This is a genomic window from Enterobacter cloacae complex sp. I3 (genome assembly GCF_014896175.1).
Lineage (GTDB): Bacteria > Pseudomonadota > Gammaproteobacteria > Enterobacterales > Enterobacteriaceae > Enterobacter > Enterobacter bugandensis.
In genome coordinates this window covers 57,672-112,166 of the sequence record NZ_JADBQZ010000019.1, presented here as the reverse complement: position 1 = coordinate 112,166, position 54,495 = coordinate 57,672, and the positions used below count along the sequence as shown (strand labels likewise).

At 57.0% G+C, this 54,495-nt stretch carries 49 protein-coding genes and 1 riboswitch (1 of these 50 cut by a window edge); of the genes, 24 read left to right on the top strand and 25 right to left on the bottom strand.

All coding sequences use genetic code 11. The annotated features are described in order from the left end of the window. Nucleotides 1-382 precede the first annotated feature (382 nt). Both murI and btuB read right to left on the bottom strand, forming a co-directional pair. The gene (gene murI, locus IM271_RS16075) at nt 383-1,234 is read right to left on the bottom strand and encodes a glutamate racemase (RefSeq protein ID WP_028014824.1); all 852 of its coding nucleotides are present in this window, start codon (nt 1,232-1,234) and stop codon (nt 383-385) included. Then, nucleotides 1,179-3,026, bottom strand: a complete 1,848-nt coding sequence (gene btuB, locus IM271_RS16070) for a TonB-dependent vitamin B12 receptor BtuB (RefSeq protein WP_028014825.1) — start codon at nt 3,024-3,026, stop codon at nt 1,179-1,181. Before btuB ends, murI begins: the two co-directional genes overlap by 56 nt. Nucleotides 3,027-3,091: 65 nt before the next feature. Beyond that, nucleotides 3,092-3,268, bottom strand: a riboswitch (cobalamin riboswitch). 104 nt (nt 3,269-3,372) lie between these two features. Here btuB and trmA point away from each other — a divergent pair. Continuing rightward, nucleotides 3,373-4,473 (top strand): tRNA (uridine(54)-C5)-methyltransferase TrmA, encoded by a 1,101-nt coding sequence (gene trmA, locus IM271_RS16065; protein ID WP_028014826.1) that lies wholly within the window; start codon nt 3,373-3,375, stop codon nt 4,471-4,473. Between the two features lie 55 nt (nt 4,474-4,528). On the opposite strand, the gene IM271_RS16060 is transcribed toward trmA, so the two are convergent. Next, nucleotides 4,529-4,888 (bottom strand): YijD family membrane protein, encoded by a 360-nt coding sequence (locus IM271_RS16060; RefSeq protein WP_008501783.1) that lies wholly within the window; start codon nt 4,886-4,888, stop codon nt 4,529-4,531. Between the two features lie 9 nt (nt 4,889-4,897). Next, nucleotides 4,898-5,536: an HTH-type transcriptional repressor FabR gene (fabR, locus tag IM271_RS16055; protein WP_008501784.1), complete on the bottom strand. Its 639-nt coding sequence runs from the start codon at nt 5,534-5,536 to the stop codon at nt 4,898-4,900. 196 nt (nt 5,537-5,732) lie between these two features. On the opposite strand from fabR, the gene sthA reads away from it, so the two are divergent. After that, a complete protein-coding gene (gene sthA, locus IM271_RS16050; protein WP_045260262.1) occupies nt 5,733-7,133 on the top strand; it encodes a Si-specific NAD(P)(+) transhydrogenase in 1,401 nt (466 codons plus the stop codon). Here sthA and oxyR read toward each other — a convergent pair. The 4 genes from oxyR to argC form a co-directional block, all read right to left on the bottom strand. Then, nucleotides 7,116-8,033 carry a DNA-binding transcriptional regulator OxyR gene (gene oxyR / locus IM271_RS16045; RefSeq protein ID WP_025758848.1) on the bottom strand — a complete coding sequence of 306 codons (918 nt, stop codon included), beginning with the start codon at nt 8,031-8,033 and terminating at the stop codon, nt 7,116-7,118. The genes sthA and oxyR overlap by 18 nt on opposite strands. A gap of 303 nt (nt 8,034-8,336) precedes the next feature. Beyond that, a complete protein-coding gene (gene argH, locus IM271_RS16040; RefSeq protein WP_045260261.1) occupies nt 8,337-9,710 on the bottom strand; it encodes an argininosuccinate lyase in 1,374 nt (457 codons plus the stop codon). A 75-nt stretch (nt 9,711-9,785) separates the two neighbouring features. Then, nucleotides 9,786-10,562: an acetylglutamate kinase gene (gene argB / locus IM271_RS16035; RefSeq protein WP_098946274.1), complete on the bottom strand. Its 777-nt coding sequence runs from the start codon at nt 10,560-10,562 to the stop codon at nt 9,786-9,788. Nucleotides 10,563-10,568: 6 nt separating this feature from the next. Continuing rightward, nucleotides 10,569-11,573: an N-acetyl-gamma-glutamyl-phosphate reductase gene (argC, locus tag IM271_RS16030; protein WP_028014829.1), complete on the bottom strand. Its 1,005-nt coding sequence runs from the start codon at nt 11,571-11,573 to the stop codon at nt 10,569-10,571. Nucleotides 11,574-11,661: 88 nt separating this feature from the next. On the opposite strand from argC, the gene argE reads away from it, so the two are divergent. The 5 genes from argE to IM271_RS16005 all read left to right on the top strand — a co-directional run bounded on the left by argE (nt 11,662) and on the right by IM271_RS16005 (nt 18,465). Further along, the gene (gene argE, locus IM271_RS16025; protein WP_028014830.1) at nt 11,662-12,813 is read left to right on the top strand and encodes an acetylornithine deacetylase; all 1,152 of its coding nucleotides are present in this window, start codon (nt 11,662-11,664) and stop codon (nt 12,811-12,813) included. A 271-nt stretch (nt 12,814-13,084) separates the two neighbouring features. Beyond that, entirely contained in the window at nt 13,085-15,736 is a 2,652-nt protein-coding gene (gene ppc / locus IM271_RS16020; RefSeq protein ID WP_041911805.1) for a phosphoenolpyruvate carboxylase, read from the top strand. A 57-nt stretch (nt 15,737-15,793) separates the two neighbouring features. Then, nucleotides 15,794-16,558 (top strand): AraC family transcriptional regulator, encoded by a 765-nt coding sequence (locus IM271_RS16015; RefSeq protein ID WP_193052855.1) that lies wholly within the window; start codon nt 15,794-15,796, stop codon nt 16,556-16,558. 128 nt (nt 16,559-16,686) lie between these two features. Beyond that, nucleotides 16,687-17,349 carry a fructose-6-phosphate aldolase gene (gene fsa, locus IM271_RS16010; RefSeq protein ID WP_193052854.1) on the top strand — a complete coding sequence of 221 codons (663 nt, stop codon included), beginning with the start codon at nt 16,687-16,689 and terminating at the stop codon, nt 17,347-17,349. 12 nt (nt 17,350-17,361) lie between these two features. Further along, on the top strand, nt 17,362-18,465 hold the full coding sequence (locus IM271_RS16005; RefSeq protein WP_048959186.1) for a glycerol dehydrogenase: 1,104 nt from the start codon (nt 17,362-17,364) through the stop codon (nt 18,463-18,465). Between the two features lie 91 nt (nt 18,466-18,556). Here IM271_RS16005 and katG read toward each other — a convergent pair whose 3' ends face one another. The 4 genes from katG to metB all read right to left on the bottom strand — a co-directional run bounded on the left by katG (nt 18,557) and on the right by metB (nt 25,592). Continuing rightward, nucleotides 18,557-20,737 carry a catalase/peroxidase HPI gene (gene katG / locus IM271_RS16000; protein ID WP_041911802.1) on the bottom strand — a complete coding sequence of 727 codons (2,181 nt, stop codon included), beginning with the start codon at nt 20,735-20,737 and terminating at the stop codon, nt 18,557-18,559. Nucleotides 20,738-20,883: 146 nt separating this feature from the next. Beyond that, nucleotides 20,884-21,771, bottom strand: coding sequence for a methylenetetrahydrofolate reductase (gene metF / locus IM271_RS15995; protein ID WP_041911801.1), 888 nt, complete (start codon nt 21,769-21,771; stop codon nt 20,884-20,886). A gap of 225 nt (nt 21,772-21,996) precedes the next feature. Next, nucleotides 21,997-24,429, bottom strand: coding sequence for a bifunctional aspartate kinase/homoserine dehydrogenase II (locus tag IM271_RS15990; RefSeq protein ID WP_041911800.1), 2,433 nt, complete (start codon nt 24,427-24,429; stop codon nt 21,997-21,999). A 2-nt stretch (nt 24,430-24,431) separates the two neighbouring features. Continuing rightward, nucleotides 24,432-25,592 carry a cystathionine gamma-synthase gene (metB, locus tag IM271_RS15985; RefSeq protein WP_021242813.1) on the bottom strand — a complete coding sequence of 387 codons (1,161 nt, stop codon included), beginning with the start codon at nt 25,590-25,592 and terminating at the stop codon, nt 24,432-24,434. 275 nt (nt 25,593-25,867) lie between these two features. On the opposite strand from metB, the gene metJ reads away from it, so the two are divergent. After that, nucleotides 25,868-26,185 (top strand): met regulon transcriptional regulator MetJ, encoded by a 318-nt coding sequence (gene metJ, locus IM271_RS15980; RefSeq protein WP_003862042.1) that lies wholly within the window; start codon nt 25,868-25,870, stop codon nt 26,183-26,185. Nucleotides 26,186-26,233: 48 nt separating this feature from the next. Here the strand turns inward: metJ and rpmE are convergent, their stop codons facing one another. Beyond that, entirely contained in the window at nt 26,234-26,446 is a 213-nt protein-coding gene (gene rpmE, locus IM271_RS15975) for a 50S ribosomal protein L31 (protein WP_003862040.1), read from the bottom strand. A 200-nt stretch (nt 26,447-26,646) separates the two neighbouring features. Between rpmE and priA the strand changes: the two genes are divergently transcribed. From priA to rraA, 7 genes are all read left to right on the top strand, one after another. Beyond that, entirely contained in the window at nt 26,647-28,842 is a 2,196-nt protein-coding gene (priA, locus tag IM271_RS15970) for a primosomal protein N' (protein WP_193052853.1), read from the top strand. A 119-nt stretch (nt 28,843-28,961) separates the two neighbouring features. Next, the gene (cytR, locus tag IM271_RS15965; RefSeq protein WP_028014838.1) at nt 28,962-29,987 is read left to right on the top strand and encodes a DNA-binding transcriptional regulator CytR; all 1,026 of its coding nucleotides are present in this window, start codon (nt 28,962-28,964) and stop codon (nt 29,985-29,987) included. A gap of 93 nt (nt 29,988-30,080) precedes the next feature. Further along, a complete protein-coding gene (gene ftsN, locus IM271_RS15960; protein WP_126300699.1) occupies nt 30,081-31,067 on the top strand; it encodes a cell division protein FtsN in 987 nt (328 codons plus the stop codon). Between the two features lie 94 nt (nt 31,068-31,161). Then, on the top strand, nt 31,162-31,692 hold the full coding sequence (hslV, locus tag IM271_RS15955; protein ID WP_014072345.1) for an ATP-dependent protease subunit HslV: 531 nt from the start codon (nt 31,162-31,164) through the stop codon (nt 31,690-31,692). 9 nt (nt 31,693-31,701) lie between these two features. After that, the gene (hslU, locus tag IM271_RS15950; RefSeq protein WP_028014840.1) at nt 31,702-33,036 is read left to right on the top strand and encodes an HslU--HslV peptidase ATPase subunit; all 1,335 of its coding nucleotides are present in this window, start codon (nt 31,702-31,704) and stop codon (nt 33,034-33,036) included. Nucleotides 33,037-33,098: 62 nt separating this feature from the next. Then, on the top strand, nt 33,099-34,025 hold the full coding sequence (menA, locus tag IM271_RS15945) for a 1,4-dihydroxy-2-naphthoate polyprenyltransferase (RefSeq protein WP_100171285.1): 927 nt from the start codon (nt 33,099-33,101) through the stop codon (nt 34,023-34,025). Nucleotides 34,026-34,117: 92 nt separating this feature from the next. Next, nucleotides 34,118-34,603: a ribonuclease E activity regulator RraA gene (gene rraA / locus IM271_RS15940; RefSeq protein WP_014885702.1), complete on the top strand. Its 486-nt coding sequence runs from the start codon at nt 34,118-34,120 to the stop codon at nt 34,601-34,603. 584 nt (nt 34,604-35,187) lie between these two features. Here the strand turns inward: rraA and zapB are convergent. Next, complete coding sequence (gene zapB / locus IM271_RS15935) at nt 35,188-35,427, bottom strand: septal ring assembly protein ZapB (RefSeq protein WP_028014842.1); 240 nt, start codon at nt 35,425-35,427, stop codon at nt 35,188-35,190. Between the two features lie 398 nt (nt 35,428-35,825). Here zapB and IM271_RS15930 point away from each other — a divergent pair, with 398 nt between their 5' ends. The 4 genes from IM271_RS15930 to fpr all read left to right on the top strand — a co-directional run bounded on the left by IM271_RS15930 (nt 35,826) and on the right by fpr (nt 40,178). Beyond that, entirely contained in the window at nt 35,826-36,671 is an 846-nt protein-coding gene (locus tag IM271_RS15930) for an MIP/aquaporin family protein (protein WP_028014843.1), read from the top strand. 21 nt (nt 36,672-36,692) lie between these two features. Next, nucleotides 36,693-38,201: a glycerol kinase GlpK gene (glpK, locus tag IM271_RS15925; RefSeq protein WP_028014844.1), complete on the top strand. Its 1,509-nt coding sequence runs from the start codon at nt 36,693-36,695 to the stop codon at nt 38,199-38,201. Nucleotides 38,202-38,324: 123 nt separating this feature from the next. Further along, a complete protein-coding gene (gene glpX, locus IM271_RS15920; protein WP_028014845.1) occupies nt 38,325-39,335 on the top strand; it encodes a class II fructose-bisphosphatase in 1,011 nt (336 codons plus the stop codon). A gap of 96 nt (nt 39,336-39,431) precedes the next feature. Next, the gene (gene fpr, locus IM271_RS15915; RefSeq protein WP_047362494.1) at nt 39,432-40,178 is read left to right on the top strand and encodes a ferredoxin--NADP(+) reductase; all 747 of its coding nucleotides are present in this window, start codon (nt 39,432-39,434) and stop codon (nt 40,176-40,178) included. On the opposite strand, the gene IM271_RS15910 is transcribed toward fpr, so the two are convergent. Further along, a complete protein-coding gene (locus tag IM271_RS15910; RefSeq protein WP_028014847.1) occupies nt 40,179-40,598 on the bottom strand; it encodes a DUF805 domain-containing protein in 420 nt (139 codons plus the stop codon). It lies immediately after the preceding gene. Nucleotides 40,599-40,710: 112 nt separating this feature from the next. Here IM271_RS15910 and IM271_RS15905 point away from each other — a divergent pair, with 112 nt between their 5' ends. Next, nucleotides 40,711-41,307, top strand: a complete 597-nt coding sequence (locus IM271_RS15905; RefSeq protein ID WP_041911791.1) for a DUF1454 family protein — start codon at nt 40,711-40,713, stop codon at nt 41,305-41,307. A gap of 111 nt (nt 41,308-41,418) precedes the next feature. Continuing rightward, nucleotides 41,419-42,186 (top strand): triose-phosphate isomerase, encoded by a 768-nt coding sequence (tpiA, locus tag IM271_RS15900; RefSeq protein ID WP_006808674.1) that lies wholly within the window; start codon nt 41,419-41,421, stop codon nt 42,184-42,186. A gap of 38 nt (nt 42,187-42,224) precedes the next feature. Here the strand turns inward: tpiA and IM271_RS15895 are convergent, their stop codons facing one another. The 6 genes from IM271_RS15895 to cpxP all read right to left on the bottom strand — a co-directional run bounded on the left by IM271_RS15895 (nt 42,225) and on the right by cpxP (nt 48,268). After that, nucleotides 42,225-43,529, bottom strand: a complete 1,305-nt coding sequence (locus IM271_RS15895; protein WP_028014849.1) for an SLC13 family permease — start codon at nt 43,527-43,529, stop codon at nt 42,225-42,227. A gap of 73 nt (nt 43,530-43,602) precedes the next feature. Beyond that, on the bottom strand, nt 43,603-44,346 hold the full coding sequence (locus IM271_RS15890) for a CDP-diacylglycerol diphosphatase (RefSeq protein WP_045630631.1): 744 nt from the start codon (nt 44,344-44,346) through the stop codon (nt 43,603-43,605). A gap of 107 nt (nt 44,347-44,453) precedes the next feature. Next, nucleotides 44,454-45,443 carry a sulfate ABC transporter substrate-binding protein gene (locus IM271_RS15885; RefSeq protein ID WP_028014851.1) on the bottom strand — a complete coding sequence of 330 codons (990 nt, stop codon included), beginning with the start codon at nt 45,441-45,443 and terminating at the stop codon, nt 44,454-44,456. A 134-nt stretch (nt 45,444-45,577) separates the two neighbouring features. Next, nucleotides 45,578-46,540, bottom strand: coding sequence for a 6-phosphofructokinase (pfkA, locus tag IM271_RS15880; protein WP_028014852.1), 963 nt, complete (start codon nt 46,538-46,540; stop codon nt 45,578-45,580). A gap of 174 nt (nt 46,541-46,714) precedes the next feature. Next, entirely contained in the window at nt 46,715-47,608 is an 894-nt protein-coding gene (fieF, locus tag IM271_RS15875) for a CDF family cation-efflux transporter FieF (RefSeq protein ID WP_028014853.1), read from the bottom strand. A gap of 153 nt (nt 47,609-47,761) precedes the next feature. After that, a complete protein-coding gene (gene cpxP / locus IM271_RS15870) occupies nt 47,762-48,268 on the bottom strand; it encodes a cell-envelope stress modulator CpxP (RefSeq protein ID WP_028014854.1) in 507 nt (168 codons plus the stop codon). Nucleotides 48,269-48,418: 150 nt separating this feature from the next. On the opposite strand from cpxP, the gene cpxR reads away from it, so the two are divergent. Further along, nucleotides 48,419-49,117, top strand: a complete 699-nt coding sequence (gene cpxR, locus IM271_RS15865; RefSeq protein WP_006179159.1) for an envelope stress response regulator transcription factor CpxR — start codon at nt 48,419-48,421, stop codon at nt 49,115-49,117. After that, nucleotides 49,114-50,487 (top strand): envelope stress sensor histidine kinase CpxA, encoded by a 1,374-nt coding sequence (gene cpxA / locus IM271_RS15860; protein WP_003862003.1) that lies wholly within the window; start codon nt 49,114-49,116, stop codon nt 50,485-50,487. Before cpxR ends, cpxA begins: the two co-directional genes overlap by 4 nt. A gap of 52 nt (nt 50,488-50,539) precedes the next feature. Here the strand turns inward: cpxA and yiiM are convergent, their stop codons facing one another. Both yiiM and sodA read right to left on the bottom strand, forming a co-directional pair. Further along, nucleotides 50,540-51,214 carry a 6-hydroxyaminopurine reductase gene (gene yiiM / locus IM271_RS15855; protein ID WP_192972078.1) on the bottom strand — a complete coding sequence of 225 codons (675 nt, stop codon included), beginning with the start codon at nt 51,212-51,214 and terminating at the stop codon, nt 50,540-50,542. A 71-nt stretch (nt 51,215-51,285) separates the two neighbouring features. After that, nucleotides 51,286-51,906 carry a superoxide dismutase [Mn] gene (gene sodA / locus IM271_RS15850; RefSeq protein ID WP_003861999.1) on the bottom strand — a complete coding sequence of 207 codons (621 nt, stop codon included), beginning with the start codon at nt 51,904-51,906 and terminating at the stop codon, nt 51,286-51,288. Between the two features lie 288 nt (nt 51,907-52,194). On the opposite strand from sodA, the gene rhaT reads away from it, so the two are divergent. Beyond that, on the top strand, nt 52,195-53,229 hold the full coding sequence (gene rhaT, locus IM271_RS15845; protein WP_193052852.1) for an L-rhamnose/proton symporter RhaT: 1,035 nt from the start codon (nt 52,195-52,197) through the stop codon (nt 53,227-53,229). Here the strand turns inward: rhaT and rhaR are convergent, their stop codons facing one another. Further along, entirely contained in the window at nt 53,230-54,078 is an 849-nt protein-coding gene (gene rhaR, locus IM271_RS15840) for an HTH-type transcriptional activator RhaR (protein ID WP_193052851.1), read from the bottom strand. A 73-nt stretch (nt 54,079-54,151) separates the two neighbouring features. Then, nucleotides 54,152-54,495, bottom strand: the final stretch of a protein-coding gene (gene rhaS / locus IM271_RS15835; protein ID WP_193052850.1) for an HTH-type transcriptional activator RhaS. It continues 493 nt past the right edge of the window; 344 of the gene's 837 nt are visible here — the last part of the coding sequence; the start codon falls outside the window, past its right edge; the stop codon is at nt 54,152-54,154.

The following is a 54,495-nucleotide window of genomic DNA, read 5'->3' as shown; positions in this document are numbered from 1 at the left end:
AGTTTGATGCTCGTGAATTAAACTTCGTAATGAATTACGTATGTTCACTCAGAGACTTGGTATTCATTTTTCGTCTTGCGACGTTAAGAATCCATGTCACTTTGAGTGCCCACACAGATTGTCTGATAAATTGTTAAAGAGCAGTTGCAACGCGGCTTTCAGCTCACCGTTGCGAGGTCCCGTATATTACGTTTTCCTCATTCAGAGTCAAGCGATTATTTTCACTTTTCTCTGTTGGCGTTCATCTCTGAACCCCGCTAACCCGGCGGCCTGTAAGCCGTTGTTCCGTGTCAGTGGAGGCGCATTATAGGGAGTTCTCAGACGTTGACAACCCCTCTTTTAAAAAAAACTTTCAACCGTCTCTTTTTTGCTCAAAACCGTGCTACAGCGCCAGTTTTTCGAGCGTTTCAAAGCCATAACGGCGTAAAACGGGTAAAAGTTGCTCAGTCTCTTTCGTGATAGCCATGCAAAATGCGATATTTGCATCGGTAGATTTCGCATCCGGCGCTTCATGCTCCAGCAGCCAGGCCGTACGACGGGCGATCGCCGCACCAGAATCCACCAGCCGCGTCCCCTCCGGAAGCACTTCTAAAAGCTCTTCCTGCAAGAGAGGGAAGTGGGTGCAGCCCAGCACAACCGTATCCGGTGGTTCGGGCATCCGCAGCCACGGACGAAGAATACGACGCAGCTCTTCGAGCGATACCGTCTCGCCGTGCAGTTTCGCTTCCGCCATCTCCACCAGCTCTGCGGAGCCAAGCATTGCAATCTGGCATTCGTTAGCAAAACGGTCGATCAGCTCGCGGGTATAAGGACGCTTCACCGTGCCACGCGTGGCCAGCAAGCCCACGATACCGTTCGCCGTCAGGCGCGCGGCAGGCTTTATGGCAGGAACAACGCCCACAACCGGGAACTGGAATTTCTCACGCAGAGCGGGAAGAGAAACGGTGCTTGCCGTATTACAGGCGATGACCGCCAGCGCAAGGGGATAGCGCTTTTGTACCGCGGTGACGATTTCAACCACGCGCTCAACGATAAAGTCCTCACTCTTCTCCCCATACGGAAAAGCGACGTTATCGAAGGCGTAGATGTAATGGAGATCCGGCAGGAGATGCCGAATCTCATCGTAGACCGAAAGCCCACCGACGCCAGAATCAAACACCAGCACGGTAGGGCGCGGATTAGAAGGTGTAGCTGCCAGACAAGGTGTATTCCCGTCCTGCAGTTTGGTAGCCATAAACTGTCTCGTAATCTTTATCGAACAGGTTGGCTATTTTACCACGAACTGTGAGGTGTGAGGTGACCGGATATGAAACTGCGACATCCCACAGGCTCACACCGCCCATTTTCACTTTTTCTGACGGATAAGAACCAAAATCAGTGTCGTAACGCGTGCCGAGATAGTGATACGTCAGGCTCCAGTCGAAATCATAGATCTGCGTATCGAGCTGATATTTCACCTGCTGCTTAGCACGACGGTCCAGAAGTTCGTTGGTCGCCGCATTGCGGGCATCCACATAGTCGTAGCCAACGGTATGCGTCAACGGACCTGTATCAAACGACGCCGTCGCTTCCACACCCTTAATGCGTGCTTTGCCGACGTTGTAATATTCCTGAAGGTTATTATTGAAGTCGATGAGATTATCAACGTCATTACGATAGCCGGACACGCGCCAGCTCACGCCTGCCGTCAGGCCTTCAAACGCCCCTTCCCACTGCTTGCTCTCTTCTGGATCAAGATGGTCATTGCCATAGAAGCCATAGAGTTGACCCAGATTCGGGGCTTTGTAGGCCGTACCATAAGAAGCAATGAAGCGGTAGCCGTCCACGAACTCCCACGCTGCACTGCTTTGCCAGGTGCCATGGCGACCAAACTGAGAGTTGTCATCGCTGCGAACCGCCCCTTCCAGAGTGAAATCGCCCAGCTGCTGCAGCCCGGTCAGGTAGACGCCGGTGTTACGCAGGTTGTAGCCGTTGGTCACGTAGTTTGTACCCGGCTCGGTGCTCTGCTTCTGCCAGTCAACGCCTGCACCAATGTTCCCGTGCCCCACATCAACGGAGTTGAGCCACTGAACGTTGTACTGTTTGATTTCATCCAGCGTGGCCGTCGAATCGTAACGGCCCAAATTAGGGTCGTAGTTATAGTCTTTGCTGTGGCTATAGCTGGTGAGCAGCTGTGAATGGAAGATGTCCTCGTTGAAGCGTAATCCTGCGTCCCAGGTCTGGCTATAGAGCTGGCGGGTATCGACCAGAACGTCAGGGGTAAATGAGCTGTAGTAACCGTCATAGGCCGTACGGTTGCTGTAGCCAAAGCCGCGAACAAATCCGCTCCACTGGTCTGAGAATGCGTGCTCCACTGCACCGTAGAGCGTTTTATTCATAAAGCCGTCGCGATCGGTCTGGGCAAGGCCACCATTGTTGCCGTCCGCAACCACATCGAAACCTTTGGTATAGGTGTAATCCCCCGCCAGCGTGACGCGCGTGCTGTCGCCCAGCGTTTGCTGGGTACTGCCGCCATAATTCTGGTAACCATGCGACCCTACGCCGGCATTCAGCGTCGTACCGTCCTTCGTGCGGGTGGTAATAATGTTGACTACACCGCCAATCGCATCCGAGCCGTATACCGCCGAACGCGGTCCACGCACATATTCGATACGCTGCACCAGGGAGATCGGGAACTGGCTGAGATCGGACGACCCCGTGACGCCCGCCTGATTAAGGCGGATGCCGTCAACGAGAATCAGGACGTGGCTGGAGTTGGTGCCACGGATAAAGAGAGAAGAGAGTTGCCCCATCCCGCCATTTTGCGCCGTGTCCACGCCGGGCAGGCGACGCATAACGTCCAGCACCGAGGTTGACTGCCAGCGGTCAATATCGGCACGCGTAACCACCGACGTTGCTGCCAGAATAGTTTTTTCAGGTTGTTCAAAACGATTTGCCGTCACCACCAACGAGTCAGCGCTATCCTGCGCCCAGCCCGAAAATGCCGTGACGGACAGCGCCGTCAACAGCGATACTTTTTTAATCATTGTTAAAGCATCCACAATATAAGAAGGATGCCGCAGGCCTCATCTATAGCACGCGATGATGAAACCAAATGCGACGTGATCCCGGCAGGTCTTCGGGCTAGGTGGCGTTATACGGATGAAGACTTCCCATTTTCACAGTGTCTACAGCTCTCATCCCGCCAGTCTTTACCGCTGCGCGTCAGCTCCAGATTTTCACTGGATTCCCTTTTCACTCTCAGGAGACCGGAAACAGAATGCTACAATTAGACACGTATAGATGTCCAGACAGCTATTGGCCATTAAATCTGGACATCCCCTGAACAATCCCTACAATCCCCGCGTAATTCTTTATCACTCAGGACGCATCATGACCCCAGAACACCTCCCGACAGAACAGTACGACGCGCAGCTGGCCGAGAAAGTTGTCCGTCTGCAAAGTATGATGACGCCTTTCAACGCGCCCGTTCCCGAGGTGTTCCGCTCCCCTGTCAGCCACTACCGCATGCGCGCCGAGTTCCGCATCTGGCATGACGGCGACGACCTGTACCACATCATTTTCGATCAGCAGACCAAATCGCGCATTCGCGTGGACAGCTTCCCGGCAGCGAGCGAGCTTATCAACCAGCTGATGACGCTGATCATTGAAGGCGTGCGCAACAATCCGGTGCTGCGCAACAAGCTGTTCCAGATTGACTATCTGACCACGCAAAGCAATCAGGCGATTGTCTCTCTGCTGTACCACAAAGCGCTGAACGACGAATGGCGCGAGCAGGCCGAAGCCCTGCGCGATGCGCTGCGTGCGCAGAACATCAACGTACACCTGATTGGCCGCGCGACCAAAACCAAAATCATGCTGGATCAGGATTACGTCGACGAGCGTCTGCCGGTGGCAGGTAAAGAGATGGTTTACCGTCAGGTGGAAAACAGCTTCACCCAGCCGAATGCCGCGATGAACGTGCAGATGCTGGAGTGGGCGCTGAAGGCGACGGAAGGGTCTAAGGGCGATCTGCTTGAGCTGTACTGCGGTAACGGCAACTTCTCGCTGGCGCTGGCGCGTAACTTCGAACGCGTGCTGGCAACGGAAATCGCCAAGCCGTCGGTAGCGGCCGCGCAGTACAACATCGCCGCTAACCATATCGATAACGTGCAGATCATTCGCATGGCGGCAGAAGAGTTCACCCAGGCCATGAACGGTGTACGCCAGTTTAACCGCCTGGAAGGGATCGATTTGAAGAGCTACCAGTGTGAGACGATTTTTGTCGACCCGCCGCGCAGTGGCCTGGACAGCGAAACCGAGAAGATGGTGCAGGCGTACCCGCGTATTTTGTACATCTCCTGTAACCCGGAGACGCTGTGCAAGAATCTGGAAACATTAAGCCAGACGCACAAGGTTGAACGTCTGGCGCTGTTCGATCAGTTCCCGTATACACACCATATGGAGTGCGGTGTACTGCTCACGGCGAAGTAACTAGCCGGCGTTTTTGGCAGGTGGCGCTTCGCTTACCTGCCCTACTCAGACCCCATTACTCTGGCAGTTGACTCTTGCGGCTACGCATGCGCGAGCCAATCCAGAACACCAGCGCCACGGACAGTACCGCAGGGAAGAAGTTAGAGCCGATATCCGGATACTCCGCGCGCACCACGGTGCTATACAGCAATACGCCCAGAATAAAACAGGCAGCGGCCAGCCCCGGTAACCCGACCGGCATCGTACGGTTCAGGTAACGCTGATGCAGGCAGTAGACCGTCAGCACCAGCGCAATAAGCGGGAAAATCGAAAATGGCACGATGGAGCTAAAAATAGCGGCAAACGTGCCATTAATGGATAAGCCAGCGATCAATGCCAGCAACAGCGTCCCTTTATCCTGACCTGACTGTTTCATTACTCACCTTCACTCTTCGGTTTGATGTGCCAGTTTCTCTTGTTCACGGCGATACCAGTAGTACGCGCCTTTGGAGATCATCCTGAGCTGCAATACCAGTCGCTCTTCAAGCTGCTTGCGTTGTTCAATGCTGACGTCCAGCGCTTCGGCACCCGCGCTGAACACAATCGTCACCATCGCCTCGGCCTGTGCTTCAGTAAAGGCACGCGGCATATGGTTTTCGAGTTCAAGATAGTCGGCAAGTTCCGCGATGAAGTGCTGAATTTCCCGCGCGACGGCGGCACGAAACGCTGCCGATGTGCCCGAACGTTCGCGCAGAAGCAGACGAAACGCGTTGGGGTTATTGCCGATAAATTCCATAAACGTCGACACGGAGGTGCGGATCACGCTGCCACCTTTGGCGATACGCTGACGCGCCTGGCGCATCAGCTGGCGCAGCATCAAACCGCTCTCGTCGACCATGGTCAGGCCCAGTTCATCCACATCACGGAAGTGACGATAGAAGGACGTTGGCGCAATCCCGGCCTCGCGTGCGACTTCGCGCAGGCTCAAACTGGCAAAACTCCGCTCAGCACTCAGTTGACTGAATGCGGCTTCCACCAGCGAACGCCGGGTTTTCTCTTTTTGTTGTGCTCTTACGCCCATCACGATAGTTGAATCCTTCCAAAGGCCTGATGGCACTATACCAGAGAATAAAATTAATCTGTTTGCTCAGCTTTGTGAATGATTGTTTACGTGCGGTTTGTGCTCCACTGCCGGAAAAAAACACAACGATAATTGGGTTGCCCTGGCAATGATGTTATGATTCTGTTGCTTTTATGTATAAGAACAGGTAAGCCTTGCCATGCCACATTCCTACGATTACGACGCAATAGTTATTGGTTCCGGCCCCGGCGGCGAAGGTGCTGCTATGGGTCTGGTGAAACAGGGAGCCAGAGTAGCGGTCATCGAGCGCTACCATAATGTCGGCGGCGGTTGCACCCACTGGGGCACCATACCATCGAAAGCCCTCCGCCACGCCGTTAGCCGCATTATCGAATTTAACCAGAACCCTCTTTACAGCGACCACTCCCGACTTCTTCGTTCCTCCTTTGCCGACATCCTGAATCACGCGGATACCGTCATTAACCAGCAGACGCGCATGCGTCAGGGCTTTTATGAGCGTAACCATTGCGAAATCCTGCAGGGCAACGCGCATTTTGTGGATGAACACACCCTGGCACTCGAATGCCACGACGGTTCGATTGAGACGATCACCGCTGAAAAATTTGTTATTGCCTGCGGTTCACGCCCTTACCATCCGGCCGACGTCGACTTCTCACACCCACGCGTCTACGACAGCGACTCCATTCTGAGTCTGCACCATGAACCCCGCCACGTCATTATCTATGGCGCAGGGGTCATCGGCTGCGAATACGCGTCGATCTTCCGCGGAATGGATGTCAAAGTTGACCTGATTAACACCCGCGATCGCCTGCTGGCGTTCCTCGATCAGGAAATGTCAGACTCCCTCTCCTACCACTTCTGGAACAGCGGCGTGGTGATTCGTCACAACGAAGAGTACGAGAAAATAGAAGGCTGCGATGACGGTGTGATCATGCACCTGAAGTCCGGTAAGAAGCTGAAAGCCGACTGCCTGCTGTACGCCAACGGCCGTACCGGCAATACCGATTCACTGCGGCTGGAAAATATCGGGCTTGAAACAGACAGCCGCGGTCAGCTGAAGGTCAACAGCATGTATCAGACCGCGCTGCCGCACGTATACGCGGTGGGCGACGTAATTGGCTACCCGAGCCTGGCCTCCGCCGCTTACGATCAGGGCCGCATTGCCGCTCAGGCGCTGGTGAAAGGCGAAGCGACGGCGCATCTGATCGAAGATATCCCGACGGGGATCTACACCATTCCGGAAATCAGTTCCGTGGGAAAAACCGAGCAGCAGCTGACGTCAATGAAGGTGCCTTACGAGGTAGGTCGTGCGCAGTTTAAACATCTGGCGCGGGCGCAGATCGTGGGGATGAGCGTAGGTACGCTGAAAATTCTGTTCCATCGCGAGACGAAAGAGATCCTCGGGATTCACTGCTTTGGTGAACGCGCGGCGGAAATCATTCATATCGGCCAGGCAATCATGGAGCAGAAAGGTGGTGGTAACACCATTGAGTACTTCGTTAACACCACCTTTAACTACCCGACCATGGCAGAAGCCTATCGGGTAGCCGCGCTGAACGGCTTAAACCGCCTGTTTTAACGCGCTGTCGAAATGGCCATCCATCGCACCGCGGATGGCCTCTGCCAGCTGCTCATAGCGGCTGCGCAGCGGTGACCCTGGGCGATACACCAGGCCAATGGTGCGACGCGGCTCCGGCTTAATGCACGGCAGGTACACCACGCCATCACGCTTACGCTCGCGCGGTACGGCCAGCGCAGGCAGCAACGTAATACCGCTTCCCGCCGCCACCATATTACGCAGCGTTTCCAGACTGGTTGCGCGGAAGTGGGTATCTTCGTCAGCGCCCGCTTCGAAGCAGAAGCCCATCGCCTGATCGCGCAGGCAGTGACCGTCTTCCAGCATCAGCAGCTTTTCACCGGCCAGATCGGCCATCGGCACGCGATCGCGGTTCGCCCACGGGTGATCTTCATAGATCGCCAGCATCATCGGCTCATCGAACAGCGGTACTTCAATAAACGCTTCGCTCTCTTTTACCAACGCCAGAATGGCGCAGTCGAGCTTGCCGCTGTCCAGCTGCGCCAGCAGCTGATGGGTTTGCGCTTCGTGCAGGTACATTTCGAGTTTCGGGAACGTCTGGTGCAGCATTGGAATGATGTGCGGTAACAGGTACGGGCCAACGGTTGGGATCAGGCCAATATGCAGCGGGCCGGACATGGCCTCTCCCTGCTGGCTTGCCATTTCCTTGAGCACTTTGACCTCGCGCAGCACGGTGCGCGCCTGATCCACCAGCAGAAGACCGGCCTGGGTGAACAGCACCTTACGGCTGGTGCGCTCCAGCAGCATCACGCCCAGCTCGTCTTCCAGCTTGCGGATCTGCCCGCTCAGCGTCGGCTGGCTGACGTGGCAGGAATCTGCCGCGCGGCGAAAGTGACGATGCTCGGCTAACGCTACCAGGTATTCAAGATCACGAATATTCATTATTCATCCTCCGTCGCCACGATAGTTCATGGCGATAGATAGCATAGCAATGAACGATTATCCCTATCAAGCATTCTGTTGAATAATACACCACATAGACGAGGCGGCCGTGTTTGACCCTTGACGTCCCCGCACCGTCAGCGAGTTTCTCTCAAAACTCGAACAACTAAAGCCAACGTGAACTTTTGCGGACCCCGTGGTCCGCTTTTTTTTTGCGTAAAAAAGCCTGGCGCTAAGCCAGGCTCCGTTTTTCTCCCTCTCCCTGTGGGAGAGGGCCGGGGTGAAGGCACCAGCCCGCACGGTTCAAATCAGGCGGTTTTTCGCATCCGCAATCGCCTGCGCCACCTGCTTCGGCGACACGCCGCCTTTCGCCGCACGTTTATCCAGGCAGGACTGCAGCGCCAGAATCGGGTACACATCCTCCCCGATCGCCGCGCTGAATTTTTGCAGGTCGGCAAGCGCCAGATCTTCCAGCGGTTTACCCTGACGAATCGCTTCCACCACCGCTTCGCCCACAATATGGTGCGCCTCGCGGAACGGTACGCCCTTCGCGACAAGGTAGTCCGCCAGTTCAGTAGAGTTGGCATAGCCCTGCTGCGCCGCTTCCTGGCAGCGCGGACGTTTCACCTGAATGCCGTCCAGCACCAGCGCGCCCATGTGCAGGCAGTCAAGCCAGGTGTCGAGCGCGTCGAACAGCCCTTCCTTGTCTTCCTGCATATCTTTGTTATACGCCAGCGGCAGCCCTTTCAGGGTCATCATCATACCGGTCAGCGCGCCCTGCACGCGACCGCACTTGCCGCGGATCAGCTCCAGCGCGTCCGGGTTTTTCTTCTGCGGCATCAGGGATGAGCCTGAGGTCACGCGGTCGGACAGCTCAACGAAGCCCGCTTCGCCAGAGTTAAAGAAGATCAGGTCTTCGGCAAAGCGCGAAAGATGCACCATCCCGATAGAGGCATTGGAGAGCAGCTCCAGCACGTGGTCACGGTCAGATACGCTGTCCAGGCTGTTACGGGTGGCGGAAGCAAAGCCCAGCCATCCTGCCAGCTGCTCGCGGTCGATTTCATACGCCGTACCGGCCAGCGCACCGCTGCCCAGCGGGCTGACGTCCAGACGCTTCAGGGTATCCTGCAGTCGGCTTTCGTCACGCGCCAGCATCTCAACGTAGGCCAGACACCAGTGCGCAAAGGTCACCGGCTGCGCGCGCTGCAGGTGGGTATAACCCGGCATCACCGCGTCCTGATTGTTCTGCGCGGTCTCTACCAGCGCACTTTGAAGCTGACGGTTGGCCGCCAGCAGTTCGCCAACGGTCTCTTTACACCACAGTTTCAGGTCGGTGGCGACCTGGTCGTTACGGCTACGGCCGGTGTGCAGCTTTTTACCCAGCTGGCCGACCTTGTCGATCAGCTTGCCTTCCACCCAGCTGTGAATATCTTCGGCATCGCTCTGCAGGATTTGCTGCGGATCCAGACGCACCTCTTCCAGCAGGTTGTTCAGCGCCTCTTCCAGCTGCTGCTGTTCGTCTGCGGTCAGTACGCCAACGGTCACCAGCGCTTTGGACCAGGCCACAGAGCCGACAATATCCTGTTCGGCCAGGCGGTAGTCGAAGCGCAAAGAGTCGTTGAACTGTTTGAACCGTTGATCCGCTGCCTGTGTAAAACGCCCACCCCAAAGTGCCATAACATCGTTCCTTTATTCGTTAGTTCCGCCGGGTGCGCTTCGCTTACCCCGGCCTACGGTCATTCAATAAAAAACTTACGCTAAAATACGCGTGCCAATCGGCGTGCCGTTAAACAGCGCCGGGAGCTGCTCCGCGTGACGCCAGGAGGCGATATCCACCGGGCGGCCCAGCGTGCGCGCCGCATCCAGCGCGGCGTTCACTTTGACGATCATGCCGTCGGTAATAATGCCCTGAGCGATCAGCTGCTCGGCTTTGGCGGCGGTCATTTCCGCTATGCGCTGGCCTTTACCGTCAAGAATGCCGCTCACGTCGGAGAGCAGGATCAGGTCTGCGCCCAGCGTGGCCGCCAGCGCGGTTGCCGCCTGGTCCGCGTTAACGTTCATCAGCTCGCCCTCTTCGGTCACGCCGATAGAGCTCACCACCGGCAGGAAACCGCCTTCCAGCAGGGTGTTAATCAGCTTAGGCGAACCTGGCTGCGCCAGTCCAACATGGCCGAGCTCTTCGTCGAGCTGGGTCACTTTTACGCTATCACCGTCGCCCAGGTAGAGGCCAACGGACGCAATATGGTGTTTCTTCGCCCATGCCAGCAGCGTTTTGTTCGCCGTGCCCGCCAGCGCGCCGGTAATGATGTCAATCTGGTCAGCAGGCGTGACGCGCAGGCCATTTTTCTTTTTCACCGGCAGATTCAGCCCTTTCATCAGCTCATCCACCACGCAGCCGCCGCCGTGCACAATCACCAGCGGACGCTGGTGCGATTCGCGATAGTTCACCAGCGCGGTAAACAGGCGCTCCAGCGCTTCTTCGCTGTCCAGCAGTACACCACCGAGTTTGATAATTAATGGGTTCATCATCACACCTTAAATAAGAGCCTGCGTTTCAGGGAAGCCGAAACGAATATTTGCACACTGCATTGCCTGTGCGGCAGCGCCTTTGAGTAAGTTATCTTCTGCGGCGACCACAATCAGATGCTCGCCCTGTACGGCAAAGCCGATATCGCAGAACGGCAGGCCAACCACGTTTTTGAGCGCCGGCACGCCTTTGTCGTACAGACGCACCAGCGGCTTATCCGCATACGCCTGCGAGAAGGCCTCGCTCACCTGCTCTTTCGTCACGCCCGACTTCAGGCGACAGGTGATGGTTTCGAGGATCCCGCGCGGGAAGCTACCCAGGTGCGGGGTAAAAATCACCTCCGCGCCCAGATGGGTGGTGATTTCAGGATGATGGCGGTGATTAAACACGCCATACGGCTGAAGGCTCACTTCGCAGAAGCTGTTGGAGATAGCGGCCTTGCGCCCCGCACCGCTCACGCCGCTGGTGGCGTTGATCACCGGCCACTGGCTCAGATCCAGCAGACCGGCGTCGATCAGCGGCTTCAGGGAGAGCTGCGCCGCCGTCGGGTAGCAGCCAGGCACGGCAATCAGGTTCGCTTCTTTCAGTTTATCCGCACTCCACTCCGCCAGGCCGTACACCGCTTTTTCAAGCAGATCCGGATGCTGATGAGTGAAGCCGTAATATTTTTCGTAGAACGCGCCGTCGTTAACGCGGAACGCGCCGGAGAGGTCGAAGACCACGCAGCCGGCCGCCAGGAACTGCGGCGCCAGGTCGTGGCTGACCTCGTGCGCGGTGGCTAAAAACACCACGTCGACGCCGTCGGTAAACTCGCTGATGTCAGACATCGGCTGCAGCGGCAGATCGACCATGCCCTTAAGCTGCGGATGCAAATCGGAAATTAACTTTCCTGCATCATTGCTTTGCGCTGACACGGTCAAAGCGGTTATGGTCATATGAGGGTGGCGATTTACGTAGCTTACAAGCTCTGCGCCCGCATAACCGCTAGCGCCTACAATCAGCGTATTCAACATCGGGTTCCTTTATGCTCAACGTTAATGTATTTTTATTCACATTTATTGCATGAATATTGATACTATCACGACCTAAGGTGTGTCAACAATGAAAATGAACTTACCGCCATTTATCGAGATCTACCGCGCCCTGATTGCCACACCGTCCATCAGTGCGACCGAAGAAGCGCTGGATCAGAGTAATGAGTCTTTAATCAATCTGCTGGCGGGTTGGTTTAGCGATCTTGGGTTTAACGTTGAGGTTCAGCCCGTCCCCGGAACACGCCACAAATTTAACCTGCTCGCCAGCACCGGAACCGGCGCGGGCGGTCTGCTGCTGGCCGGCCATACCGACACCGTACCGTTTGACGATGGCCGCTGGACGCGCGATCCGTTCACCCTGACCGAGCATGACAACAAGCTCTACGGTCTGGGCACCGCCGACATGAAAGGCTTCTTCGCCTTTATCCTCGACGCGCTGCGTGACGTGGACGTGACGAAGCTGAAAAAACCGCTCTACATTCTGGCAACCGCCGATGAAGAGACCAGCATGGCGGGCGCACGTTATTTCTCTGAAAACACGTCGATTCGTCCGGACTGCGCGATCATCGGTGAACCGACCTCTCTGCAGCCGATTCGTGCGCACAAAGGCCATATTTCTACCGCGGTGCGCGTGCTGGGCCAGTCCGGTCACTCCAGCGATCCGGCGCGCGGCGTGAACGCCATTGAGCTGATGCACGACGCCATTGGCCGCATTATGACCCTGCGCGACGACCTGAAAGAGCGGTATCACTACGAGGCATTCACCGTGCCGTATCCGACGCTGAACCTCGGTAGCCTGCACGGCGGCGATGCGTCCAACCGCATCTGCGCCTGCTGCGAACTGCATATGGATATCCGTCCGCTGCCGGGCATGACGCTGAGCGATCTGGATGGCCTGCTGAATGAAGCGCTGGCCCCGGTGAGCGAGCGCTGGCCGGGACGCCTGACGGTCTCCGAACTGCATCCGCCAATCCCGGGCTACGAATGCCCGCCAGACCATCAGCTGGTTCAGGTGGTGGAAAAACTGCTCGGCGAGAAAACCGACGTGGTGAACTACTGCACCGAAGCGCCTTTTATTCAAACGCTTTGCCCGACGCTGGTCCTCGGCCCTGGCTCCATTAATCAGGCCCACCAGCCGGATGAATATCTGGAAACTCGCTTCATCAAGCCCACCCGCGAGCTGATTACCCAGGTTGTGCATCACTTCTGCTGGCATTAAAACCGCACCGAAAAGTCCCCTCTCCCTGTGGGAGAGGGTTAGGGTGAGGGCAACAAATCACATGATCACCGTCACATTTCCATAAGCATCTCTTATCTGACGCAATGCGAATTAAATTTCGTAAATTGCCCGCATTTATTCGTTTGCTGAACCGTTTTCGCAGCAATTGACGACGGGGGTTTTACGTGGCTTTATAAAGGGAGATGACAAAATAATGTCCAGAAGATTTTCGCCTGGGCATAAACAAAAATGATGGGGTGACTGGGTTTTTATGAACGAACAATATTCCGCGTTGCGTAGTAATGTCAGCATGCTCGGCAAAGTGCTTGGAGATACCATCAAAGACGCGCTGGGGGAGAACATCCTCGACCGCGTTGAAACCATCCGCAAGCTGTCCAAATCTTCCCGTGCCGGTAACGAGGCCAGTCGTCAGGAGCTGCTCACCACCTTGCAGAACCTCTCTAACGATGAGCTGCTGCCCGTTGCCCGCGCCTTCAGCCAGTTCCTGAACCTGGCAAACACCGCTGAGCAATACCACAGCATTTCGCCAAACGGCGAAGCGGCCAGCAACCCGGAAGTCATTGCCCGCACCCTTCGTAAACTGAAAGACCAGCCAGACCTCAACGAAGCCACCATCAAAAAAGCGGTGGAGTCCCTTTCGCTGGAGCTGGTGCTGACCGCACACCCAACCGAAATCACCCGTCGTACGCTGATCCACAAGATGGTGGAAGTAAACAGCTGCCTGAAGCAGCTGGATAACAAAGACATTGCCGACTACGAGCGCAACCAGCTGATGCGCCGTCTGCGCCAGCTGATTGCCCAGTCCTGGCATACCGATGAAATTCGTAAGCATCGCCCAAGCCCGGTCGACGAAGCCAAATGGGGCTTTGCGGTGGTGGAGAACAGCCTGTGGGAAGGGGTACCAAACTACCTGCGCGAGCTGAACGAACAGCTGGAAGAAAACCTGGGCTATCGTCTGCCGGTAGACTTTGTGCCGGTGCGCTTCACCTCCTGGATGGGCGGTGACCGCGACGGCAACCCGAACGTGACCGCGGAAATCACCCGTCACGTCCTGTTGCTGAGCCGCTGGAAAGCGACCGACCTGTTCCTGAAGGATATTCAGGTGCTGATCTCCGAGCTGTCCATGGTTGAAGCGACGCCGGAACTGCGCGCGCTGGCCGGTGAAGAAGGTGCCAGCGAGCCGTACCGTTTCCTGATGAAAAAGCTGCGCGGTCAGCTGATGGCCACCCAGGCGTGGCTGGAAGCGCGCCTTAAAGGCCAGCGCCTGCCGAAGCCGGAAGGTCTGCTGAGCCAGAACGAACAGCTTTGGGAGCCGCTGTACGCCTGCTATAAATCACTCCAGGCCTGCGGGATGGGCATCATCGCCAACGGCGAACTGCTCGATACCCTGCGCCGCGTGAAGTGTTTCGGCGTACCGCTGGTGCGTATCGACGTGCGTCAGGAAAGTACCCGTCATACCGAAGCGCTGGGCGAGCTGACCCGCTATCTCGGCATTGGCGACTATGAAAGCTGGTCCGAAGCCGACAAGCAGGCGTTCCTGATCCGCGAATTGAACTCCAAGCGCCCTCTGCTGCCACGCAACTGGGAGCCAAGCAACGACACCCGCGAGGTGCTCAACACCTGTAAAGCGATCGTCGATGCGCCGAAAGGATCGGTGGCCGCCTATGTGATCTCCATGGCGAAAACCCCGTCCGACGTGCTGGGCGTTCATCTTCTGCTGAAAGAAGCGGGCATCGACTACGCCCTGCCAGTCGCCCCGCTGTTTGAGACCCTCGACGACCTGAACAACGCCAACGACGTAATGACCCAGCTGCTTAACATCGACTGGTATCGCGGCTTTATTCAGGGCAAGCAGATGGTGATGATTGGCTATTCCGACTCCGCGAAAGATGCGGGCGTGATGGCGGCGTCCTGGGCGCAGTATCAGGCTCAGGATGCGCTGATCAAAACCTGCGAGAAAGCCGGTATCGAGCTGACCCTGTTCCACGGTCGCGGAGGCTCCATTGGCCGCGGTGGCGCGCCTGCTCACGCGGCGCTGCTCTCTCAACCGCCGGGAAGCCTGAAAGGCGGCCTGCGCGTGACCGAGCAGGGCGAGATGATCCGCTTCAAGTATGGCCTGCCGGAAGTGACCATCAGCAGCCTGTCGCTCTATACCAGCGCGATCCTGGAAGCGAACCTGCTGCCACCGCCGGAGCCAAAAGAATCCTGGTGCCGCATCATGGACGAGCTGTCAGACATCTCCTGCGATCTGTACCGCGGCTACGTGCGTGAAAACAAAGATTTTGTCCCTTACTTCCGCTCGGCCACGCCTGAACAGGAGCTGGGTAAACTGCCGCTGGGCTCGCGTCCTGCAAAGCGTCGCCCGACCGGTGGCGTTGAATCACTGCGCGCCATTCCATGGATCTTCGCCTGGACGCAGAACCGCCTGATGCTGCCCGCCTGGCTGGGTGCCGGTGCCGCGCTGCAAAAAGTGGTGGAAGACGGCAAACAGAACGAACTGGAAACCATGTGCCGCGACTGGCCCTTCTTCTCTACCCGTCTGGGCATGCTGGAGATGGTCTTCTCGAAGGCCGACCTGTGGCTGGCGGAATACTACGACCAGCGGCTGGTGAAACCAGAGCTGTGGGCGTTGGGTAAAGAACTGCGCGAACTGCTGGAAGGCGACATCAAAGTGGTGCTGGACATCGCCAACGACTCGCACCTGATGGCGGACCTGCCGTGGATCGCCGAGTCAATCCAGCTGCGTAACATCTACACCGACCCGCTGAACGTTTTACAGGCTGAACTGCTGCACCGTTCGCGTCTGGCGGAAGAAGAAGGGAAAGAGCCGGATCCGCGCGTTGAACAGGCGCTGATGGTGACGATTGCGGGCGTTGCGGCGGGTATGCGTAACACTGGGTAATGCTTTATGCCGGGCAGGCGTTTTTAGCGCCGCCCGGCACGTTTCGGTAGTCTTCTCATGTATTCCGATATCACCCGAATTTTGGCTGACCTGGTGAACCGTACGTTACCGCTGGGCCAGATTCATTTCTCGGCGCTGGCTGAACAGCATCCCCGAACATCTCCCTGCCTCGTCATTACCCTTGTTCCCCCCTGTGAGGCGATATTTTCATCCTTTGGACATATCACGCTTCCACCGCCTAACGCCCTGAGCATACATTTCGGTAAGCAGCAGCTGACTCTCGATTTACAGCGTGACAACGCGCTTTTGCAGCAGCTGCAGGTTCCCCGGCGTGGCCCGCGAACGGGTGCTTTTCTTCTGCAAGCGCTCACCGAATTACAGATGCAGCCAGACGAGCAAGACACAGCCATGCTGGTGGTATTAAGCTTGCTCAGCCACTGCCGGGATCTGCTTGGCAGTGACATCCACACCGCTAACCGCAGCCGGGCGCTATTCGAAGCCGTTCGTAGCTATATCGAAGAAAAATACGCCTCTTCGTTAACGCGCGAATCCGTGGCACAGGCGTTCTACATCTCGCCGAATTACCTTTCCCATCTCTTTCAGAAGATCGGCCACGTGGGGTTCAACGAGTATCTGACACAAACGCGGCTGGAACATGCGCGCCAGCTGCTGAAAGGCTACGATCTCAAAATTAAAGATATTGCCGCACGCTGCGGATTTCCTGACAGCAACTACTTTTGTCGCCTCTTTCGCAAGCACACCGAGCGTTCCCCTTCCGAATATCGTCGCCAGTATCACAGCCACCTTATCGCCAAAAAATAGCATTGTGATCGCTATCGCACTTCGCTAAGGACATTACATTTGTCCAGTATTTGGCAAAATTGACCTGTATCCGCCGCACTCAGCAGGGCCTTATCCTTTATTCAACCTTTCTGACTTAAGGAAAAATAATGGAACTGTATCTGGATACCGCGAACGTGGCGGAAGTGGAACGCCTTGCACGCATCTTCCCCATCGCGGGCGTCACCACCAACCCAAGCATCATTGCCGCCAGCCGTGAATCCATCTGGGACGTGCTGCCGCGGCTGCAACAAGCCATCGGGCCGGAGGGCACGCTGTTTGCTCAAACCATGAGCCGCGACGCCGAAGGCATGGTGGCGGAGGCCAAACGCCTGAGTAACGCCATCCCGGGTATTGTGGTGAAAATTCCGGTCACCGCGCAGGGGCTTATCGCCATTAAAGGGCTGAAAAGAGAGGGTATTACCGCGCTGGGCACCGCCGTTTACAGCGCCGCTCAGGGTTTACTGGCCGCGCTGGCAGGCGCGAAATACGTTGCGCCGTACGTCAACCGCGTCGACGCCCAGGGCGGCGACGGTATTGGCATGGTACAGGAGCTGCAGTCCCTGCTTGAACTGCATGCGCCGGAAAGCATGGTGCTGGCTGCCAGCTTTAAAACACCGCGTCAGGCGCTGGACTGCCTGCTGGCCGGATGCGAGGCAATCACGATCCCCTTAGACGTAGCGCAACAAATGCTCGGTACCCCAGCGGTAGAGTCGGCCATAGAAAAGTTCGAGCAGGACTGGAAAAACGCGTTTGGTAACCTCAATCTCTAAGAGAGAACTGTTATGGACCGTATCATTCAATCGCCGGGGAAATATATCCAGGGCGCGGATGTGCTGACCCGTCTCGGCGACTATCTGAAACCCCTGGCAAACCGCTGGCTGATCGTCGGCGATAAGTTTGTGCTGGGTTTTGCCGAAGACACCCTGCGCCAGAGTTTTAAAAAAGCCGAACTGCATGCCGAAATCGCGCCGTTTGGCGGCGAATGTTCGCAAAATGAAATCGATCGCCTGAAAAAGTTGGCCGACAGCGCCGACTGCCTGGCAGTACTGGGGATTGGTGGCGGTAAAACGCTTGATACCGCGAAAGCGCTGGCTCACTTTATGGACGTGCCGGTCGCCATTGCGCCGACTATCGCTTCCACCGACGCGCCGTGCAGCGCCCTTTCCGTTATTTACACCGACAGCGGCGAGTTCGATCGCTACCTGATGCTGCCGCACAACCCGAACATGGTCATTGTGGATACGAAAGTGGTAGCAGGTGCGCCTGCACGTCTGCTGGCCGCCGGGATTGGCGACGCGCTGGCGACCTGGTTTGAAGCACGCGCCTGCTCGCGCAGCGGCGCGACCACCATGGCCGGGGGTAAATGCACACAGGCGGCATTAGCGCTCGCCGAGCTGTGCTACAACACGCTGGTTGAAGAGGGTGAAAAAGCGATGCTGGCGGCGGAACAGCATGTGGTAACGCCTGCGCTGGAACGCATTATCGAAGCCAACACCTATCTCAGCGGCGTCGGCTTTGAAAGTGGCGGGCTGGCGGCTGCACACGCTATTCATAACGGCATGACGGCGGTGCCGGACGCGCATCACTTCTATCATGGGGAAAAAGTGGCGTTTGGTACGCTGACGCAGCTGGTGCTGGAAAACGCGCCGGTAGAAGAAATTGAGACCGTCGCGGCGCTTTGCCACAGCGTAGGGCTGCCGATCACCCTGGCACAGCTGAACATCAAAGAGGATATTCCGGCCAAAATGCGTCTGATTGCCGAAGCCTCTTGTGCGGAAGGAGAAACGATCCACAACATGCCGGGGGGCGTCACGCCGGATCAGGTGTATGCGGCGCTGCTGGTGGCAGACCAGTATGGACAGCGATTCCTGCAGGAGTGGGAGTAATAAAAAAGCCGGGTGGCGCTGCGCTTACCCGGCCTACGTGGCACTTTAATTTGTAGGCCGGGTAAGGCGTAGCCGCCACCCGGCACAATGGCTACTTCACGTCAAACCGATCCAAATCCATCACCTTCGCCCATGCGGCAACGAAGTCGCGGACAAACTTCTCGTGCGCATCGCTGCTGGCGTAAACCTCGGCCAGCGCGCGCAGGACGGCGTTTGAACCGAAGACCAGGTCGGCGCGGGTCGCGGTGTATTTCACTTCACCGCTGGCGCGATCGCTACCGGCAAACAGCTCGTTTGAATCGTCGGTCGCTTTCCACTGGGTATTCATATCCAGCAGGTTCACGAAGAAGTCGTTGCTCAGCACGCCCTCGCGGCTGGTGAATACGCCGTTCTTGCTGCCATCAAAGTTCGTGCCCAGCACGCGCAGGCCGCCGATCAGCACCGTCAGCTCAGGTGCGGTCAGGGTCAGTTGCTGGGCTTTGTCGATCAGCAGCGACTCGGTGGTAGACACATCCACCTGCGCACGGTAGTTGCGGAAGCCGTCGGCAATCGGTTCGAGCAGGTTAAACATCTCGATATCCGTCTGATCCTGACGAGCATCCACACGGCCCGGCGTGAACGGCACGTTGACGTAAACGCCCGCGGCTTTCGCCGCCTGCTCAACGCCCACAACGCCCGCCAGCACGATGATATCCGCCAGCGAGGCTTTATTGGTGGTGCGCTGAATTGCTTCCAGAGCCGGTAACGCACGTACCGCCGCAGCGTTCACATCCCAGTCGCGCTGAGGCGCCAGCGCCAGACGCGCGCCGTTGGCGCCGCCGCGCTTGTCGCCGCCGCGGAAGGTCGATGCAGACGCCCATGCCACGGAAACCAGCTCGCTCACGGAGAGGCCAGAGGCCGCGATTTCCGCTTTCAGGCTTTCAATGTCTTCCTGCGTCGGATGGAACACCGGCTGAGGCAGCGGATCCTGCCAAATCAGATCTTCTTTCGGCACTTCCGGGCCGATGTACCGCGCTTTTGGCCCCATATCACGGTGGGTCAGTTTGAACCACGCGCGCGCGAAGGCTTCGTTAAAGGCCTGCGGATCGTTCAGGAAGCGACGGGAAATTTTCTCGAATTCCGGGTCGAAACGCAGCGTCAGGTCGGTGACCAGCATGGTTGGCTTACGTTTTTTCGACGGGTCAAACGGGTCTGGCATGATTTCCGGCGCATCCACGGCTTCAAACTGAATCGCGCCTGCCGGGCTGCGGGTCTGCACCCATTCGTATTTGAACAGGTTCTCGAAGAAGTAGTTGCTCCACTGGGTCGGAGTTTGCGACCAGATGACTTCCAGCCCGGAGGTGATGGCGTCAGCGCCAATACCGGTGCCGTGCGTGCTGGCCCAGCCTAAGCCCTGCGCTTCAATCGGCGAGGCTTCCGGATCGGTACCTACGTGCGTGGCTTCACCCGCGCCGTGGGTTTTACCGAGCGTGTGACCACCGGCAATCAGCGCGACGGTCTCTTCGTCGTTCATACCCATGTTGCCAAAGGTGGCGCGGATCGCCGCCGCAGCAGACAGCGGTTCACCGCTGGCGTTTGGCCCTTCCGGGTTCACGTAAATCAGCCCCATTTCGGTGGCCGCCAGCGGGCGCTTCGCCAGTGCTTCCGGGTCACGGTGGGTCAGCCAGGCTTTTTCATCACCCCAGTTCACGTCCAGATCCGGTTCCCAGACGTCTTCACGACCGGCGCCAAAACCAAAGGTGCGGAAGCCGGAGTTCTCCAGCGCCACGTTACCCGCGAGAATAAACAGGTCGGCCCAGGAGATTTTTTGTCCGTATTTTTGCTTGATTGGCCACAGCAGGCGGCGCGCTTTATCCAGGCTGACGTTATCAGGCCAGGAGTTCAGCGGCGCAAAGCGCTGTTGGCCGCGTCCGGCACCGCCGCGTCCGTCAACGGAGCGGTAAGTACCGGCACCGTGCCAGGCCATGCGAATAAACAGACCCGCGTAGCTGCCCCAGTCGGCAGGCCACCACGGTTGAGAATCGGTTAACAGGGCTTTGAGATCGCCCTTGAGGGCGGAATAGTCGAGCTTGCTGAATTCTTTGCGGTAGTCGAAGTCTTCACCCAGAGGGTTCGAACGGTTGGAATGTTGGTTTAGAAGATCGATGCGGAGTTGTTTAGGCCACCACTCTTTGCTGCCGGTACCTGCGCCCGCGCTGTGATCGACGCCGCCCTGATGGAACGGACATTTGCCGGCGGATGCCGCGTTATTGGTCTCGTCTGACGTGCTCATCGCTATGCTCCCTTTACAGTGATACCGTTACGATATACACCACTAGCAATAAGATATAGTTGAATTAATCCACAGATTCGATAGTTAATACCTTTTAACTTTTTATATGATTAAAAAGCCCTCACTTTATGAGGGCTTTTTGCTGATTACGCCGGACGAACGCCCAGCGTATGACAAATGGCGTAGCTCATCTCCGCGCGGTTAAGCGTGTAGAAGTGGAAGTCCTTCACCCCTTCGCGGCTTAAGATCTTCACCATGTCCATCGCGATATTGGCCCCCACCAGCTTGCGGGTTTCCGCGTCATCGTCCAGCCCTTCGTACATTTTGGACATCCACAGCGGAATGCGAACGTTGGTCATATCGGCGAACTTCTTCGCCTGTTTGAAGTTAGAGACTGGCAGAATGCCCGGGATAATTTCGACGTCGATACCTGCCGAGACGCAGCGGTCGCGGAAGCGCAGATAGCTTTCCACGTCAAAGAAGAACTGGGTGATGGCGCGGTTGGCACCGGCCTCCACCTTACGCTTCAGGTTAAGCAAATCCGCCTGGGCGCTTTTCGCTTCCGGGTGGACTTCAGGGTAGGCGGCCACGGAAATATCAAAATCAGCAACGTCTTTCAGCAGCGCGACCAGATCGGTAGCGTACATGTCCGGCTTGCCGCTTCCCGGCGGCAGATCGCCACGCAGGGCAACGATATGGCGAATCCCGTTGTTCCAGTAGTCCTGGGCAATGGCGCGCAGCTCATCGCGGGTGGCGTCAATACAGGTCAGATGCGGCGCTGCTTCCAGACCGGTACGATCTTTGATGCCTTTAATAATGCTGTGCGTACGGTCACGCTCGCCGGAGTTGGCGCCGTAGGTCACGGAGACAAACTTCGGCTTCAGGCTGCTCAGGCGATCGATAGAGCTCCACAGGGTTTGCTCCATTTCACTGGTGCGCGGCGGGAAAAATTCAAAAGAGACGTTAATCTGGCCGTTTACTTCGGCCAGGCTCTGATTCAGTGCTTCCCGCTGGTTGGCGTGAAAAAAGCTCATACCTTACCTCTATCTTTCGCGTGTCATTGTCTGTTGTGTTGTGAACTTCTATACGTTTAGACGTCCAGATGTAAAAATGACGGAAAAGCGGCGTGACGTCAACAGAAATAATCACAATAACGGTGAGGTTTGCTCAGGGAAGATGAAGGGAGTTCATGATGAGGGTGAGCGCGGTCTGATGCCCTCACCCTAACCCTCTCCCACAGGGAGAGGGAAATTCACTTTTTACAGCAGCTTAGCCAGACGGTTAATATCGGACTGGATAGCCCCAGCGGTGACGTCGCGCCCCGCGCCCGGGCCGCGGATCACCAGCGGGTTATCGCGGTACCAGCGGCTTTCAATGGCGAAGACGTTATCGCACGGCAGCAGGGCCGCCAGCGGATGGTCAGGACGCACCGCCTCGACACCCACACGCGCCTTACCGTTCGCCTCGAAACGCGCCACGTAGCGCAGCACCAGCCCCATCTCGTTTGCCGCTTCCAGACGCTGTACCATCTGGTCATTCAGCTCGTCGCCGTTTTCGAAGAAGTGGTCAACAGAACCTTCTTCGCAGCCCGCAGGCACCAGCGACTCGACGCGTACGGAATCCGGTTCGATGTCATAACCGGCTTCACGCGCCAGGATTACCAGCTTGCGCATCACGTCTTTACCGGAGAGGTCAACGCGCGGATCGGGCTCGGTTAAGCCCTGCTGCCACGCCTGATCCACCAGGTCGGTGAACGGTACGGTGCCGTCAAACTGCAGGAACAGCCAGGAGAGCGTGCCGGAGAAGATCCCGCTCAGCGCCAGAATGCTGTCGCCGCTTTCAATCAGGTCACGCACGGTATGGTTAACCGGCAGGCCCGCGCCAACGGTGGCATTATAGAGCCAGTGGCGGCCCGTTTTTTCAAACGCGTCGTGGATCTGACGGTATTTATCGGTGCTGCTCGCCCCCGCCAGCTTGTTGGCGCTGATGACGTGGAAACCGTGGCTGGCGAAATCCAGATACTGATCGGCAAGCTGTTCGCTGGCGGTGACGTCCAGCACCACCAGATCGTCATACGGGTGCGCGCGCATCCACAGGAACAGCGACTCTTCATCCTGCTCAACCGCTTCATCGTTAAAGAAGGCCAACGCCCGGCTGGCGTCCAGCCCTTCGTAGTTCAGCAGGCTGCGGCGGCTATCCACCACGCCCGCAAGAATAAATTCAAACCCGGTACGCGCCGAAAGCGTGACCTGTTCGCGGGCGAACAGCTCCAGCCAGCGGGAACCGATGTTACCCTTACCAAACAGCACCAGGCCGATGCGTTTTTCCGCGCGGAACAGCGAGGTGTGCAGACCCTGAATCAGGCTTTCGGTTGGGCCTTTACGCAGCACGGCGACCAGGCTGATGCCCTCTTCCGACTGCCAGGTGAACTCCACCGGCTGGCCCTTCAGTTGCTGCCAGAAACGGTGGCAGTGCAGCGGGTTACGGGTGACGCCCGCGCCGACCATCGCCACCAGCGCCAGCCCCTGACGCAGGCGAAGCTCGCCCGGCAGGCCCGCTTCGTCGAGAATTTTCAGCGCGCTGTCCGCCACTTCGGCGGTATAGCAGAACTGCAGCAGCTGACGATCGTTATGCACGCCAACGGCCAGCGGACGCACCTGGGCGCGTTTCAGGATCGTGTCGATATCTTTATGCGCCAGCCTGAAGTCCTGACCCGCAGGGACCTGGAACTCGATCAGGCAGATGTCGTCGTGGCTGGTGACGATGCGCGCGCCCGTGCCGGACGCCAGCACGCGCTCAATGCGGGTAGACCCCTGATCCGGCGTATAGCTACAGCGCAGCTGCAGGTCAATATCGCTGCCGGAAACCGGCTGCAGCGTGCGCGCGTGCAGCACCGGGGCCGCCAGACGCGCCAGCTCGCTCGCTTCGTCGAGACGCAGCAGCGGAAGCAGGCAGGCATCTTTCACTTTACGCGGGTCCGCGCTGTAGACACCGGCCACGTCGCTCCAGATGGTAACGCGGGACACGCCCGCCAGGGCACCGATCTGCGTTGCCGAGTAGTCCGAGCCGTTACGGCCCAGCAGCACGGTTTCACCCGCGTTGCTGCGGCTGATAAAGCCGGTGACGACAATACGTTTGCCCGGATGCTGCACCAGCAGCTGTTGCAGCAGCGGATAGGACAACCCTTCGTCCACCTGCGGCTGCGCGGCGCGTTCCGCACGCAGGAAATCACGCGCGTCGAGCCAGGCCGCGTCTACGCCCAGGTGTTGCAGTACGGCGGCCATCAGGCGCGCGGACCACACTTCACCGTGGCCCACCACTTCGGCATACACCGCGTCGGTAATCCCGCTGTCCAGCAGAGCAGCCAGACGCTCAAGGTCATGCGTGAAGGCGCTGATCAGCCCGTCCGCCACGTCCGCAGGCAGCAGGCCGGCAATCAGCTCGCTCTGGTAACGACGTAAGGACTGTTGCACCTGATGCGCAGAAAGGCGATCGGTCTGGCTCAGTTTCAGCCAGCTAATCAACTGGTTGGTGGTGCTGCCCGCCGCCGAGACAACCATCATGTCACCCGGCTGTGAATATTCGGTCATGATCCCTGCGACGCGCAGATAACATTTCACATCAGCAAGACTACTACCACCAAACTTGTGCAGCTGACGACCCTTCGCCCCTGCCTGCGCTATCACACTCATGATTACCCCTTGGCTGCGACCCGGAAGCCATTTTCCAGATCGGCAATTAAATCTTCAGAATCTTCAATACCGGTCGAGATACGCAGCAGCGTCTCGGAAATCCCGGCGGCGGCACGTGCTTCCGGTGCCATACCTGCGTGCGTCATGGTCGCGGCGTGGGAGATCAAGCTTTCAACCCCACCTAAGGATTCCGCCAGCGTAAACAATGACAGCCCGCTCAGGAAGCGACGCAGCGTTTGCTCGTCACCGTCCAGTTCAAAACTTAACATCGCGCCAAATCCCTTCTGCTGGCGCGCGGCAATCTCATGCCCCTGGTTTTCCGGCAGCGACGGGTGATAAAGCTTCTTCACCAGCGGCTGGGTTTTCAGGAAATCGACAATCGCCTGGGCATTACGCTGCGCCACGTCCATGCGCGGCGACAGCGTGCGGATGCCGCGCAACAGCAGGTAGCTGTCGAACGCGCCCGCGGTGACGCCGATGTTATTAGCCCACCATGCCAGTTCCGTGACAACGTCGGGATCTTTTGCAATCACCACGCCCGCCACCACGTCAGAATGGCCGTTCAGATATTTAGTGCATGAATGCAATACCAGATCCGCACCCAGTGCTAACGGGTTCTGAAGGGCCGGACTGAGGAAGGTATTATCCACTACACTTATCGCTCCCGCATCCCTTGCGAGCTGACAAATTTTCGCAATGTCGACAACGCGCAACAATGGGTTGCTTGGACTTTCCACCAGAACCAGCTTCGGCTTCTCTGCCAGCGCCTGTTTCAGCGCCTGTTCGTCGTTTTGATCGACAAACAGCACGCGGTAGCAGCCGCGCTTTGCCAGGCTGTCAAACAGACGATAGCTGCCGCCGTAACAGTCGTGCGGCGCAACCAGCAGATCGCCAGGCTTCAGGAACACCGTGGTCACCAGGTGAATGGCAGACATACCGGTATTGGTTAATACCGCACCCGCGCCGCCTTCCAGTTCCGCCAGCGCGCGCTGGGTTACATCACGCGTAGGGTTGCCGCGACGCGAGTAGTCATGCGCGCGCGGTTCATTAAATCCGGTGAAATTGTAGGTGCTGGAAAGATGAATGGGCGGGACAACGCAGCCGTACTGCTCGTCATCATTTAATCCGCTACGCACTGCGATCGTGGCCTGTTTACGCGTCATGGTGAGGGCTTCCTGGCGAATGAGGTGAAAAGTCAGCCACCAGAGTAAACATTGAAAGTATGGACGTCAATACATCTGGACATCTAAACTTCTTTGCGTATAGATTGAGCAATGCGCAAATAGCCGTTAAAATTATATGCTTTAGTGCACGCTGCAGCGGCAATATCCGTGCCACGGTATCGTCTCTACGGTAAACTACGCAAGATTACGGTTCAAAACGGGCAGTGACCGGTTTGCACCTTTAGATTAATGACTGAGAGGATTAAAGGTATCTCATGGCTGAATGGAGCGGCGAATATATCAGCCCATACGCTGAGCACGGTAAGAAGAGTGAGCAAGTAAAGAAAATTACGGTTTCCATTCCTCTGAAGGTGTTGAAGATCCTCACCGATGAACGTACGCGTCGTCAGGTGAACAACCTGCGTCACGCGACCAACAGCGAACTGCTGTGCGAAGCGTTCCTGCATGCGTTTACCGGCCAACCGTTGCCGAACGATGACGATCTGCGCAAAGAGCGTAGCGACGAAATCCCGGAAGAGGCGAAGGTGATCATGCGTGAACTGGGTATTGACCCGGAGACGTGGGAATACTGAGAAGCGGATACAAAAAAGGCACCTTGCGGTGCCTTTTTTTCGGGAAACTTATTTAGCGCCCGGGATGCTGAAACGCTTGTTGAAGCGGTCAACACGGCCACCGGTTGCAACATCACGCTGCTTACCAGTGTAGAACGGGTGGCATTTGCCGCACACGTCCAGGTTCAGATCGTGACCCACGGTAGAGCGGATCTGGATAGAGTTACCGCAAGAGCAGTTTGCAGTAATCATTTCGTATTTCGGGTGAATATCTTTTTTCATGGGAGAACCTCAGTTAAGGCCGCGTCGCTCTTCCAGCCCTAACGCCAGACACCACGCGATGTTGAATGTAAGTTCTTTGGCGTAAAGTACACCAAAGGCGGCGAATCATACAGAATTTAACCAACGTATGCAAACTGATCCGCACGCCGCTTTTACTAATGTGTATACTAACGCGCCACTTTTCAAGTCAGGAAGATTCGATGCCCGTCGCTCACGTTGCCCTGCCCGTTCCGCTTCCCCGCACCTTTGACTACCTGCTGCCCGACAGCATGAGCGCCAAAGCGGGCTGTCGCGTGACCGTGCCGTTTGGCAAACAGCAGCGCGTGGGGATCGTCGTCTCCGTCAGCGATAAAAGCGAATTACCCCTCAATGAACTGAAATCGGTGGTTGAGGTGCTGGACAGCGAGCCGGTTTACTCCACCAGCACCTGGCGACTGCTGCTGTGGGCGGCAGATTATTATCATCACCCGATTGGCGACGTCCTGTTCCACGCCCTGCCGATCCTGCTGCGCCAGGGCAAGAGCGCCAGCCACGCCCCGATGTGGTACTGGTTTGCCACCGAACAGGGGCAGGCCGTGGACATCAACAGCCTGAAGCGTTCGCAGAAACAGCAGCAGGCGCTGGCAGCGCTGCGCCAGGGAAAAATCTGGCGGCACCAGGTCGACGAGCTTGAGGTCAGCGAAACGGCGCTACAGGCATTAAGAAAGAAAGGGTTGAGCGAGCTGGCCAGCGAAGCGCCCGCCCTTCACGACTGGCGCGACGGCTTCTCCGTCTCGGGCGATCGCCTGCGTCTGAATACCGAGCAGGCCACCGCGGTAGGCGCCATTCATAGCGCCTCGGACCACTTTTCCGCCTGGCTGCTGGCGGGCGTGACGGGCTCCGGCAAGACCGAAGTCTATCTGAGCGTGCTGGAAAACGTGCTCGCGCAGGGCAAACAGGCGCTGGTGATGGTGCCGGAAATCGGCCTGACACCGCAGACCATTGCCCGCTTCCGCGAGCGCTTTAACGCGCCCGTTGAGGTGCTGCACTCCGGGCTGAACGACAGCGAGCGCCTCAGCGCCTGGCTGAAAGCGAAAAACGGCGAAGCGGCGATTGTGATCGGCACCCGCTCGTCGCTGTTTACGCCGTTTAAAAACCTCGGCGTTATCGTGATCGACGAAGAGCACGACAGCTCCTATAAACAGCAGGAAGGCTGGCGCTATCACGCCCGCGATCTGGCGGTCTACCGTGCGCACAGCGAGCAAATCCCTATTATTCTCGGATCCGCCACGCCTGCGCTCGAAACGCTGCACAACGTGCGCCAGCGTAAATACCACATGCTGCGCCTGACGCGCCGCGCGGGGAATGCCCGTCCGGCCATTCAGCACGTGCTGGATCTCAAAGGCCAACAGGTGCAGGCCGGCTTAGCGCCCGCCTTGATTTCCCGCATGCGCCAGCATTTGCAGGCGGGGAACCAGGTCATCCTGTTCCTGAACCGTCGCGGATTCGCCCCCGCCCTGCTGTGCCACGACTGCGGCTGGATTGCCGAGTGCCCGCGCTGCGACCACTACTACACCTTCCATCAGGCCCAGCGACACTTGCGCTGCCACCACTGCGACAGCCAGCGTCCCGTTCCTCGCCAGTGCCCGTCATGTGGTTCCACGCATATCGTGCCGGTGGGGCTGGGAACGGAACAGCTGGAACAGGCGCTTGGCCCTTTCTTCCCGGACGTGCCTATTTCCCGAATCGACCGGGACACCACCAGCCGCAAGGGGGCGCTGGAGCAGCAGCTGGCGGAAGTGCATCGCGGCGGCGCGCGCATCCTGATTGGCACCCAGATGCTGGCGAAAGGGCACCACTTCCCGGACGTGACGCTGGTCGCCCTGCTCGACGTCGACGGCGCGCTGTTCTCGGCAGATTTCCGCTCCGCCGAGCGCTTCGCCCAGCTTTATACTCAGGTGGCAGGGCGTGCCGGTCGCGCGGGGAAACAGGGCGAGGTGGTACTGCAAACGCATCACCCTGAGCACCCGCTGCTACAGACTCTGCTGCACAAAGGCTATGACGCCTTTGCCGAGCAGGCGCTGGCCGAACGCCAGACCATGCATCTGCCGCCGTGGACCAGCCACGTCATCATCCGCGCGGAGGATCATAACAACCAGCAGGCGCCGCTTTTCCTGCAACAGCTGAGGAATCTCCTGCAGGCCAGCCCGCTGGTGGATAACCAGCTGTGGATCCTGGGCCCGATGCCGGCGCTGGCGCCAAAACGCGGTGGACGTTTCCGCTGGCAGATTTTACTTCAGCACCCCTCGCGTATTCGCCTGCAGCACATCGTCAGCGGCACGCTGGCGCTCATCAATACCCTGCCGGAAGCGCGTAAAGTGAAGTGGGTACTGGACGTCGATCCCATCGAAGGCTGAAGACGGATCGAAAAATTTAACGCGCCTCACACTTTTTATGAAAATTCTGTAACCGATTCCATTAACTATCTGTAAAAATGGTGATGTCCGCAGTTCGGTGTTCAGGCGAGGAGAAGACGTTGAAGTCCAGGAAAGAGGTTGCCACGGCGACCATGAAAGACGTTGCCGAGAAAGCACAAGTCTCAACGGCAACCGTGTCCCGCGCATTAATGAACCCGGATAAAGTCTCCCAGGCGACCCGTAACAAGGTTGAACAGGCGGCGCTGGAAGTGGGATATTTCCCGCAGGCGATGGGGCGGAACGTTAAGCGCAATGAATCTCGGACCATCCTGGTAATAGTGCCGGATATCTGCGATCCCTTCTTCAGCGAGATCATTCGCGGTATCGAAGTGACGGCGGCGGAGCAGGGCTATCTGGTGCTGATTGGCGACTGCGCTCACCAGAACCAGCAGGAAAAAACCTTTATCGACCTCATTATCACCAAGCAGATTGACGGCATGCTGCTGCTTGGCTCGCGCCTGCCGTTTGATGCCAGCATCGAAGAGCAGCGCAATTTACCGCCAATGGTAATGGCCAACGAATTTGCGCCTGAGCTTGAGCTGCCGACGGTCCACATTGATAACCTCACCGCCGCGTTCAACGCCGTAAACTATCTCCAGGAGTTGGGACATAAGCGGATTGGCTGCATTGCAGGGCCGGAAGAGATGCCGCTGTGCCACTACCGCCTGCAGGGCTATGTTCAGGCGCTGCGCCGTACCGGTGCGATTGTCGATCCGCACTATATTGCGCGCGGTGATTTTACCTTTGAAGCGGGCGGACAGGCGCTGGAGAAACTGCTGGCGCTGCCGGAACCGCCAACGGCGGTGTTCTGCCACAGCGACGTGATGGCGCTGGGTGCGCTTTCACACGCCAAGCGTCGTGGCTTACGCGTGCCGAAAGATTTGTCGATTATCGGATTCGATAACATTTCACTTTCAGAGTTTTGCGATCCACCGCTCTCCACCGTTTCACAACCGCGCTATCAGATTGGCCGCGAAGCGATGCTGCTTCTGCTGGATCAGCTGCAGGGTCAAGCGGTTAGCAGCGGCTCGCGTTTGCTGGACTGCGAGCTGATTATTCGCGGCTCTACCCAGGCATTGACTTAAAGTAAACGCCTTTCGGACACCCTTATCTGGTCAAAGCCCCGCCGCTTAAGTAACATGGCGGGCTGACGAACGAATAAATACAGCGAAACGATAGTGGCACAACGAGATTATGTACGTCGCGGCCAGCCGGCACCTTCGCGACGCAAAAAGAGCAGTTCAAAAAGCAAGCAGCGTAATCTGCCTGCGGTCTCGCCAGCAATGGTCGCTATTGCTGCGGCCGTGCTGGTGGCCTTTATTGGCGGCCTGTACTTCATCACGCACCATAAAAAAGAAGAGTCCGAGGCCCTTCAGGGCAACAAAGTGGTGGGAAATGGTCTGCCGCCGAAACCTGAAGAGCGCTGGCGCTATATTAAAGAGCTGGAAAGTCGTCAGCCCGGCGTGCGTGCGCCTACTGAGCCCTCAGCCGGTGGCGAAGTGAAGAATGCCGATCAGCTGACGGACGAGCAGCGCCAGCTGCTGGCACAGATGCAGGCCGATATGCGCCAGCAGCCGACGCAGCTGAATGAAGTGCCGTGGAATGAACAAACGCCAGCGCAGCGTCAGCAAACGTTGCAACTGCAGCGTCAGCGCCAGGCACAAATTCAACAGCAGCAACAGCAGCAGTGGACGCAAACTCAGCCGATACAGCAGCCGAAGGCCCAGCCATACCAGCAACCGCAGCAGCAGACGCGTACGGTGCAGTCGCAGCCTGTTCAACAGCCAAAAGCGCAGCCGCCAAAGCAAGCGGCGCAGCCGTATCAGGATCTGCTCCAGACGCCAGCGCATACCACCGCGCAGCAGCCGAAAACGCAGCAGGCCGCGCCGGTAACCAAAGAGACCGAAGCGCCGAAGCAGACGGCAGAGAAAAAAGACGAGCGCCGCTGGATGGTGCAGTGCGGTTCGTTTAAAGGTGCCGAGCAGGCGGAAACGGTCCGTGCTCAACTGGCATTTGAAGGATTTGACTCACGCATTACCACCAATAACGGCTGGAACCGCGTGGTGATCGGCCCGGTTAAAGGCAAAGAAAACGCAGACGGCACCATTTCCCGTTTGAAAGTGGCGGGCCACACAAACTGCATTCGACTCGCCTCCGGGGGTTGAAACCCCCAAAATCCCCCCCATCTATCATTTAATTCAGCCCTGAGCACAGGCTCAGGGCTTCTGTTTCCCGAATCTGTAACCAGGGGGTCTGCTCGTGACAACAATAGTAAGTGTACGCCGTAACGGCCAGGTGGTAATTGCCGGTGATGGCCAGGCCACGCTGGGTAATACCGTCATGAAAGGCAACGTGAAGAAAGTCCGTCGTCTCTACAACGACAAAGTGATCGCCGGTTTCGCAGGCGGCACGGCGGATGCCTTCACGCTGTTTGAACTGTTTGAACGCAAGCTGGAAATGCACCAGGGTCATCTGGTGAAAGCTGCCGTTGAGCTGGCAAAGGACTGGCGTACCGACCGTATGCTGCGCAAGCTCGAAGCGCTGCTGGCGGTCGCGGATGAAACCGCTTCGCTTATCATCACCGGTAACGGTGACGTGATTCAGCCAGAAAACGACCTGATTGCCATCGGCTCTGGCGGCCCTTATGCCCAGGCTGCAGCCCGCGCGCTGTTGGAAAATACCGACATGAACGCGCGTGATATCGCGGTGAAGGCGTTGGATATTGCAGGTGATATCTGCATCTATACCAACCACAACCACACCATCGAAGAATTGACCTCCAAAGCGTAAGGATCTCCTATGTCTGAAATGACCCCACGCGAAATTGTCAGCGAACTGAACAAACACATTATCGGCCAGGATAACGCCAAGCGCTCCGTGGCTATCGCGCTGCGTAACCGCTGGCGTCGTATGCAGCTTGACGAAGAGCTGCGTCACGAAGTCACCCCGAAAAACATTCTGATGATCGGCCCGACCGGCGTCGGTAAAACCGAAATCGCCCGTCGTCTGGCGAAGCTGGCGAACGCGCCGTTCATCAAAGTTGAAGCCACCAAGTTCACCGAGGTGGGCTATGTGGGTAAAGAAGTGGACTCCATCATCCGCGACCTGACCGATTCTGCAATTAAGATGGTGCGCGTCCAGGCGATTGAGAAAAACCGCTACCGCGCGGAAGAGATGGCCGAAGAGCGTATTCTCGACGTGCTGATCCCACCGGCGAAAAACAACTGGGGCCAGGCTGAACAGCAGGCTGAGCCTTCAGCCGCGCGTCAGGCGTTCCGCAAAAAACTGCGTGAAGGCCAGCTGGACGACAAAGAGATTGAGATCGACCTCGCGGCCGCGCCGATGGGCGTGGAAATTATGGCGCCTCCGGGCATGGAAGAGATGACCAGCCAGCTGCAGTCCATGTTCCAGAACCTGGGCGGCCAAAAGCAGAAAGCGCGTAAGCTGAAAATCAAAGACGCGATGAAGCTGCTAATTGAAGAAGAAGCGGCGAAGCTGGTGAATCCGGAAGAGCTGAAGCAGGACGCTATCGACGCGGTTGAGCAGCACGGTATCGTGTTTATCGACGAAATCGACAAAATTTGTAAGCGCGGCGGCAATAGCTCCGGTCCGGACGTGTCCCGCGAAGGCGTACAGCGCGATCTGCTGCCGCTGGTTGAAGGCTGCACCGTCTCCACCAAGCACGGCATGGTGAAAACGGACCACATTCTGTTTATCGCTTCCGGTGCATTCCAGGTAGCCAGCCCGTCGGATCTGATCCCCGAACTGCAGGGTCGTCTGCCTATCCGCGTTGAGCTGCAGGCGCTAACCACCGAAGATTTCGAGCGCATCCTGACGGAGCCAAACGCCTCTGCTACCGTACAGTACAAGGCGCTGATGGCGACCGAAGGCGTGAACCTCGAGTTCACCGAAGACGGTATCAAGCGTATCGCCCAGGCCGCATGGCAGGTCAACGAAACCACCGAGAACATCGGTGCGCGTCGTCTGCACACCGTGCTGGAACGTCTGGTTGAAGACATCTCATATGACGCGAGCGACCTCAACGGTCAAACCATTACCATCGACGCAGACTATGTGAGCAAACATCTGGATGCGTTAGTGGCAGATGAAGATCTGAGCCGTTTTATCCTATAATCGCGGTTACTGCATTCTCATCACTGTTAATGGGGGCTAAGGCCCCCATTTTTATTGGCTAAATTACTATGACTGATATCAGCCGTACTCAGGCGTGGCTCGAAAGTCTTCGCCCTAAAACGCTTCCTCTGGCTTTTGCCGCCATCATTGTCGGCACCGCGCTTGCCTGGTGGCAAGGGCATTTCGATCCGCTGGTGGCAGGTCTGGCGCTCATTACCGCCGGGCTGCTGCAAATCCTCTCTAACCTCGCGAACGATTATGGCGATGCGGTAAAAGGCAGCGACAAGCCTGACCGTATCGGGCCGCTGCGCGGGATGCAAAAGGGGGTGATCACCCAGGCACAGATGAAGCGCGCGCTGATTATCACCGTGGTGCTGATTTGCTTATCTGGCCTGGCGCTGGTGACGGTCGCCTCGAAAACTACCAGCGACTTCATTGGCTTCCTGGTGCTGGGCCTGCTCGCCATTATCGCGGCCATCACCTACACCGTCGGCACGCGCCCTTACGGCTATATTGGCCTTGGGGATATCTCTGTGCTGGTGTTCTTCGGCTGGCTGAGCGTAATGGGGAGCTGGTACTTACAGGCGCATACGGTGATCCCTGCCCTGTTCCTCCCGGCGACCGCCTGCGGCCTGCTGGCGACGGCGGTACTCAATATCAATAATCTGCGCGATATCGACAGCGATCGTGAGAACGGCAAGAACACGCTGGCGGTGCGTCTGGGGCCGGTGAATGCGCGCCGCTATCATGCCTGCCTGCTTATTGGCGCGCTGGTTTGCCTGGCGCTGTTTAACCTGATTTCCCTGCACAGTCTGTGGGGCTGGCTGTTTGTGCTTGCCGCGCCGCTGCTGGTTAAGCAGGCCCGCTTTGTGATGCGTGAACTCAGCCCGGCAGCCATGCCGCCGATGCTGGAGCGAACGGTAAAAGGCGCGCTGCTGACTAACCTGTTGTTCGTCATCGGGATTGTGTTAAGCCAGACGCTCAGTTAGCTGACAAATATCAATTAACAATTGATGATTTTGCCAACAACGCATTTCGCACGATATACTGAACACATTCGCAGCAACTGAGCGTTAAACCTATGAAATACGATACCTCCGAGCTTTGTGACATCTACCAAGAAGATGTCAACGTCGTTGAACCGCTGTTCTCCAACTTTGGTGGGCGGTCATCGTTTGGCGGGCAAATCGTCACGGTGAAATGTTTCGAGGACAACGGGTTGCTGTACGATCTGCTCGAACAGAACGGCCGTGGCCGCGTTCTGGTGGTCGACGGCGGCGGGTCCGTGCGTCGCGCACTGATTGATGCTGAACTGGCCGGCATTGCCGTCCAGAACGAGTGGGAAGGCATTGTGGTGTACGGCTCCGTGCGTCAGGTGGACGATCTCGAAGACCTGGATATCGGGATTCAGGCCATCGCGGCCATTCCGGTAGGCGCTGCGGGTGACGGCATCGGCGAAAGCGACGTGCGCGTTAACTTCGGCGGCGTGACCTTCTTCTCAGGCGATCATCTCTACGCCGATAATACCGGCATTATCCTTTCTGAAGATCCGTTGGATATCGAGTAATAAAACCATAAGCGTGAACCATAAAAAAACCGCCAACAGCAATGTGGCGGTTTTTTTGTCCCTCGGGATTCGCGGTCCGTTGGGAAGTTTTGCAACCTTTAACCAGGATTTTTATCTTACCCTGGTTCAAACCTCAGGTAACCTCATCGACCCTTTATAAATTCCTAATTATCTATGAAAACCTTAACTACGCTGCTATTGCTCATTATGATGCAGCGTCCCTTTCCGCCATTTCGCACATGGGCATCGGTCCAGGGAAAGGTGTAACCACAACCGTAAAGCAGCCTTTAACCAGGCTTGTGTCCACCGACTTATCACCGGTGGTGAACGGTGGAGCGGTTAGCCGCAGGGACCGCATAATGAAACGCTATTTATGTATCGCGTTCATTGTCGCCAGCGTACTCGTTGTAAAAAGTGATGAACCGATCGGGTTTGTTGCGTTTACCACGACAGCGCAGGACAAGTAGCGTTAAGGCCGCCTTGGGCGGCCTTTTTTATGGTTGGATGTCAGTCAGCGAGAACCATAAAAAAAGCCGGGTAGCGGCGTCGCCTTACCCGGCCTGTTCAGTTCATCCCAGTGGGAATCAGACTTCTTCCATACGTCCCAGCAGCGCCTGCAGGCGATCCTGCCAGCCGTTCTGCTGTTCGCGCAGCTGGTTGTTTTCGCGCTCCAGTTCTTCGCGGCCGTGCTGAGCGTTCTGAACTTCCTGCGCCAGGCTGTTGTTCTTCTCTTTCAGCTCTTCAATTTCCATCTGCAGCAGCGTGATGGTGTCAATCGCCTGCTGTACTTTCGCTTCCAGTTTCTCAAACACTTCTAAAGACATGATCCTACCTCTCCTGAATTGCAAGGCGACGCTTTAACGTAAACGCGCACAACATATGTTCCGATTGTATGGAGCGCAGTCGCCCCTGTCCAGCGGCATGCCACGCAGATCGCGGTTTGCAACACTTTTCGGCCTCGTCCTGGTGCGTTCGCGGCATATACCTCTAAGTTGTTAACCCATTCGTTAAAAAAATGATTCAGCTCACCGTGCGCGACTGATGCAAAAACGCGCTTTATGGCGCGAAAACGCTCATTTTATTGACACAGACCACACATTTTAATTTCGATATTTCTCGTTTTTGCTCGTTAACGATAAATTAACACTATGTCTACAGGGCATCGTGGCTGTCACGGGCGGCCACGCTAACAATAAACATCAATTTCTTCAGGATTCCGATTATGAGTCAGACATCAACCTTAAAAGGCCAGTGCATTGCCGAGTTCCTTGGTACCGGGTTGTTGATATTCTTCGGAGTGGGCTGTGTCGCTGCACTGAAAGTGGCGGGTGCCAGTTTTGGTCAGTGGGAAATCAGTATCATCTGGGGTCTGGGCGTGGCGATGGCCATCTACCTGACTGCAGGGGTCTCTGGCGCACATCTTAACCCGGCGGTGACTATCGCACTGTGGCTGTTCGCGTGCTTCGACGGACGCAAAGTTGTTCCCTTCATTATTTCTCAATTTGCCGGCGCGTTTTGCGCAGCGGCGTTAGTTTACGGGCTTTATTACAATCTTTTCATCGACTTCGAACAGACGCATCATATGGTGCGCGGCAGCGTCGAAAGTCTGGATCTGGCAGGCATCTTCTCAACCTACCCTAACCCGCATATCAATTTTGTGCAGGCGTTCGCAGTTGAAATGGTGATTACCGCTATTCTGATGGGCGTCATTATGGCTTTGGGCGATGATGGTAACGGCATTCCGCGTGGCCCGCTGGCGCCATTGCTGATTGGCCTGCTGATCGCCGTCATCGGTGCATCCATGGGGCCGTTAACAGGGTTTGCGATGAACCCGGCGCGTGACCTGGGTCCAAAAACCTTCGCCTTCTTTGCAGGATGGGGCGACGTGGCTTTCACCGGCGGCAAAGATATTCCTTACTTCCTGGTACCGCTGTTCGGACCAGTCGTAGGGGCGGCACTGGGTGCATTTGGCTATCGCAAATTAATTGGTCGCCACTTACCGTGCGACACCTGTGTGGAAGAGGAGAAGGAAACGACTTCTACCGCACAACAAAAAGCTTCGCTGTAATCTGACTACGGGACACATACCATGACCGAAAAAAAATATATCGTTGCGCTCGACCAGGGCACTACCAGCTCCCGCGCTGTCGTAATGGATCATGACGCGAATATCGTCAGCGTGTCACAGCGCGAATTTGAGCAAATTTATCCTCGTCCAGGCTGGGTAGAACACGACCCGATGGAGATCTGGGCGTCACAAAGCTCCACGCTGGTGGAAGTGCTGGCGAAAGCCGACATCAGTTCCGACGAAATCGCCGCGATTGGTATCACCAACCAGCGTGAAACCACCGTGGTGTGGGAACGCGAAACCGGTAAGCCGATTTACAACGCCATCGTCTGGCAGTGCCGCCGTACGTCAGAGATCTGCGAACAGCTTAAGCGTGACGGGATGGAAGAGTACGTGCGTAGCGCCACCGGCCTGGTGGTTGACCCGTACTTCTCCGGCACCAAAGTGAAGTGGATCCTCGACCACGTGGAAGGTTCACGCGAGCGTGCAAAACGCGGCGAGCTGCTGTTCGGTACCGTTGATACCTGGCTTATCTGGAAGATGACTCAGGGACGTGTCCACGTTACTGACTACACTAACGCCTCGCGCACCATGCTGTTCAACATCAACACCCTGGAGTGGGATGACAAGATGCTGGACGCGCTGGATATTCCGCGCGCGATGCTGCCTGAAGTGCGTAAGTCGTCTGAAGTCTACGGCCAGACCAACATCGGCGGTAAAGGCGGCACCCGTATTCCTATCGCCGGTATCGCCGGTGACCAGCAGGCGGCGCTGTTCGGCCAGCTGTGCGTCAAGGAAGGGATGGCGAAGAACACCTACGGCACCGGCTGCTTTATGCTGATGAACACCGGCGAGAAAGCGGTGAAATCAGAAAACGGCCTGCTGACCACCATCGCCTGCGGCCCGCGCGGCGAGGTGAACTATGCCCTGGAAGGTGCGGTGTTTATGGCGGGCGCATCTATTCAGTGGCTGCGCGACGAGATGAAGCTGATCAGCGATGCGTTTGACTCCGAGTACTTCGCGACCAAAGTGAAAGACACCAACGGCGTGTACGTGGTGCCAGCGTTCACCGGTCTGGGCGCACCGTACTGGGACCCGTATGCCCGCGGCGCAATTTTCGGCCTGACGCGTGGTGTGAACTCAAACCACATCATTCGTGCGACCCTGGAATCCATCGCCTACCAGACGCGTGACGTGCTGGAAGCGATGCAGGCAGACTCCGGCATTCGTCTGCACGCCCTGCGCGTAGACGGCGGCGCGGTGGCCAACAACTTCCTGATGCAGTTCCAGTCCGACATTCTGGGCACCCGCGTTGAGCGCCCTGAAGTACGTGAAGTGACGGCACTGGGCGCGGCGTATCTTGCGGGTCTCGCGGTAGGCTTCTGGCAGAACCTGGACGAGTTGCAGGAGAAAGCGGTCATCGAACGCGAATTCCGCCCTGGCATCGAAACCACCGAGCGCAACTACCGCTACAGCGGCTGGAAGAAAGCGGTGAAACGCGCCCTGGCGTGGGAAGAGCACGAAGAGTAAGCCAATATTCCCTCTCCCCTGGGGAGAGGGTTAGGGTGAGGGGCTCCAACAGCACCGGTCCCCTCCCCCCTCCCCACTCTGTGATAAACTTCGTGCAATTCCTTTTGATTGTACGAGTCCCTCATGAAACGTGAACTTGCTATCGAGTTTTCCCGCGTCACCGAAGCAGCCGCCCTTGCAGGCTATAAATGGCTGGGTCGTGGCGACAAAAATACCGCAGATGGCGCGGCTGTCCACGCCATGCGCATTGTGCTTAACCAGGTCAACATCGACGGCACTATCGTCATCGGTGAAGGCGAGATCGACGAAGCGCCGATGCTCTACATCGGTGAAAAGGTCGGGACCGGCAAAGGCGATGCGGTGGATATCGCGGTGGACCCGATCGAAGGCACGCGCATGACGGCGATGGGCCAGGCCAACGCCCTGGCGGTGCTGGCCGTGGGCGATAAAGGCTGCTTCCTCAACGCGCCAGACATGTACATGGAAAAGCTGATTGTCGGCCCTGGTGCGAAAGGCGCAATCGATCTCAGCCTGCCGCTGGACGCCAACCTGCGCAATATCGCGGCGGCGCTGGCTAAACCGCTCAACGAACTCACCGTGACCATTCTGGCGAAACCGCGCCACGACGCCACCATCTCTTATCTGCAGGCACTCGGCGTGCGCGTGTTTGCCATTCCGGATGGCGACGTTGCCGCGTCTATTCTGACCTGCATGCCGGACAGCGAAGTCGACGTGCTTTACGGCATCGGCGGCGCGCCGGAAGGCGTGGTCTCTGCGGCGGTGATCCGCGCGCTGGACGGCGATATGCAGGCGCGTCTTCTGCCGCGCCATGAGGTGAAAGGCGACAGCGACGAAAACCGTCGTATCGGTGAGGACGAGCTGGCGCGCTGCGCAGCGATGGGCATCGAAGCCAATAAAGTACTGGCGCTGAACGACATGGCGCGCAGCGATAACGTCGTCTTCTCTGCAACCGGCATCACCAAAGGCGATCTGCTGGACGGCATCACCCGCAAGGGCAACATGGCGACCACCGAAACGCTGCTGATCCGCGGTAAATCACGCACCATCCGACGCATTCAGTCCATTCACTATCTCGACCGTAAAGACCCGGACGTGCAGACGCATATTCTGTAAAACCGTTTGATCGATAGAGCTTTCCGGCCCGAAGGGGCTGGAAATGTTTCCCACAAGTACGGAAGATAGAACAGAGAAACAGCACAGGAGAAGATCATGGCGGACTGGGTAACAGGTAAAGTCACAAAGATAGAATTCTGGACCGATGCGCTATTTAGTCTCACCCTGCATGCTCCCGTTCATCCGTTTAAGGCCGGGCAATTTGCCAAGCTGGGTCTGGATGTCGACGGCGAGCGCGTGCAGCGCGCCTACTCTTACGTTAACGCGCCGGATAACCCGGACCTCGAGTTCTATCTGGTCACCGTTCCTGACGGTAAGCTCAGCCCGCGCCTTGCCGCCCTTAAGCCCGGCGACGATGTGCAGATTGTGAGCGAAGCGGCAGGCTTCTTTGTGCTTGAAGAGATCCCTGACTGTGACACGCTCTGGATGCTGGCAACCGGCACGGCCATCGGTCCGTATCTCTCTATCTTGCAGTACGGTAAGGATCTGGAGCGCTTCAAAAACATCGTGCTGGTGCACGCCGCGCGCTATGCCGCAGATTTAAGCTATCTCCCGCAGATGCAGGCGCTGGAACAGCAGTACGGCGGAAAGTTAAAGATTCAGACGGTAGTCAGCCGCGAAACCGTAGCAGGAGCGCTTACCGGTCGCGTACCGGCGTTAATTGAGAGCGGCGCACTGGAAGACGCAGTGGGTTTACCGATGACGGCCGAAACCAGCCACGTCATGCTGTGCGGTAACCCGCAGATGGTCCGGGACACGCAGCAGCTTCTGAAGGATACCCGGCAGATGACGAAACATCTTCGCCGCCGGCCGGGCCATATGACCGCCGAACACTACTGGTGATCAGCGGTATTTCACCTCGACGGTATCTTTACCGTATTTATTTTCGCTCTGGGTGCCGATAAACGCGCCCAGATCGACAATCATCATCACGAAGATGACCGACGGCAGCAGCCTGCCCACGACCCACGGCAGGATGGAAGGCAGCATCGCCCAGTTCCCTGCCACCAGCATCCACGCCAGTATGATCAAAAATGCCCACGCGCCGGAGCGGCCGCGATCGTGCAGGCGTTTCACCACGACGGCCGCCGTTGGCCATAGCAGGCAGACCAGTGCAAATGCCGCCGTTTGCGTGCTCAGCCAGGCGTTGTAGGCAACGAAAAAAAGAAGCAGCATGGCGACGACCCACGTCACCATCCAGACCCAGAAATCACGGCGTCCAATACGCCCTTTGAATGAAAACAGCCACTGCTGTATGGTCATGTAAGGTTCCTTATTATCGTTTAGCCCGCATTTTACCCTGGAGTTGTGACCTTTTGACAAGCCGACCAGATATCGTTTTAATCATGAGCACTTACGGCCAGGTGCAATGTTGATGAAAAATTCGGCACATTCTCTTTTCCTGTGTTTAGCGATGCTCGGCGCGGGTTTTCCGCTGCATGCCGCCAACACCGCGGCCCCCACCACTGCGCCGTATTTGCTGGCGGGCGCACCGTCTTTCGATCAGTCCATCAGCCAGTTTCGCGAAGCTTTCAATCAGGCCAACCCAGGGCTGCCGCTGGATGAGTTTCGCGCCATTGATAGCTCGCGCGATACCCCTACACTGACCCGTGCAGCGAGCAAGATTAACGAGAATTTGTATGCTTCCACGGCGCTGGAGCGCGGTACGTTAAAAATCAAAAGCATGCAAATCACCTGGCTACCGATTCAGGGGCCAGAGCAAAAAGCGGCTAAATCGAAGGCGCTTGATTACATGAGCGCGGTGCTGCAGGCGTTTACGCCTGCGCTGACGAAAAAGCAGAGCCAGCAAAAGCTGCAAAAGCTGCTGGCCGCCGGTAAAAACAAGCGGTACTACGCCACAACCGAAGGCGCGATTCGCTATGTAGTGGCGGATAACGGCGAAAAAGGACTGACCTTCGCCGTTGAACCGATTAAGCTGGCGCTATCTGACACCCTTGGCGGGGCCAATTAATGACAAAAAGCAAAGCCTTTCGAGGGAAAATCTCTATACTGATTCACAGACCATGCTGCCCGACAGGGCGGCCATATTCCTTAATTCGCTTATTTAGCGTGGAGAATTGAAATGCGACATCCTTTAGTGATGGGTAACTGGAAACTGAACGGCAGCCGCCACATGGTAAACGAACTGGTTGCAAACCTGCGTAAAGAGCTGGCTGGCGTGACCGGCTGCGCGGTTGCTATCGCTCCGCCGGATATGTACCTGGATCTGGCTAAACGTGCCGCTGACGGCAGCCACATCGTGCTGGGCGCGCAGAACGTTGACGTTAACCTGTCTGGCGCGTTCACCGGTGAAACTTCCGCTGAAATGCTGAAAGATATCGGCGCGAAATACATCATCATCGGCCACTCCGAGCGTCGCACCTACCACAAAGAATCTGACGAGTTCATCGCGAAGAAATTTGCCGTGCTGAAAGAGCAGGGTCTGATCCCGGTTCTGTGCATCGGTGAAACCGAAGCGGAAAACGAAGCGGGCAAAACCGAAGAAGTGTGTGCACGTCAGATCGACGCCGTGCTGAAAACGCAGGGCGCGGCAGCGTTCGAAGGCGCGGTTATCGCTTACGAGCCAGTCTGGGCGATCGGTACCGGCAAATCTGCTACCCCTGCGCAGGCTCAGGCAGTTCACAAATTCATCCGTGACCACATTGCTAAAGCCGACGCGAAAGTGGCTGAGCAAGTGATCATCCAGTACGGCGGCTCCGTAAACGCCTCCAACGCTGCTGAGCTGTTCACCCAGCCAGATATCGATGGCGCGCTGGTTGGCGGTGCATCCCTGAAAGCGGACGCTTTCGCGGTGATCGTTAAAGCGGCAGAAGCGGCTAAACAGGCGTAATGGCCTTTGTGGCGGGTGGCGCTTGCGCTTACCCGCCGCTACAAACGCCCTAACACGCTAAACCACAGATAATCCAGCGGCAGCAGCACCAGATACGTCGCAATCGCCAGCGCCAGGCAGAGCACCATCCCCGCCCTTGCAGGCACCTTTCCTAGCCCCATCGCCACCACAATCGGCGACGCCTGATACGGCAGCAGCGGCGTGGAATAGCCCAGTACCTGAATCATGATCACCGACAGCAGCGGGAAACCGGTCGCATCCGAGAAGCTCTGCGCCAGCGTGGTGTACAGCGCCGGAACGCCGTTGGCAGTCATAATGAAGTTGAGTGCCGTAGTAATTCCGGTCAGCGCCAGGAAGCTGGTGAATGGTTTGTCCGCATCCAGCGGCATTATGCGCAGCAGCGCCTCGCCTACGGCCGCTCCGATACCCGTTTGCGTCACGACGATCGCCAGCCCGAGAATACCCGCAACGTAAATGCAGGTGCGCATATTTACCCCCGCCGAGAACTCCTCGCCGGTGATAAAACCAATGCGCGGCAGCATAACGATAATCGAGGCCGCCAGCCCCGTCCACGCCGGCCCCACGCCGTGCCAGCTCTCCGTCACCCACATCATCAGCACCACCACCAGCAGCCAGGCGAGTCGTTTTTCGTCACGCCCCATCGGTTCAGACAGCGTGAAATCCTTCGCCGGTTTCGGGCTGCCGGGGAACAGCCAGCAGATGAGACCAATCAGAATCAGGCCTTTGAGAATACCGAGCACCGGCGTGTGCAGCAGCAGATACGGGACATAGTTCAGGTGAATGCCATACGAGCCTTCCGCCGCGCCGCTCATGACCAGGTTAGGCACGTTGGCGGGCAGAATGGTGGCCGAGAGCTGGAAGGTACCGAAGCCGACTGCCAGCGCAAGGCCGAACCAGGCGCGGGATCCGTCGGCGATACCGGCGCGTTTCGCCATCGCCGCGACAATCGGCATCAGCAGCGCAATACGCCCCATGTTTGACGGCATCACAAACGCCAGCGCGTAGCTGAGCAATACCACGCTCGCCACCATCAGCATCCAGGAGTCAGTGAGCTTTGCCGACAGCGCCCGGGCGGCCCTGTCCGCCAGGCCGGTTTTACGGATCGCCACGCCGAGCACAAAGCCGCTGAAGACCAGCCAGAAAGCCGACGAGGCAAAACCGCCAAAAATCACCTCCGGCGGGGCGATTCTGGCGGTCATCGCCGCCGTGAAAAACAGCAGCGCGGTGATAAATTCCGGCAACAGCGACGTCGCCCACAGCACGATGGTGACGCCGACGATCAGCGAGGGCAGCAGCAGAGGATGCGTTAACCAGAGCGACATACCTGTCTCCTGTAGATTTTTTCAGCAAGTCTACGGTGACAGGCAGCCTGAGTAAACGCGATTTATAGTGGGGTTACTTCAGGATAGCGCATTGATGATCCTGCAATTCCTCTGCCGACGCGCGGTTAAGCGTGAGCAGGTTACGCTCGGTCGCCAGCAAAACAAACGAACCATCCGACTGCTGCGCCATCGCCAGCGCGAAGCGTCCCATATGGTCGCGCGCTTCCGGCAGCTCTTCAGCCAGCATCATAAACGGGCTGCGCTGGACCAGTTCATTCTCCGTCACCCGGCGTGCGAGGTACTCATGCCCTTCCAGCCCACCCGGGAACGGTAGCCACTGGGTGCTGATATCTCCCTGCGCCGCGTTGAGCTTCTCGCGCACGTCCGGGCGCAGGCAGGAGATATGGATATGGAAATGGTTTTGCGTGCGTCCGGTCGGTGAGTTAATCGTCAGCGAAATAGCGCTGTCCGGCACTTCAGAGCCACGCTTCAGGGTCATAAAGCTGCGCGACTGCCACGCCAGCCAGAAGAAGTTTGGCGTATGAGGCTCGGTCAGGAGCGGGCTTTCGGTGCCGTTGATGCGATACGTTGGCATCAGCAGATACTGCAGCGGCCCGTTGCGGTCCTTAAATACTACATAGCCCGCATCAGGCTTCACCTGCGCGCAGGGTGCCGGGTTACGGTGTTGCAGCTGATTAGGCAGACACTGGTCGAGGACGATATGGCGCAACGCATTCGGATTACCCGCTTTTATCCAGTACACGCCACCTGCGGCAAGGGCGATGACAATCAGGATCAATAAGATAATTTTTTTCACAACGCGTTCCCTGTTTTCAATAGAGGCAAAAGAGTAACGCAAAATGATGACCAAATAAAAAACCCGGTGGATTTCTCACACCGGGTCGCCGTGTCGTTTGCTAACCGTTAACGCTGGCTAATCTGGTCGAAGGTGCCGCCATTAGAGAAGTGCTCTTTCTGCGCTTTCGTCCAGCCGCCGAACACATCATCAATGGTGAAGAGCTTCAGTTTCGGGAATTCGCTGTCGTATTTCTTCGCGACAGCCGCATCGCGTGGACGATAGAAGTTCTTCGCCGCGATTTCCTGGCCTTCCGGCGAGTAGAGATACTTCAGGTAGGCTTCCGCCACCGCTTTGGTGCCTTTCTTATCAACGACCTTATCGACCACGGAAACGGTCGGCTCGGCGAGGATGGATTCGCTCGGAGTCACGATCTCAAACTTGTCTTTACCCAGTTCGTGGGTCGCCAGCAGGGCTTCGTTTTCCCAGGCAATAAGCACGTCGCCAATTCCGCGCTCGACGAAGGTGTTAGTGGCACCGCGCGCGCCGGAGTCCAGCACTTCAACGTTTTTGTACAGGGATTTGACGAACTCCTGTGCTTTAGCCTGGTCACCGTTGTTGTGGTGCAGCGCGTAGCCCCAGGCCGCCAGGTAGTTCCAGCGTGCCCCGCCGGAGCTTTTCGGGTTCGGGGTAATCACAGAAACGCCCGGTTTGATCAGGTCGTTCCAGTCCTTAATCTGTTTCGGGTTGCCTTTACGCACCAGGAAGACAATGGTCGAGGTGTATGGCGCGGAGTTGTCCGGCAGGCGTTTGATCCAGTTTTTGTCGATACGGCCACGCTCGGCGATAGCGTCGACATCATAGGCCAGCGCCAGGGTAACCACGTCGGCTTCAATACCGTTAATCACCGATGTCGCCTGCTTACCAGAGCCACCGTGCGACTGGCGAACCACCACGTTATCGCCGGTTTCCTGCTTCCAGTGCGCCGCGAAGGCTTTGTTGTATTGATCGTACAACTCACGCGTCGGGTCGTACGACACGTTGAGAAGTTGAATGTCCTTTGCCAGCACGCTGGTCGATGCCAGCAATAATGTTAACCCCACGCCCCATTTATTCATCGCCCAGCTCTCTTGTGTAGTGTTTTGATGAATGCAGCGTGCCAGAAAGCGAATCGATGATTAAAGAATAAAAAAAGATTGGCTATAACGTGGAGGAATAAAAGCCCTCTTCAGAAAGAAGAGGGCTCGAAGGATCAGTACAGTTTTTTCGCGCAGTCCAGCCAGTCACCTTTGAACGGACGCTTCATGTTTTCAATGGCGTCGATGATGTCATGGTGAACCAGCTGTTCGTTCTGAATACCGACGCAGCGGCCGCCGTGGCCCTGCAGCAGCAGCTCGATAGCGTACGCGCCCATGCGGGACGCCAGAATACGGTCGTACGGGCCAGGGGAACCACCGCGCTGGATGTGGCCCAGAACGGTCGCGCGGGTTTCGCGTTTGGTTTCGGTTTCGATGTACTTCGCCAGCTCGTCAACGTCACAGATGTGCTCGGTGATAGCCACAATCGCGTGTTTCTTACCTTTCGCGATACCGGCTTTGATTTCTGCAACCAGATCTTCGCGGCTGAATTCCACTTCAGGAACCACCACAAACTCACAACCACCGGCGATAGCCGCTGCCAGGGTCAGGTCACCGCAGTAACGGCCCATCACTTCAACGATAGAGATACGCTGGTGAGAAGAAGAGGTGTCACGCAGGCGGTCAATGGCTTCCACAACGGTGCCCAGCGCGGTGAAGTAACCGATGGTGTAGTCAGTGCCTTTGATGTCGTTGTCGATGGTGCCCGGCAGGCCGATGCACGGGAAGCCCATTTCGGTCAGACGTTTTGCACCCATGTACGAGCCGTCACCGCCGATAACGACCAGCGCGTCCAGACCACGCTTTTTCATGTTCTCGATAGCCACTTCACGGATGTGTTCGTCACGGAATTCCGGGAAGCGCGCAGACCCAAGGAAGGTACCGCCACGGTTGATCATGTCAGACACGCTGTAGCGGTCGAGCTGAACCATACGGTCTTCATACAGACCCAGGTAACCATCATAGATACCAAAAACTTCCAGACCTTCCGTCAGCGCTGCACGGACAACCCCACGAATTGCCGCGTTCATGCCCGGCGCATCACCGCCGCTTGTCAACACACCGATTTTCTTAATCATGACTACCTCTGAACTTAGGAATGCAAAATTGAAATCTGTTGCCGGAAGAAACTTATCGACCAACGAATACTGCAAATAGTATATCAATCCCTTCTGGCTGAATTGATTCAGGTCAGACCAAATGGCGGTAATTTATACACAAAATGCTGGCCTGGCTCACTTTTTTACAACGAATTACGAAAGCCCAACATGTCCGGGTACAACCGAGCAGGGATCCTGGTGAATGATGACGTCTGAACCAGGAAAACGCTGCAAAATCGCCTGCTCGACCTGCTCAGCAATAACGTGAGCCTGTACCAGTGGCAGGTTGTCTTCCATTTCAATATGAATCTGAATAAAGCGGGTCGGCCCTGACTGCCGCGTTCGAAGATCGTGTGCACCGCTGACGCCGGGCCAGGAGGTCACGATAGAAAAAATTTCGTTACGTTCTGAGTCCGGAAGAGCGCGATCGAGCAGTGATTGCACCGCGTCATACCCCATCCGCAAGGCGCTATATAAAATATAGATACCAATCCCTAACGCAAACAACGCATCGGCCCGATGCCAGCCATACCAGGCCAGACCGAGCGCAATAAGAATAGCCCCATTCATCATAACATCAGATTGATAATGAAGCATATCCGCCCGTACGGCCTGACTTTGCGTTTTGCGAACGACCCAGCGCTGGAACGTTACCAGAACAAGTGTGCTTATAAGTGCAATGACCGTGACGACCACGCCGACACCGGGATTGTTCATCGGTGAAGGCGAAACCAGATGCTGGATACCGGTCAAAAACAGGAACAGTGCAGAGCCAGAAATGAACATACTTTGCGCCAGCGCCGCGAGCGATTCCGCCTTGCCGTGCCCAAACGTGTGCTCTTCATCCGCCGGCTGCAGCGAGTAACGTACCACCAGGAGGTTGGTCAGCGAGGCGGCGATATCGACCAGTGAATCCACCAGCGCCGCCAGAATACTGACCGAGCCGGTATACCACCAGGCAAAGATTTTGATCAGCAGCAGGCCAGAGGCCATGACGGTCGCCGCAATGGCGGCCCGGCTTACCAGCCTTCCATAGGATTGATTCATAAACGCTCCTGTCATGTCATGCCGCTAGTATAACGGAAGCATGGGGAGGCAAAGGATGAATAAACGGTTAACAAATCAGAATGCGGGGCAAAAAAAACCCCCACATCATGTGGGGGAAGACAGGGATGGTGTCTATGGCAAGGAAAACAGGGTTTACTGGTTACTACGGGTACTGCTATTGCTACTGAAAAACGTCGCTTCTGAGCTTCGCTGCATCCGTGCAACCTCACGCAGCTGGTCCATACGCTGCTGATGTTTGGCATTCAAAACCGCTTGCTGCTCGGGCGTTAGCAGGTGGAACATCTGGTTGCGGACCTTCGCCATTTCTACCTGGCGGGCAACCTGTTCCTGTGCCATTTTTTCGGCCTGAGCGCGAACAGCGCTTTCGTCAAAATTTTCTGCGGTGACAAGGCGATGCATTGTCTCCATTTCGCTAACATTAACAGGGGGCTGGTCGTGTCGTGCCCTCTGCATCAGATCTCGCATCTGTTGACGCTGATGTTCGGTTAAACTTATGCCGTCAAACATATGGCTTTGGCTGCTGTGCTGCGTTGCGCCCTCTTGCGAGGAACCGTTATCGCCGATGATAGCTACAGCAGCCTGGCTAAACGCACTGAACGCCAGCGTTGAGGCCATGACGGCAGCGGTAACTTTGCGCATCACTTGCTCCCAAAATCTTTCGTGTCGCGATTCAACGAGAGACAGTCTACGATTCAGGCTGCAAACATGCGTCAGGGGGTGTAAAACAACGTAAAGTCATGGATTAGATAGCCTTGATGTCGTAATTTCTGCCTCGGAGGTATTTAAACAATGAATAAAATCCTGTTAGTTGACGATGACCGAGAGCTCACATCCCTTTTAAAGGAGTTGCTCGACATGGAAGGTTTCAACGTCCTGGTTGCCCATGATGGCGAGCAGGCGCTGAGTCTCCTTGACGACAGCATCGATCTACTTTTGCTCGACGTAATGATGCCAAAGAAAAACGGTATTGATACGCTGAAAGAGCTTCGCCAGACACACCAGACCCCCGTTATCATGCTGACCGCCCGCGGCAGCGAGCTTGACCGCGTTCTCGGCCTTGAGCTGGGTGCGGATGACTATTTACCGAAGCCGTTCAACGACCGTGAACTGGTGGCCCGTATTCGCGCGATCCTGCGTCGTTCCCACTGGAGCGAGCAGCAACAGAATACCGACAACAGCTCGCCAACGCTGGAAGTGGACTCCCTGAGCCTGAACCCGGGCCGTCAGGAAGCAAGCTTCGACGGCCAGACGCTGGAGCTTACTGGCACCGAGTTCACACTGCTGTATCTACTGGCGCAACATCTTGGCCAGGTGGTATCGCGTGAACATTTAAGCCAGGAAGTGCTGGGCAAACGCCTCACGCCGTTTGACCGCGCCATCGACATGCACATCTCTAACCTGCGCCGCAAGCTGCCGGAGCGTAAAGACGGTCACCCATGGTTTAAAACCCTGCGTGGTCGCGGTTATCTGATGGTTTCTGCTTCATGATAGGCAGCTTAACCGCCCGCATCTTCGCCATCTTCTGGCTGACGCTGGCACTGGTTTTAATGCTCGTTTTGATGTTGCCAAAACTCGACTCACGCCAGATGACGGAGCTGCTCGACAGCGAGCAACGTCAGGGCGTGATGATCGAGCAGCACGTGGAAGCGGAGCTGGCAAACGATCCGCCGAACGATTTAATGTGGTGGCGCAGGCTGTTTCGCGCTATCGACAAGTGGGCGCCGCCAGGACAACGTCTTTTGCTGGTTACCAGCGAAGGCCGCGTGATTGGCGCCGATCGCAATGAAATGCAGATCATCCGCAACTTTATTGGCCAGGCGGATAACGCCGATCACCCACAGAAAAAGAAATATGGTCGGGTAGAGATGGTCGGCCCTTTCTCGGTACGGGATGGGGAAGATAACTACCAGCTCTACCTGATTCGCCCTGCGAGCAGTTCCCAGTCCGACTTCATCAACCTGCTGTTTGACCGTCCGCTTCTGCTGCTGATCGTCACGATGCTGGTCAGTTCCCCGCTGCTGTTATGGCTGGCGTGGAGCCTGGCGAAACCCGCGCGTAAGCTGAAAAACGCGGCGGACGAAGTTGCACAAGGCAATCTCAGACAGCATCCGGAGCTGGAATCCGGGCCGCAGGAGTTTCTGGCCGCCGGCACCAGCTTTAACCAGATGGTGAGCGCGCTTGATCGGATGATGACGGCCCAGCAACGCCTGCTGTCGGACATCTCACACGAGCTGCGCACCCCGCTCACGCGCTTACAGCTGGGCACCGCCCTGCTGCGTCGCCGCAGCGGGGAGAGCAAAGAGCTGGAGCGTATTGAAACGGAAGCGCATCGTCTGGACAGTATGATTAACGATCTGCTGGTGATGTCGCGCAACCAGCAGAAAAACGCGCTGGTGAGCGAAACGGTGAAAGCCAATCACCTGTGGCACGAGGTGCTGGATAACGCGGCCTTCGAAGCGGAGCAGATGGGGAAATCGTTCACCGTCAACTTCCCGCCGGGCCCGTGGCCGCTGTACGGTAACCCTAACGCGCTGGAAAGCGCGCTGGAGAATATCGTGCGTAACGCCCTGCGCTACTCGCACACGAAGATTGAAGTGGCGTTTTCGGTGGATAAAGACGGGATCACCGTCATTGTCGATGACGATGGTCCAGGCGTCAGCCCGGAAGATCGCGAGCAGATTTTCCGTCCGTTCTACCGCACCGACGAAGCGCGCGACCGTGAGTCCGGCGGTACGGGGCTGGGTCTGGCGATTGTAGAAACCGCCATGCAGCAGCACCGCGGCTGGGTGAAAGCCGACGACAGCCCGCTGGGCGGGCTGCGGTTAACGCTGTGGCTGCCGCTGTATAAGCGTTCGTAACGGTATGTGCCGGGTGGCGGCTTCGCCTTACCCGGCCTACTTTCTACGGAACCTATTTCCCCCACAATCTCCGCGAACTACTCTCGATCTTCCCGCTTATACGCCGCTTCTGCATCGTTCTCGTCCAACTGGTAGACAACCCCGCCGCCGACAGCAGGCGATGATACTGTTCATCGTCAAACGGCATATGCCAGGCAATCGCGCAGGCCTCGTACACCGACACCTCACTCACGCGCGACGCGAGCTCAAGCGGCGCGTCCGCCGAAACCTGTCCCGCCTGCACAACGCGATACAGCCAGCCGGTTTTGCCCGCGTTTTGCAGCTGGGCCGACATATCCTGAATCCCGAAATGGTAGTTGAGCTTAAAGCACGGTGAGCGTGGCTGCGTCACCTGAATCAGAGCATCGCCCCAGCGGTAAATATCGCCAATAAAGACGTTCTTTTCCGTCAGCCCTTCCGTTGAAAGATTTTCGCCAAACGCGGGCGCGACGAAGAGATCCGCCTGCTCAGGAAATTCGGTTTTCCAGTGCTGATAGTGCTCGCGCGGATAGTGGCACAGCGCGCGATCGGGCCCGCCGTGGATTTTCTTTTCGGCCTGCTGGTCGCCCACAAGCCCGAGCTCGGTCAGCGACAGCTCACCGTCGACCTGCACTTTGGCGATGGCGCTCGGGCGGCTGCCGTCGTACTCCCTTACCTTGCCTGTAAACACGTTCACCGGGTAATGCATCGCTGCCTCCATTACGCAGATACAAAAAAAGCGAGTCATCAGACTCGCTTCTCACAGGCGTCAATGCAACCTTATTTTTTAGCGGCGAAACGCGCTGCTGCTTCGTCCCAGTTCACGACATCCCAGAACGCTTTGATGTAGTCAGGGCGACGGTTCTGGAACTTCAGGTAGTAAGCGTGTTCCCACACGTCCAGACCCAGGATTGGGAAACCGGATGCGCCAGAGATCGCTTCACCCATCAGCGGGGAGTCCTGGTTAGCAGTAGAAACCACTGCCAGCTTGTCACCTTTCAGAACCAGCCACGCCCAGCCAGAGCCGAAGCGGGTTGCAGCGGCTTTTTCGAATTCCGCTTTGAAGTTGTCTACGGAACCGAAGTCGCGCTCGATAGCCGCTTTCAGGTCGCCCTGCAGGGTGGTGCCGGTTTTCAGGCCTTTCCAGAACAGGCTGTGGTTAGCGTGACCGCCCGCGTTGTTACGCAGTACGGTTTTCTTGTCTGCTGGCAGCTGGTCCAGCTTGGTGATCAGTTCTTCAACAGGCAGATTAGCGAACTCTGGCAGGCTTTCCAGCGCAGCATTCGCGTTGTTCACGTAGGTCTGGTGGTGTTTAGTGTGATGGATTTCCATCGTCTGCTTGTCGAAATGCGGTTCCAGTGCGTCGTAGGCATACGGCAGGGATGGCAGTGTATAACTCATAATCCTCTCCATTATTGTCGGGCGGCACAGCTGTTAATGCCGCGTAAGCAGTTGGTTCATTATAGTTAATTAAATGATATTGAAAATGATTATCAATGCCGTAGTTTTTATAAGGTTATTCGGTTTTTGAGAAATAAAAGAATTGTGAGTCTGCTCACGCGCTTAACGTGCTGATTGCCATTCAAAACAAAAGTGCGGCAACCTTCTGAAGGTTCCTGAACAGCCTAATTTTTACACTCATCAAGTCGGGGGGAAGCCTCCGGCTATAAAAACGATGAGGACGTAAAAATGAATCATGCGATTACGATGGGTATCTTCTGGCATTTAATAGGCGCAGCCAGTGCAGCCTGTTTCTATGCCCCGTTCAAAAAGGTGAAAGGCTGGTCGTGGGAAACCATGTGGTCCGTTGGCGGTACCGTGTCCTGGCTGATTTTGCCGTGGACAATCAGCGCCATGCTGCTGCCCGATTTCTGGGGCTACTTCTCCTCCTTCAACGCCTCCACCCTGCTGCCGGTATTCCTGTTCGGCGCGATGTGGGGCATCGGCAACATCAACTACGGCCTGACCATGCGCTACCTCGGGATGTCGATGGGTATCGGCATCGCGATTGGCATTACGCTGATAGTGGGCACCCTGATGACGCCCATTCTTAACGGCCATTTCGACGTGCTGATCAACACCCAGGGCGGCCGAATGACGCTGCTGGGCGTGCTGGTGGCGGTGATCGGCGTGGGGATCGTCACCCGCGCAGGCCAGCTAAAAGAACGCGAAATGGGCATCAGGGCCGAAGAGTTCAACCTGAAGAAAGGGCTGCTGCTGGCGGTGATGTGCGGGGTCTTCTCGGCGGGCATGTCGTTCGCCATGAACGCCGCCAAACCGATGCACGACGCCGCTGCGGCGCTGGGCGTTGACCCGCTGTATGTTGCCCTGCCAAGCTACGTGGTGATCATGGGCGGCGGCGCGCTGGTAAACCTTGGCTTCTGCTTCATTCGTCTGGCAAAAGTGAATAACCTGTCGGTAAAAGCCGACTTCTCGCTGGCAAAAACGCTTATCTTCACCAACGTTCTGCTCTCCGCGCTCGGCGGCCTGATGTGGTATCTGCAATTCTTCTTCTACGCCTGGGGCCACGCCAGCATTCCGCCGCAGTACGACTACATAAGCTGGATGCTGCACATGAGCTTCTACGTGCTGTGCGGCGGGCTGGTTGGGCTGGTGCTGAAGGAGTGGAACAACGCCGGACGTCGTCCGGTTGGCGTACTGAGCCTGGGCTGCGTGGTGATTATCATTGCGGCCAATATCGTCGGCCTCGGCATGGCAAACTGATTACGCTGCTTTTCGACTGCGATGACGCCACTGAACCGGCGTCATCCCCACCTCACGGTTAAACACCACCGAAAAGTAGTTACTGTCCTCAAAGCCGCAGCGCATCGCCACTTCACTGACCATCAGCTCCGTATGCTGTAACAGATACTGGGCGTGGCAGATGCGCAGCTGGCGCAGGTAATGGTTTATCGTCATTCCCGTCTGGGTGCGGAACTGCTGGCGCAGCGCGCGCTCGCTGCACTGCTCCTGCTCGCAGAATTTTTCCAGCACGAAACTCTTGTTCAGACTGCCCGCAAGCCGGGCGATCAGCTTATCCAGCAGCGCTTCCTGCGTGGTGGCGGAAGGATTATCCGTGGCGTAACGATGGCGCGTCAGGGTCATCACCAGCTGGGCAAAAAGCAGCTCCGACATCTGGTTTGCCACCGGGTCGCTCTTCTGGCTCTCCTGCTCCAGCTGGGAAATCGTCTGGCGCACCTGAGCCATGCCGCTGCTGCTTAAGCGCCAGTGCGGTTCGCCTCCGGCATTCAGAATGCCCGGAATGTTGCTCGCCCAGTCGACATTCAGTTTAAGCCTGTCAGGGCAGTAGATGACGTTCTGCAACACCAGATCGTTAACCGAGGCGTAGGCGTGTTTGTCTTCGGCGCGAATGTAAAACAGATCCCCGCGCGTGATGCGGTAGGGCCGGTCGTTGAGGACGTGCAGGCCGTTGCCGCGCCACACCAGCACCAGCTCGCAGAACTCATGGGTGTGCTCGGCAAAGACATTTTGCGGGTAACGGTCGGCCACCGCGACGGCCTGACTCGCGGAGGCAAAAAAATCATCTTTGCGAAGAATCAACTGAGCGGCCACACCACAACCTCTACGGCGAATAACCGGGCATTATTAGCTTTTTTGCGGCCTGAAAACGGTGACTGCCCTCGCGTTACTGAAGCAACGCGTCTTTCCCCTGACGAATATCGCGCGGCGACCAGCTAAATTCCCGGCGAAATAGCGTCGAAAAGTGATTACTGTCGCCGAAACCGCAGCGATAAGCAATTTCCGTAACGCTTTCGTCGGTATGCCGTAAAAGGTGACGCGCTTTGATCAGGCGCAGACGGTTAAGGTAACGCTGCGGCGTGAGCCCGGTATGCTGCTTGAGCTGACGATGCAGCGTGCGCAGCGAGAGCGAAAAGTCGTCCGCCAGCGTTTCCCAGCAGACATCTTCAGCGAAATGATCTTCCAGCCAGGCCATGAGCTGGTTCAGCCGTGCGTCGTTATTTTCCATCC

Excerpts from the sequence above, each read along its gene's own strand:
- murI (WP_028014824.1), bottom strand. The coding sequence starts at position 1,234 with ATGGCTACCAAACTGCAGGACGGGAATACACCTTGTCTGGCAGCTACA.
- btuB (WP_028014825.1), bottom strand. The coding sequence starts at position 3,026 with ATGATTAAAAAAGTATCGCTGTTGACGGCGCTGTCCGTCACGGCATTT.
- trmA (WP_028014826.1), top strand. The coding sequence starts at position 3,373 with ATGACCCCAGAACACCTCCCGACAGAACAGTACGACGCGCAGCTGGCC.
- IM271_RS16060 (WP_008501783.1), bottom strand. The coding sequence starts at position 4,888 with ATGAAACAGTCAGGTCAGGATAAAGGGACGCTGTTGCTGGCATTGATC.
- sthA (WP_045260262.1), top strand. The coding sequence starts at position 5,733 with ATGCCACATTCCTACGATTACGACGCAATAGTTATTGGTTCCGGCCCC.
- oxyR (WP_025758848.1), bottom strand. The coding sequence starts at position 8,033 with ATGAATATTCGTGATCTTGAATACCTGGTAGCGTTAGCCGAGCATCGT.
- argH (WP_045260261.1), bottom strand. The coding sequence starts at position 9,710 with ATGGCACTTTGGGGTGGGCGTTTTACACAGGCAGCGGATCAACGGTTC.
- argB (WP_098946274.1), bottom strand. The coding sequence starts at position 10,562 with ATGATGAACCCATTAATTATCAAACTCGGTGGTGTACTGCTGGACAGC.
- argC (WP_028014829.1), bottom strand. The coding sequence starts at position 11,573 with ATGTTGAATACGCTGATTGTAGGCGCTAGCGGTTATGCGGGCGCAGAG.
- argE (WP_028014830.1), top strand. The coding sequence starts at position 11,662 with ATGAAAATGAACTTACCGCCATTTATCGAGATCTACCGCGCCCTGATT.
- ppc (WP_041911805.1), top strand. The coding sequence starts at position 13,085 with ATGAACGAACAATATTCCGCGTTGCGTAGTAATGTCAGCATGCTCGGC.
- IM271_RS16015 (WP_193052855.1), top strand. The coding sequence starts at position 15,794 with ATGTATTCCGATATCACCCGAATTTTGGCTGACCTGGTGAACCGTACG.
- fsa (WP_193052854.1), top strand. The coding sequence starts at position 16,687 with ATGGAACTGTATCTGGATACCGCGAACGTGGCGGAAGTGGAACGCCTT.
- IM271_RS16005 (WP_048959186.1), top strand. The coding sequence starts at position 17,362 with ATGGACCGTATCATTCAATCGCCGGGGAAATATATCCAGGGCGCGGAT.
- katG (WP_041911802.1), bottom strand. The coding sequence starts at position 20,737 with ATGAGCACGTCAGACGAGACCAATAACGCGGCATCCGCCGGCAAATGT.
- metF (WP_041911801.1), bottom strand. The coding sequence starts at position 21,771 with ATGAGCTTTTTTCACGCCAACCAGCGGGAAGCACTGAATCAGAGCCTG.
- IM271_RS15990 (WP_041911800.1), bottom strand. The coding sequence starts at position 24,429 with ATGAGTGTGATAGCGCAGGCAGGGGCGAAGGGTCGTCAGCTGCACAAG.
- metB (WP_021242813.1), bottom strand. The coding sequence starts at position 25,592 with ATGACGCGTAAACAGGCCACGATCGCAGTGCGTAGCGGATTAAATGAT.
- metJ (WP_003862042.1), top strand. The coding sequence starts at position 25,868 with ATGGCTGAATGGAGCGGCGAATATATCAGCCCATACGCTGAGCACGGT.
- rpmE (WP_003862040.1), bottom strand. The coding sequence starts at position 26,446 with ATGAAAAAAGATATTCACCCGAAATACGAAATGATTACTGCAAACTGC.
- priA (WP_193052853.1), top strand. The coding sequence starts at position 26,647 with ATGCCCGTCGCTCACGTTGCCCTGCCCGTTCCGCTTCCCCGCACCTTT.
- hslU (WP_028014840.1), top strand. The coding sequence starts at position 31,702 with ATGTCTGAAATGACCCCACGCGAAATTGTCAGCGAACTGAACAAACAC.
- rraA (WP_014885702.1), top strand. The coding sequence starts at position 34,118 with ATGAAATACGATACCTCCGAGCTTTGTGACATCTACCAAGAAGATGTC.
- zapB (WP_028014842.1), bottom strand. The coding sequence starts at position 35,427 with ATGTCTTTAGAAGTGTTTGAGAAACTGGAAGCGAAAGTACAGCAGGCG.
- IM271_RS15930 (WP_028014843.1), top strand. The coding sequence starts at position 35,826 with ATGAGTCAGACATCAACCTTAAAAGGCCAGTGCATTGCCGAGTTCCTT.
- glpK (WP_028014844.1), top strand. The coding sequence starts at position 36,693 with ATGACCGAAAAAAAATATATCGTTGCGCTCGACCAGGGCACTACCAGC.
- glpX (WP_028014845.1), top strand. The coding sequence starts at position 38,325 with ATGAAACGTGAACTTGCTATCGAGTTTTCCCGCGTCACCGAAGCAGCC.
- fpr (WP_047362494.1), top strand. The coding sequence starts at position 39,432 with ATGGCGGACTGGGTAACAGGTAAAGTCACAAAGATAGAATTCTGGACC.
- IM271_RS15910 (WP_028014847.1), bottom strand. The coding sequence starts at position 40,598 with ATGACCATACAGCAGTGGCTGTTTTCATTCAAAGGGCGTATTGGACGC.
- IM271_RS15905 (WP_041911791.1), top strand. The coding sequence starts at position 40,711 with ATGAAAAATTCGGCACATTCTCTTTTCCTGTGTTTAGCGATGCTCGGC.
- tpiA (WP_006808674.1), top strand. The coding sequence starts at position 41,419 with ATGCGACATCCTTTAGTGATGGGTAACTGGAAACTGAACGGCAGCCGC.
- IM271_RS15895 (WP_028014849.1), bottom strand. The coding sequence starts at position 43,529 with ATGTCGCTCTGGTTAACGCATCCTCTGCTGCTGCCCTCGCTGATCGTC.
- IM271_RS15885 (WP_028014851.1), bottom strand. The coding sequence starts at position 45,443 with ATGAATAAATGGGGCGTGGGGTTAACATTATTGCTGGCATCGACCAGC.
- pfkA (WP_028014852.1), bottom strand. The coding sequence starts at position 46,540 with ATGATTAAGAAAATCGGTGTGTTGACAAGCGGCGGTGATGCGCCGGGC.
- fieF (WP_028014853.1), bottom strand. The coding sequence starts at position 47,608 with ATGAATCAATCCTATGGAAGGCTGGTAAGCCGGGCCGCCATTGCGGCG.
- cpxP (WP_028014854.1), bottom strand. The coding sequence starts at position 48,268 with ATGCGCAAAGTTACCGCTGCCGTCATGGCCTCAACGCTGGCGTTCAGT.
- cpxR (WP_006179159.1), top strand. The coding sequence starts at position 48,419 with ATGAATAAAATCCTGTTAGTTGACGATGACCGAGAGCTCACATCCCTT.
- cpxA (WP_003862003.1), top strand. The coding sequence starts at position 49,114 with ATGATAGGCAGCTTAACCGCCCGCATCTTCGCCATCTTCTGGCTGACG.
- yiiM (WP_192972078.1), bottom strand. The coding sequence starts at position 51,214 with ATGCATTACCCGGTGAACGTGTTTACAGGCAAGGTAAGGGAGTACGAC.
- sodA (WP_003861999.1), bottom strand. The coding sequence starts at position 51,906 with ATGAGTTATACACTGCCATCCCTGCCGTATGCCTACGACGCACTGGAA.
- rhaT (WP_193052852.1), top strand. The coding sequence starts at position 52,195 with ATGAATCATGCGATTACGATGGGTATCTTCTGGCATTTAATAGGCGCA.